The following is a 57,671-nucleotide window of genomic DNA, read 5'->3' as shown; positions in this document are numbered from 1 at the left end:
TCCGGCTTTTCCATTTCGAAGAAAGGTGCGGGATACCAATGAAATTGGTTTACATCATCCGGTTGTGCTGGATTATAGTCAGGAACAGAATGAAGGTGTTTTGCTAAATCGGGAATATTTTTCTTAATGCCCTCAACTACACATTTGGCTATCTGATACGCACCGTAGGGGTTGAAATGAGTATTGTCGGCAAGTGCTTTCTTCTGCCCTTCAAAGCTTCCCATCGGATAATGTACAAAGGCTTTCTTGGATTCTTTCTCTCCTAAGGCTTCGTAAAGGATACCGGTCATTTCATTTAAGTCGATGAGAAGAACCTTTTCTTTATTGGCTATCCAGCGTACCGCATCCGGATATTCACCGTGGGTATTTACTGTTTTTCCCTCTTTGTCAAATCTGCGACGGCGGGTGGGAGTCACTAAAACCGGTATGCCACCGTGTGCTTTAACTTCGTCTATATAGATTTTTAAGTTGGTCATAAATGAATAGTATGCTCCTTTACCCGGACCTTTTTGTTTTTGGTCGTTGTGCCCGAATTCAATGAAGAGATAATCTCCTTTCTTCATTTGCGACAAAGCCTTTTTAAGGCGATTGGCTTTAATGGACGTATTGGCGCTTTCACCGCTTTCGGCATAGTTTGCTACTGCTGCATCCGTTCCGAAAAAGAGAGGGAGCATTTGTCCCCAACTGGCCCATGGCTCATTTTCTTGGTCAACCACAGTGCTGTTACCGCATAAATAGATGGTGGCAACGGAAGATGAAGTCGGTTCTATACGTATACTTTCACAAGCCGGTGCTTCGCCATTGATTTCAATGGTCAATTTGTCATCCCAATCCAGCTTTCTTTTTTCCCGGTCTTTGATTTTCACTTTTTCTTTCTTGGATATGTATGGGCTTCGTTTGTTGACAACGAAACTCCTTTCGGTGATTTCTCCCTTTTTAGTTGGTAAATTCTCAATAAACAATCTGCGTGATTCGGCGCGGACGGTTGTATTGGCTGCACGTTTGCTGCTGCCTAAACTAACGGTGACAAGGTAGTTCCCATCCGGTACCCGTACGGAAAAATAGAAAGGTTCTTTGCTCCCTTTTGCAGGTGTTTCCGTACGGTCATAGCCATAACCGGTAGCTTCGGAATAACGTGGGGCATCTTCCATTTTGAATGTTTGAGGCAATGTTTGTGCTGAGGCGTAGACTGTCGTTAACAGCAGAAAATTTAATAGTGTTGTTCTCATGACTGATTTTATTAATTGTTGTTTTTCATAATCTTGTTATTTTGACGCTAAAGTAGCGGCATTGTTCTTTTTGTGGAATAGAGTAATGTACATAAGTATGTATTTTCTATTTATTTTATATCGATAGTCCGCTTATAATGTGATAAGTAACAGAAAAGACAGGATTATAAACAAATATTCCATGTATTCATTGCTCTGTTTTCTTATTTTTGTAGACATGCAAATATTGATAGTCTCTTTTATTAAAATGAAATGCTTGTTATGAAAAAAAGTTTCTTATGTTACTTATTGCCGGGGTGTATTGCGCTTTCTATCAATCTGTCATTGTGTGCTCAAAATAGAGTTGCCGCTCCGATGAAGGATATAAATAATGTAATTGATAATACGTTGGACAGTTTGAATAAGGCGCGGACTGTGAGGCCTATCGCCGGTTCCAGTCGCAGAGGGGATAATCCTGTACTTTTTTTAGTGGGGAATTCCACCATGCGTACCGGTACTTTGGGCAATGGAAATAACGGACAATGGGGATGGGGATATTACGTGGGCGAGTATTTTGATGTTAATAAAATAACAGTGGAAAACCACGCGTTAGGCGGAACAAGCAGCCGGACTTTTTATAACCGCCTTTGGCCGGAAGTTCTTAAAGGGATACGTCCGGATGATTGGGTTTTTATAGAACTGGGACATAATGATAACGGACCGTATGATAGCGGTCGTGCGCGTGCTTCTATTCCGGGAATCGGAAAAGACAGTTTGAATGTGATAATCAAAGAAACGGGAGCAAAGGAAACGGTATATACCTATGGTGAATATATGAGACGTTTTGTACGGGATGTAAAAGCAAAAGGGGCGCATCCAGTCCTTTTATCTCTGACTCCCCGTAATGCGTGGGACGACAAGGATAGTACGATTATTACACGTGTAAATAAAACTTTTGGTTTGTGGGCTAAACGGATAGCTAAAGAACAACGGATACCTTTCATTGATTTAAATGAGATTACCGCCCGTAAATTTGAAAGGTATGGTAAAGAGAAAGTGAAATATATGTTCTACCTTGATCGTATTCATACCAGTGCTTTTGGCGCCCGTGTTAATGCGGAGTCGGCAATTGAAGGTATCCGTAAATGTAAAGGGTTGAAACTTGCCGATTATTTAAAGCCGATGGAGCAGGATACTGTTATGGGTAAAAAACGTAGGAAGGGGTGTCCGGTACTGTTTACCGTGGGTGACAGCACGGTGAAGAATAACGATAACGATGAGAATGGTATGTGGGGCTGGGGCAGTGTTATTGCGGATGAATTTGATTTGAATAGGATAACGGTTGAAAATTGCGCTAAAGCCGGACGTAGTGCTCGTACTTATTTGGATGAAGGGCGTTGGGATAAAGTATACGGTGCACTGCAGCCCGGTGATTTTGTACTTATTCAGTTTGGTCATAATGATACCGGGGCTGTTAATACTGGCAAAGCGCGTGCAGAATTGCCCGGAGCTGGAAATGAGAGCAAGGTGTTCTTGATGGAGTCTACCGGAAAATATCAGGTCGTTTATACTTTCGGCTGGTACTTACGTAAATTTATTATGGATGTGAAAGAAAAGGGTGCTATTCCTATTGTGCTCAGCCACACTCCACGCAATGTGTGGGATAATGGACAAATTCAGCGTAATACCGACTCTTTCGGTAAATGGACTCGTGAAGCGGCAGAGCGAACCGGGGCGTATTTTATTGATTTGAATAAACTCACAGCAGACAAATTGCAAAAAAAAGGTTGGGAACAAGGATTACGTGCGGTAGGTGAGTACTTTAATAAAGATCATACGCATACTTCGCTAAAGGGGGCGCACCTCAATGCCGAAAGCATCGCAGAAGGATTAAAAGCTACGAACTGTCCTCTAAAGAATTATTTGAAATAATTCCGTATATATTCTCCTTTGATGGATTTGGGAAAACCAAACGACCTTCTTACTTTTGTAAAGGCGATAAACGACAAAAACAATAAGAGAACCGCCAAAAGGCTCAGAACTCGTTTGCCGTGAAGCTCTTATTTTTGCAATACAGAATAAAGTTCGTTTCTTAATTCTATTAAAACTATCAAAGGCACATGAAAAAACTACTTGGATTTATTTCCTTTCTTTTGGTATTGGCAGGTTCTGTTTCTGCCAAAGTGGTACTTCCGGCCATCTTTTCCGATAATATGGTTTTGCAGCAAAATGCGCAAGTCAATCTGTGGGGAAAGGCGACGCCCGGTGAACGCGTTTCGGTAAAAACATCATGGACGGATAAAGCCGTAACGACCAAAGCTGTGGCTGACGGTAAATGGACCGTGAAGTTAAAAACGCCTGCGGCCGCAAAGGGGCAGTCCGTTACGGTGAGCGGTGAAAATTCGATTACTATTAATAATGTGTTGATAGGTGAAGTATGGCTTTGTACCGGACAATCCAATATGGAATATCCGGTTTCCAAGCATCCCGATAAAAAATGGATGACCGGTATGATAACGGAAGCCGAGGAAATGAAAGATGCGGATTATCCGGAGCTGCGTTTGTTCCGGGTGGAACATCAGTTGGCTCCCGAGGGTGAAATGGATGATTGTCAAGGCCGGTGGCTGGTGTGCACGCCGAAAAACCTGTATGACTTCTCGGCGGTGGGATTCGTTTTCGGACGCAGATTGCATAAAGAACTGAATGTACCGGTAGGTATGATACAGTCTACCTGGGGCGGCACGCATGCGGAGTCGTGGACGAAAATGGGTGTCATGAAGAATAATCCGCTTTATACGGACGTACTCGAAGATTTCGCTCTGAAGAACGTGAAGCAGGAAAAAGGATATTGCAAGGTTCCTTCCACGCTTTGGAACGGAATGATTCATCCTATTCTGGGATATACGGTGAAGGGAAATATCTGGTATCAGGGAGAATCGAATGCCATTCGCCATGAAAAATATCAGCAGGTATTTACCAATATGATCAACAGTTGGCGGAAAGAATGGAAACAACCCGATATGCCTTTCTATTTCATGCAGATTGCTCCGCATAAAGGGCAACCGGCCGGTATTCGTGAAGCGCAGCTCAAAACATGGCAGAGTGGGCTGAAGAATGTGGGTATGGCGGTCATTACGGATGCGGCGGATTCTACGGATATTCATCCGCGTAATAAGCGGGTGGCCGGTGAGCGCATGGCTTTATGGGCGCTTGCCAAACAATATGGTAAGGATGTGGCTTATTCCGGTCCGCTCTTTAAAACGATGAAGGTCAGCGGCAATAAGGCCGTATTGAGTTTTGAATATGCCGAAGACGGATTGATGACACCGGAAGATGCTCCGGTCAAGGGTTTTCTGGTTGCAGGGGCCGACCGTCGTTTTTATCCGGCGGTGGCTGTGATAAAAGGCAGCCGGTTGGAGGTTTCCGCTCCGCAGGTGGCGGAACCGGTTGCCGTACGTTACGGTTTTTGTAACTTCTTCCGTGTGAATCTCTATAATAAGTCCGGTTTACCCGCAGTGCCTTTCCGTACGGATACATGGGAACAAGGCTCGTATGCACGTTGGTTTGCCGACTCTGAGATGATGCGTTTCCCGCAGGCTTATCAGTTGGACCACGGTAAGCGTTTGTTTTTCGGCTATGCCCAGGGAGTAGGCTGTTGCGCCATGTTGCAGATGTGGAAGACTACGGGCGAACGTCGTTACTATGACTACGTGAAGCAGTGGGCCGACTCTCTGATTAATGAAAAAGGAGAAATTCATCTGTATGATAAGTCTACTTACAACTTGGATTTCATCAACTCGGGAAAGGTGCTGTTCGACCTCTATCGTGAAACCGGCGATCAGAGATATAAGGCGGCAATGGATATTCTTATCAGACAATTGAAAAACCAGCCTCGTACTTTGGAGGGCGGCTTCTGGCATAAACTGATTTATCAGCATCAGATGTGGCTGGACGGGCTGTATATGGCTTCTCCGTTTATGGCGCAGTATGGCGCGGAATTCAACCGGCCGGAATGGATCGATGAGGCGGTGAAGCAATTCCGTCTCTGCCATAAACATACCTATGATGCCGAGACAGGATTGTACCATCATGCGTGGGACGAGAGCAAGAGTCAGCGTTGGGCCGATCCGGCGACCGGACATTCCCCCAACTTCTGGGGACGCAGTATAGGCTGGTGGTTTATGGCGCTGGTGGACGCCTTGGACTTTATACCGGAAAATCATCCGGGACGCGCTGATATGCTTGGCTATATTCGCGGACTGGCGGAAACACTGCCGAAATATCAGGATAAGGCCGGACTTTGGTACCAGGTTATCGACCAGCCCAAGCGTAAGGGGAATTTCCCCGAGGCATCCGTAACCACCCAATGTATGTATGCTTATGCAAAAGCGGTGAATAAAGGATATATCGATGCAAAATATCGCGCTGTGGCGGAAAAGGCTCTGCAAGGTCTGAAAGACAAGCTGTTGGTGGAGAAACAGGACGGTACTTTGACTTTGACCCGTTGCTGCCAGGTTGGCGGCTTGGGCGGTCATCCGTATCGTGACGGAAGCTTTGAATATTATATAGGTGAGAAGATGAGGGATAACGATGCCAAGGCAACAGGTCCGTTCATTATGGGATGTTTGGAACTGGAAAAATAAGACAGGTATGAATCGGTTGTTTTGTATTGCCATGTTTGCATTTTGCGCAGGGGCTTTGTCCGCACAAGATGTTTCGTGGCCGGAGATTAGTTTGGATGCCAAGCCGGCTGCCCGCTGGTGGTGGATGGGAAGCGCGGTGGATAAGGAAAACCTGACCCGTAATTTGGAAGCGTATGCTGCGGCGGGAATGGGTACGATGGAGATTACTCCGATTTATGGCGTGCAGGGAAACGACGCGAAGGATATTCCGTTTCTCTCTCCCCGATGGATGCAGATGCTGCAATATACGGAAAGTGAAGCGTCCCGTTTGGGAATGCAGATTGATATGAATACCGGTACCGGCTGGCCGTTCGGCGGTCCTGAAGTGGGAATAGAAGACGCAGCCTGCAAACTGTTTGTCACGGAATACCGGTTGGAGGGCGGGAATACGCTCGACAAAAAGATAGAAGTCGCCGATAGAAAACAGTGGCCTTATGCCGAATTGGAACGTCTGATGGCTTTTTCCGATAAGGGAAAGTGTCTGGATTTGACGAATAAGGTGAAAGACGGAATGCTATGCTGGAAAGCTCCGAAAGGCAATTGGCGTTTGATTGCCGCCTTTTGCGGCAAGACTTTGCAGAAAGTGAAACGTGCGGCTCCCGGCGGTGAGGGGTATGTGATGAATCATTTCTCGGCCCGTGCCGTGAAAAACTATCTCGGACGTTTTGAACGCGCTTTCGATGGACGGTTCAAGGACACGTCCGGCAGCGCTACCGCTTATCCTCATAATTTCTTTAACGACTCCTATGAGGTTTACGGGGCGGACTGGTCGGAAGGACTTTTTGATGAGTTTCTGGCACGTCGCGGTTATAAACTGGAAGAACATCTGCCGGAGTTTCTGGCGACAGGGGAGCGTTCGGACAAGACCCGACGCATCATCTCCGATTATCGTGAAACTCTCAGTGAATTATTGCAGGAGAACTTTACCCGTCAGTGGACGGAGTGGGCGCATCTGCACGGGTCTAAGACCAGAAACCAGGCTCATGGCTCGCCGGGAAATCTGATAGATCTTTATGCTACGGTGGATATTCCTGAGTGCGAAGGCTTCGGCCTATCCGATTTTGGTATACGGGGATTGCGTAAGGATTCGCTGACGCGTCCCAATGACTCCGACCTCTCCATGCTGAAATACGCTTCTTCGGGCGCTCATATCGCCGGTAAACCTTATACTTCTTCGGAGACTTTTACTTGGCTGACGGAGCATTTCCGTACGTCTTTGTCGCAATGTAAGCCGGATATCGACCTCATGTTCGTTTCCGGCGTCAATCATACGTTTTTCCATGGCACGACCTATTCTCCCGCCGAGGCTGCCTGGCCCGGTTGGAAGTTTTATGCTACGGTGGATATGAGCCCGACGAACAGTATATGGCGGGATGCGCCCGCATTCTTCCAGTATATATCCCGTTGTCAGAGCTTCTTGCAAATGGGACAGCCGGATAATGACTTTCTTGTGTATCTGCCGTTGTATGATATGTGGCAGGAGCAGGACGGACGACTGCTGATGTTCGATATTCATAAAATGGCACAGCGTGCTCCGGGCTTTATAGAGGCGGTGCACCGTATCAATGATGCCGGTTACGATATGGATTATATTTCCGATAATTTCATCCGTACGGCTGCTTGTCGCGATAAGAGAATCGTAACGTCCGGCGGAACAACGTATAAGGCATTGGTGGTTCCCGGGGCGCGTTTGATGCCTGCGGATGTACTTGCCAAGCTTCTTGATTTGGCGAAAGAGGGGGCGACTGTTGTATTTTTGGATCAATATCCGGAAGATGTTCCGGGATATGCCGGATTGGAACGGCGCCGCACGGAATTTAAACGTACTTTGGAGCAGATAAAGAAATTAGGGAATGAACGTGGTAAAGACCAAACGGTGTTCTTCGGTACGGATTATGCCCGTACGCTGGCACAGACCGCTGCCATACCGGAGGCGATGAAGACATCTTTTGATTTGAGTTGTATTCGTCGCAAAAACACGGAGGGCTACCATTATTTCATATCCGCACTGACCGGGAAAGATACGGAAAGTTGGATACCGTTGGCTGTACCTGCACGTTCGGCTATGCTTTATAATCCGATGAACGGAGCTTCCGGTAAGGCTCTTCTGCGCCAGAAGGATGGCAAGACGGAAGTTTATTTACAATTGGCTTCCGGGGAATCAGCCATATTGAAGACTTTCACGGAAGCTGATGTACAGGTTCCGGAATGGAAGTATCAGACTGTTGCGCAGGGAACTGTCGAACTGTCCGGTTTATGGAGCCTGCGGTTTGTGGAAAGCGCTCCTGCGGTACATAGTGTACCGGATTCCGTTTCTTTGGGCTCATGGACGGATTTATCCTTTGAAGGTGCCGGAACAACTATGGGAACAGGTTGCTATACAACCGCTTTTGTGATTGAAAATCCCGCCTCTGCTCAGGATTGGCAGCTCTCACTCGGTGACGTTCGTGAAAGCGCCCGTGTACGTATCAATGGCAGGGAGGTTGCCACTTTGTGGGCTGTACCCTATTGTTGCCCCATCGGGCAATACTTGCGTCCGGGAAAGAATATTCTGGAAATAGAAGTGACCAATCTTCCTGCCAACCGCATAGCCGATATGGATCGCCGTGGAGTGAAGTGGCGTATCTTCAAAGATATAAATATTGCGGCGCTTGGTTATAAAAAAGGGACTTATGCCGGTTGGGAACCTGTACCGAGCGGTTTGTTAGGCCCTGTACGTATTATACCGCTGAAGATAACTAAAAACGAAATGCAATGAAAAAAATCAGTTGGGCCGGGGTAGCGTTTGTTTGCGCTTTCTGCTCCTTACACGCTCAAGACCCGCGTGAACGAAACTATTTCTATGAGATTCTTGACCCTAAGCACGAGCCTAAACCGTTGGCAGAGGGATTCGCTCAAGAACGGATTACTGAGAAATTAAACCGCGGACTGGCGGTCGCTCCTTCCCGGGACGGCAAATCCGTGTATCTCAGCTGGCGTTTGCTGGCATCGGATGCTCCTGCCACGGCTTTCCATGTATATCGTGAAGTAGACGGAAAGACTCGTCGCTTGACGAAAAAAGCCGTTTCCCGTACTTGCGACTTTGTGGATGCCACCCCTCATGAACAAGCCGTTTATTGGGTGGAGGCTGTTGTAAAAGGACAGAAACCGGTTGTATCGGAAAAACGGAAGGTTGTATCGGCCGATTTGAAACCTTATACATCTATCCGCCTGAAAGATAACGCAAAAGCCGGAAAGATAGCGCTGGCCGACCTGAACGGTGACGGGGCTTATGATTATATCATCCGTACTCCCGAAACAAATGTCGACCCGGGCATGCCGGGTGACACTACCGGAAAAACTTATAAAATATCCGCTTATTTGAGTGACGGCACTTATCTGTGGACATACGATATGGGGCCGGGTATTGAACCGGGTATCTGGTACTCGCCTTTCATCGTTTACGATTTTAATGGAGACGGTAAGGCCGAAGTGGCGATTAAAACGGCGGGTGCCGATTATGTGAAGAACGGGAAAGGGCGCGTTTGCGGCGGGAGTGAATATCTTTCCGTATTGGACGGCATGACCGGACAGGAGATAGACCGCGTGGATTGGCCTGAACGCAATGACCGTTACGGAAATCTGATTCGACAGAATCGTAATCAGATGGGAGTTGCCTATTTAGACGGAAAGACGCCGTTCATACTGGCGGCACGCGGTACTTATAAGTTGATGGTTGTGGATGCCTGGATGTTGAAAAACGGTAAATTGGAACGTGTGTGGCGTTGGGATGGTGATGAGGAAAATCCTATTGTCCGTAGTATGGGCGCGCATAGCATGGTTACTGCCGATGTAGACGGTGACGGCCGCGATGAGGTTATGTTAGGCTCTTGTATGCTCGATGATAACGGAACGCTTTTGTGGTCCTCGGGATTGGGACACAGCGACAAAGCGTATCTTTGCAAGTTGCGTCCCGATATGGAGGGCATGCAGGTGTTTATGGTAAGTGAACCGAAAAAGGAAGACGGCCGTGGCGTTTCGGTAGTGGATGCTGCTACGGGTAAATTGATATGGGGTATCGGACATACGACCTATCATGTAGGCGACGGCATGGTAGCGGATTTTGACCCTGCTCATCCCGGATTGGAGTGTTTTGCCAGCGAAGACCGTAAAGGAGGAAGCACCGATAGATATTTGCTTACTGCCGACGGAAAGAAACTGCAAGTATCTCAAGATGAGATACCCGGTTGCCGTAACTGGATATGGTGGGATGCCGATTTGTTGCGTGAGACATTCAAAGGAGACGATAACCGTTGGGGAGCAGGTTCCTCTTCCGGTGGACGTGACCAGAGTATCTGGAAATGGAAAGGTGAGATATTAACGGAAAATATCAAAGGAGATATATTGCTGATGGCTGATATGGAAGGTGATTGGCGCGAGGAACTGATAACGGCTTTACCCGGCGAACTGCGTATCTATCGCACCAATATTCCTGCGACAGACCGTAGGGTAACGTTGATGCAGGACGCTTTGTACCGTAGCTATGTAGCTCATCGTAGTATGGGGTATCCTCAGGCGCCTGTACCGTCTTTTTATTTAGGAGATAATTAATGTATGTATCGGAAAATATGTTCCGGTACGTTTGCTAACTTTAAAACGCTATTAAGAATGACAAAACCATTGTATGTAATCGCTGCTATTTGTTTATGGCTATTCAGTGCTTGCCAGTCTGCGGACTATAAGTATGAAGCTGTTTATCGTAACCTGCCTTTTGACATGCCTCGTGTGGAAGCGCCGAGGTTTCCCGACCGTACGGTTAATCTGGCAGAGTTCAATGCTGTCGGTAATGGAGAAACTCTATGTACATCGGCTTTTGCCGATGCAATCAATACCCTTTCCAAACAAGGGGGAGGGCATCTCGTTGTTCCTGCCGGTGTTTGGCTGACAGGACCTATTGTGTTGAAAAGTAATATCGATTTGCATTTGGAAAAAGGAGCCGTTATCCTTTTCTCTCCCGATGTAGACCTCTATCCTTTGGTGGAAACTGTATTTGAGGGTTTGGATACCCGTCGTTGCCAGTCGCCTATTTCCGGTCGTAATTTGGAGAATGTGGCGATAACAGGCGAGGGAGCTATCGACGGAAACGGTCATTACTGGCGCCCGCTGAAGCGTGAGAAAGTAACGGAGAGTGTTTGGAAGCAGACGACAGCCCGTGGCGGCGTATATAAACGTCCTACTTACTGGTTCCCTTATCCTGAAACTTTGAAAGGAGACACTATCAGTAATATGAATGTCCCTCAGAATCTGCAAACGGAAGAAGAGTGGCAAAGTGTCCGTCATTTCCTTCGTCCGGTAATGGTGAGCCTGATAGAATGTAAGAATGTATGGTTGCAAGGAGTGATATTCCAGAACTCTCCGGCATGGAACTTACATCCGCTGATGTGTGAGAATGTACTGGTTGAAGACGTGCAGGTGCGTAATCCGAGCTATGCGCAGAATGGTGACGGACTGGATTTGGAATCTTGTAAAAACGCGCTGATTGTGAATTCTACTTTTGATGTGGGAGATGACGGAATCTGCCTGAAAAGCGGTAAGGATGAAGATGGCCGCCGTCGTGCACGTCCTTGTGAAAATGTAGTGGTAGATGGCTGTACGGTATTTAAAGGACATGGAGGTTTTGTTGTCGGCAGTGAGATGAGCGGCGGGGTACGCAACGTGTCTGTCAGCAATTGTCAGTTCTTGGGAACGGATGTGGGATTGCGCTTTAAAAGTAAGCGCGGCCGTGGCGGTATTGTTGAAAATATCTGGATTACCAATGTTTCCATGATGGATATTCCTACCGAACCGATTACTTTCAATCTTTATTATGGTGGAAAATCTGCCGTTGAAGTGTTGGAAAGCGGTGAGAAGGTTCCGGCTAAAGTCGATCCGCTTCCTGTGGACGAAACAACTCCTTGTTTCCGGAATATTCATGTGAAGAATCTGATATGTGCAGGAGCCCGTCGCGCATTATTCTTCAACGGTATTCCTGAAATGCCGATTGAGAATGTCGTGTTGGAAGATATTGATATTACTTCACGATTGGGCGCCGAATTTATTTATAGCAAGGCTGTTACGATGAAGAATGTGACTATCCGCAATACGGAAGGCGAGCAAGTTGTTACCCGTTTTTGTGAGGATATGAAATAAGAAGCCGGATGTGGTAATAGCGGACGAAATGGATTGTCAAATCTGACACCCTTTCAGTCAAAATAAGTACAAAGAATAGGGGATGATTCCCCTATTTTTGTATCATGAAATAGCGACTAAAACTAATTACCATGAAACAATGTTTTTTTGCGGTCGATTTGGGTGCTACCAGTGGCCGTACTATCTTGGGAACCTTCACACCGGAAGGATTGGAAATGGAAGATGTGAATCGCTTCCCGAATCGTTTGATTGAAACCGGCGGACATTTTTACTGGGATATATATGAACTTTACCGGCATATTATCGAAGGATTGAAAATAGTCGCTCAAAAAGGAGATGTTGAAATTACTTCCATTGGTATCGATACATGGGGAGTGGATTTTGTTTGCGTGGGTAAAGATGGTGGATTTCTTCGTCAACCTTATTCGTACCGTGATCCCCATACTGCCGGAGCGCCTGACGCTTTCTTTGAAAAAGTAGCCCGTAAACAAGTCTATGAGTGGACGGGTATTCAGGTTATGAACTTCAATTCTTTGTTCCAGCTCGATACATTGAGACGGAATGGTGACAGTGCATTGGCCGCTGCCGATAAACTGCTTTTTATACCTGATGCTTTAAGTTATATGCTGACCGGGGAAAAGGTAACGGAGTACACCATTGCCAGCACGGCGCAGCTGGTAAATGCGAAAACCCGTAAACTGGAAAATGCTTTGCTGCGCGAGCTCGGACTGACGGAGAATAATTTTGGCCGCTTTGTTTACTCCGGTGAGAAAATAGGAACATTGACAAAAGAAGTACAGCGTATGACCGGATTGGGAGAGATACCTGTAATTGCGGTTGCCGGGCACGACACGGCTTCTGCTGTGGCTTCAGTTCCTGCAATGAATCCTGATTTTGCATATCTGAGTAGTGGGACTTGGTCTTTAATGGGAGTGGAAACAGAAAGCCCGGTTATTACAGAAGAAACCGAATCTTTAAATTTTACGAATGAAGGCGGCGTGAATGGCACTATCCGTTTATTGAAAAATATTTGTGGAATGTGGCTGTTGGAACGCTGTCGTGCGGCATGGGGAGAGACTTCGTATCCGGAGCTGATATCCGAAGCGAATGCCAGTGAACCGTTCCGCAGTCTGATTAATCCTGATGATGCTCTGTTTGCCAATCCTGCCGATATGGAACAGGCTATAAAGACGTACTGTTCGGATTCTCACCAGCCTGTTCCGCAGACACGAGGTCAAATTGTTCGTTGTATCTTTGAGAGTCTTGCCCTGCGCTATCGTCAGGTTTTGGATAATCTTCGCACTCTTTCTCCTCATCCGATAGATACACTTCATGTTATCGGCGGTGGAAGCCGTAATGATTTATTGAATCAATGGACAGCCGATGCTGTCGGTATTCCTGTTGTGGCAGGCCCGTCTGAGGCTACGGCAATCGGTAATATTATGATTCAGGCGTTGGCGGCAGGAACGGCAAAAGATATTGCTTCCATGCGTCAATTAATCAATCGCTCTATTTCTTTGGAAACTTTCTATCCGGAAGATGCGGAAGTGTGGGATACCGCATATTTACATTTCAAACAGGTGACAATGAATTATTAATGTTTAACAATCATATAAAATAAATCAGTATCATGAAAGAAGAACTAATAACAAAGGCTTATGAAGTAGCTAAGGAACGTTATGCTGCTCTTGGGGTAGATGTAGAAAAGGTAATGGAACAACTTCAGAAGGTTGCGATTTCCATGCACTGCTGGCAGGCTGATGATGTCCTCGGTTTTGAGTCGGGCAGCTCGTTGACCGGCGGTATCCAGACTACAGGTAATTATCCCGGTAAGGCTCGTAATATGGAAGAATTACGCGGCGATATTTTAAAGGCCGCTTCTTATATCCCCGGTAAGCACCGTTTGAACCTGCATGAAATTTACGGTGATTTTGGCGGTACCTTTGTTGACCGTGACCAAGTGGAAGTGAAGCATTTCGAGAGCTGGATGCAGTGGGCCGCTGAAAACGGAATGAAACTGGATTTCAATTCAACCTCTTTCTCGCATCCGAAAAGCGGTAACTTATCTTTATCTAATCCGGATAAGAGCATCCGTGATTTCTGGATTGAACATACCAAACGTTGCCGTGCCATTGCAGAAGAGATGGGACGCCGTCAGGGTGATCCTTGTATCATGAATCTTTGGGTACACGACGGTAGTAAGGATGTGACTGTAAACCGTATGAAATATCGTGAGTTGTTTAAGGACTCTCTCGACCAAATTTTTGCTACGGAGTATAAGAATATGAAAGACTGCCTGGAGTCCAAGGTGTTCGGTATCGGTCTGGAAAGCTATACGGTAGGCTCTAATGAGTTCTGTGTAGGTTACAGCGTGCAGCACCAGAAACTGATAACAATCGATACGGGACACTTCCACCCGACGGAAAGCGCTGCGGATAAAGTTTCGTCTATGTTGTTATTCGTGCCGGAATTGATGCTTCATGTAAGCCGTCCGATTCGTTGGGATTCCGACCATGTGACTATCATGGACGACCCGACTCTCGAACTTTTCCAGGAAATTGTTCGCTGCAATGCTTTAGACCGTGTACATATCGGTCTTGACTATTTCGATGCTTCTATCAACCGTATAGGCGCTTATGTCATCGGTACCCGTGCTGCGCAGAAATGTATGTTGCGTGCGTTATTGGAACCGCTGGCTAAACTTCGCGAGTATGAGGCTGCCGGTCAAGGTTTCCAACGTCTTGCTTTGTTGGAAGAGGCCAAAGCTTTGCCTTGGAATGCCGTTTGGGATATGTTCTGCTTGAAGAATAATGTGCCGGTAGGTGAAGAGTTCATCGCTGAAATAGAGAAATACGAAGCCGAGGTTACATCAAAACGTAACTAAGTTAATCAGAGTTAATGATAGTGTTTAGCGGGGAAAGCGTATCTTTGCCCGCTACTTTCATTACTCATAGAATATTAACCATTGATTATCATGAATACACTAATAGGATTATTAATTATCGCTGTGGGAAGCTTTGGACAGAGCAGTTCGTATGTACCTATCAATAAAGTTAAAGGTTGGTCATGGGAAAACTTTTGGCTGGTACAAGGGATTTTTGCCTGGCTCGTCTTTCCGTTGCTTGGCGCTTTACTTGCCATTCCTGCTGATGGCAACCTGATAGAACTTTGGGGAGCCGGCGGTGCATTGCCGGCTATTATTTACGGTGTCCTTTGGGGTGTCGGCGGTTTGACATTTGGATTGAGTATGCGCTATTTGGGTGTTGCCTTAGGACAGAGTATAGCTTTGGGTACTTGTGCCGGCTTTGGAACTTTGTTTCCGGCTCTGTTTGCAGGGAAAGACTTATTACATGGCGATGGCTTGATGCTCCTTATTGGTGTTTGCATTACTTTGGCGGGAATTGCCATTATCGGTTATGCAGGCAGTCTGCGCTCCAAAAATATGAGTGAGGAAGAAAAAAAGGCTGCCGTGAAAGATTTTGCGTTGACAAAAGGACTGTTGGTCGCTTTACTGGCAGGTGTGATGAGTGCCTGTTTTGCTCTCGGCCTGGATGCCGGAACGCCTATTAAAGAAGCGGCATTGGTTGGTGGTGTGGCCCCGTTGTATGCCGGACTTCCTGTTATCTTTCTGGTGACTTTGGGCGGGTTTTGTACGAATGCGGCTTATTGCATTCAGCAAAATATAAAGAATAAGACAGGTAAGGAATACTTGTCGGCCAAAGGCAATATCCTTGTGAATAATATTTTGTTTTGCGCTCTTGCCGGAGTATTATGGTATTCGCAATTCTTTGGTCTGGAGATGGGTAAAAGTTTCTTAGGCGGCAGTCCGATATTGCTTGCATTCTCCTGGAGTATACTGATGTCACTGAATGTTACATTCAGTAATGTTTGGGGAATCCTGCTGAAAGAATGGAAGGGATGCGGCTCTCGTACAATAGGCGTACTGATATCGGGATTAGCCGTTCTTATCGCTTCTATTATTGTAGTGGCGATGGCACAAGCATAAAAATAATATCTAATAAATTGTAATTAAATAGACACATGAAATCAATTCTTGAAAATCGTCCCGAGTTGGCTTATGAAGTCAATCAGGCGGCAGAAGTGGCCGGATATCTTTGGCAAAAAGGTTGGGCGGAACGTAATGGTGGTAATATAACTTTAAACATCACTGAATATGTAGATGATGAAATCAAAGCTCTGCCGGCTATCAGCGAGGTTAAACAGATAGGTAAGCAGCTTCCTTATCTGAAAGGTTGCTATTTCTATTGTAAGGGTACTCAGATGCGTATGCGTGATTTGGCGCGTTGGCCTATGGCAAACGGTTCAATAATCCGTATTCTGGATGACTGCGCCAGCTATGTAATTATAGCGGACCAGCCTGTAATGCCGACGTCGGAATTACCTTCTCATCTTGCAGTTCATAATTATCTGCTTGAAAAAGGTTCTCCTTATAGAGCATCTTTGCATACACATCCTATCGAACTGATTGCTATGACCCATAATAAGAAGTTCCTGGAGAAAGATGTGGCTACTAATCTGCTTTGGAGCATGATTCCGGAAACCAAAGCGTTCTGTCCTCGTGGATTGGGTATAATTCCCTATGAATTGCCAAGTTCCGTACAATTGGCTGACGCTACTATTGAAGCCCTGAATGATTATGATGTAGCTATGTGGGAGAAGCACGGGGTTTTTGCAGTAGATGTGGATATTATGTCTGCTTTTGACCAGGTAGACGTATTGAATAAATCCGCGCTGATTTACATTGCGGCTAAGAATATGGGCTTTGAACCGGACGGTATGAGTCAGGAACAAATGAAAGAGATGACTGTGGCTTTTAATTTACCGAAATAAAAGTGAAGCGTAATTATGTATAGGATGATATTGAACGAAACCTCTTATTTCGGAGCAGGCTGCCGGGAGACAATCGCGGTAGAAGCTATTCGCAGAGGTTTTAAGAAGGCCTTCTTTGTGACAGATAAGGACTTGATTCGTTTTAAGGTCGCAGACAAGATAATTGAAGTGTTTGAAAAGAATCATATTCCTTATGAACTTTTCAGTGATGTAAAAGCAAATCCTACTATTGCCAATGTACAGCATGGCGTAGCCGCTTTTAAAGAGTCCGGCGCAGATTTTATTGTGGCGTTGGGAGGCGGTTCTTCCATTGATACGGCAAAAGGTATCGGTATTGTGGTGAATAATCCGGATTTTGCAGATGTGAAGTCGTTGGAAGGCGTAGCTGCGACCCGTTACAAGGCTGTTCCCACTTTTGCTTTGCCTACAACGGCCGGCACTGCTGCTGAAGTAACCATTAATTATGTGATAATTGATGAGGACGCAAAAAAGAAGATGGTTTGTGTAGACCCCAATGACATTCCGGCTGTTGCGATTGTAGACCCGGAACTGATGTATTCCATGCCGAAGGGATTGACTGCCGCAACAGGAATGGATGCCCTGACACATGCCATTGAAAGCTATATAACACCGGGCGCTTGGGCTATGTCTGATATGTTTGAGCTGAAAGCCATTGAAATGATTGCCGCTAATTTGAAAGCTGCGGTAGACAATGGTAACGATGTAGCAGCTCGCGAAGCCATGTCGCAAGCTCAGTATATTGCCGGTATGGGATTCAGTAATGTGGGCCTGGGTATTGTACATTCTATGGCACATCCGTTAGGCGCTCATTATGATACTCCTCATGGAGTTGCCAATGCATTGCTTTTACCGTATGTAATGGAGTACAATGCAGAGTCTCCGGCTGCTCCTAAGTATATTCATATAGCCAAAGCTATGGGAGTAAATACCGATGGCATGACTGAAAGTGAAGGAATACGTGCAGCAGTAGACGCTGTTCGTAAGTTGTCATTAAGTATTGGTATTCCTCAAAAGTTACATGAAATCAATGTAAAAGAGGAAGATTTACATCAATTGGCTGTCGATGCATTTAATGATGTTTGTACAGGTGGTAATCCTCGTCCTACTTCTGTCGAAGAGATTGAGGCTTTATACCGTAAAGCTTTTTAATTATAATTCAAATATACCATGAAGAAAACTATTATCTCGTGTGTGCTGTTTTTAACAGCTGTCACTGCCTTCTCGCAAACAACGATGAAGACTGCGGCTGAAGCTAAACTATCAGCTTCCGACCTTGCCGTAAAAATAGCAGACCGTATTCTTGCAACCACCACTTATGAGTTTAAGAATACCAAGACCGGTAAAACCTATAAGTCGGTTAAAAACCTGCCTTTGGATATGAATGTCAAGGTTGCATGTAAGTATAATAATTGGCATTATACCAATGGAGTGACTCATATCGCTTTAATGGAATTGGCCGATAAAACCGGTGCTAAGAAGTATGATGATTATGTCTTTAAAAATATGGACTTCGTATTTAATGAAGGCAATCTGGACTTCTTCAAGAAGCAATATGATCAGGCAATGAAAGATGAAGGTTGGTATGGAGTTCGTAAATTGAGCTGGCATATGATTTTCCGTGGAAAGCGTTTGGATGACAACGGTCCTATGGGAGCCAGTCTGATTGACTTGCAGATGAAGCATCCGAATAATTCTTTCTTGAATTATATTAATGAAACAGCCGAACATCTGAATTATGGTGAGCCTCGTCTGGCAGACGGCACTATTGCCCGTATTTGGCCTCATGAAAATACGATTTGGGCGGATGACGCTTTCATGGCTATCTCATTTCTTGCCCGTATGGCTAAGATGACCGGTGATATGAATTACATCAATGATGCTGCCAATCAGGTAATCAAATATCATAAATATTTGTGGTGTCCTGAAAAACGTATTCTCTATCATTGCTATCATACGGATACGGATGAACATGGTGTTGCTCATTGGAGCCGTGCTAACGGTTGGGTTTTTATGGCAACTGCCGATTTACTTGCAGTGATGCCGCAGAATCACCCGATGCGTCCTGAAGTATTGGAATGCTTCCGTCGCCAGTGCAGCGGTGTAGTACGTTATCAAGGTAAGAACGGTTTGTGGCACCAGCTTCTCGATAAGGAAGATTCTTATGAGGAGATTACAGGTACGGCTATGTTTGTCTTTGGTATTGCACGCGGTGTAAAGCACGGATGGCTGCATCCCGACTTTATTTATGCCGCCGAGCAAGGACTTAAGGGTATGATGACGTTGATGTCTGATAAAGGTGATGTTACTAAAATCTGTGTCGGAACAGGTATCATGCCGTCTCCTGCATATTATTATAACCGTCCTACCCAAGAGAATGATCCGATGGGTGAAGGTCCTGTTCTCCGTGCATTGATTGAAATGATGGATGCGCCGAAATATACGGAGATCAAGGCCGAGCAGCAGTACGATAAAATTGTGGTTAAGAAGTAGTAGTCCTTTTAGAAATAAGCGAATCCCGGTTGGAAGAATGCCTGTTCTGCCAACCGGGATTTTTTTATTAAATCTTGCATTGCTATCCCTTATTTCATAAATATTTCCTATTTTTGTCCCGAACCCATCATGAAGGACACGTATTATGACAAAGAATTACAATGATTTAGGAGTGGAATTTAAGTATCTTATTGTAAATGACATGGACCAAAAATTTGGTCTTTGGGTAAATACTGTCGGCTTTCAGTCTATTCAGCCGGACTCTCCATATCCTTTGAAAGATCACCCTTCCGGCTATTTCTTTAATGCCCAGAAAGGACGTGTTTTGCGTGAATACCAATTGGTTTATATAACGAAGGGGCGGGGATTGTTCTCTTCAGAAACCACTCCGGAAAAGCAAGTCTGTAAAGGACGGTTGATGGTGCTGTTTCCCGGACAATGGCATACCTATCATCCTTATCGTCAGACAGGGTGGAATGAATACTATATAGGTTTTGAAGGACCTGTCATTGATAATTTGATGAAAGGCGGTTTCTTGTCAAAGGATAATCAAGTGCTTGAGGTCGGTTTGAATGAGGAACTGGTATCTCTCTTTTCCCGCGCCTTAGAAATTGCCGAAGCGGATAAGATATCTTCTCAGCAGTATCTTGGCGGTATAGTATTGCATATCGTAGGTATGATTCTTTCCATTTCGAAGAATAAGATTTTTGAGGTAGGTGACGTCGATCAGAAGATTGAGCAAGCTAAGATTATAATGAATGAGAATGTCTTTAAGGATATCGATCCTGAAGAGTTAGCCATGAAATTAAATATTAGCTATTCCTGGTTCCGGAAAGTGTTCAAGGACTATACAGGTTATGCGCCGGCCAAATATTTCCAAGAACTGAAGCTACGTAAAGCTAAACAGTTGTTGGTCGGAACTTCTCAGTCCGTCAAAGAGATTTCTTTTATGCTTGATTATAAATCTACCGAACATTTCTTTTCATTATTTAAAAAACGTACAGGGTTTACACCATTGGAATACCGTTCTTTCGGTCGGGAGACTGAAGCGGAGAATGAGGACTTAGATTAAAGTCAAAACAGGCAGTAAACAGTCAAAATGCTTACAAAACCCTTGATTTTCTATTGTTTTAGTACTTGTAAGTTCCTTTTTGCTTAAGAGAAAGTCAAAAAGGAAAGTATTTGTGTCAGTAGTTGTATTTTGTTACGTATCGCTATATTTAATTTTGCACCCACAAGTTCTGTATCCGATAATAGTTATATCGGACTGTTAATCTTGAATTAATTAATCAACCAATTTATATTAATAGTCTATGAGAATCTTACACAAAAAGTTATGCTTATTAATGTTTCTTTTAATAAGCTGTCATTTAAACATTCTTGCGCAAGACAAAACCGTTACGGGGGTTGTATTGGACAAAACAGGTGAAACTGTTATTGGTGCGAGTGTGCTGGTTAAAGGAACTACTAATGGTACTATCACAGATGTCGATGGTAATTTTACTCTGAAAAATGTTCAGGAAGATGCTGTCCTGCAAGTTAGCTTTGTAGGTTATAAAGCTCAGGATGTTGCTTTGAAAGGACAAAGTAATATCAAGGTGACTTTGGAAGAAGATACGGAAGTTCTTGATGAAGTTGTTGTTATCGGTTACGGTTCCGTGAAGAAAAGCTCCTTGACAGGTGCTGTGGCGAAGATGGACGCTAAGAGTATTCAGGATAGACCTTTAGCGCGTCCTGAAACGGCTTTGCAGGGACAACTTGCTGGTGTGTCGGTACGTTCCATTACGGGTGAACCTGGTGCGGATATGCAGATTCGTGTACGTGGCGCTGCTTCGGTTAATGCCAATTCCGATCCTCTTTATGTAGTTGACGGTGTTCCTATGACTACTTTGAGTGGTATAAATCCATCGGATATTGCTTCTATTGAAGTATTGAAAGACGCCGCTTCTTCCGCTATTTATGGTTCCCGTGGTTCGAATGGTGTTGTTATCGTGACAACTCAGAAAGGTAAAACGGGTAAGGCAAAGGTGTCATTCAATGCAAGTGTCGGTTTCCAGACATTGGAAAAGAAAATAGATATGCTGAACGCTACCGAATGGATGGAATTTAGAACGAGATGGAATGATACCCAATATTTGATTGATGCCAAAAAGAAAGGTGTTACCAATGCCAGTATTCTCGATGATAACGCTACACGTTTGGCGAATCTTGGCGTAAAGGCAGGTACGGATGATTCTTATAAGTATGTTCTTGATGAACGTTGGTTCAACTATTTGAGTCAGGATATGAGAGACTCGCATACTTATACTCCGACGTCCGAAGGATTAAGTCTGTTGGATTGGCAAGATGAATTTTATCGTACAGCTATGGTACAGGATTATAGCCTGAGTGTTTCCGGTGCTACAGATAATGTAAACTATATGTTCTCCGGCGGTTATATGAATCAAGAAGGTTTGGCTACCGGTACAGGCTATGAGCGTTTCTCGTTCCGCGCAAATGTTGAATCTAAAATCAATAAATACATTTCGCTTGGAATTAATCTGGCTCCTACTTATATTGTAACGGATGGTTCCGGTAAAGCCAATGGTAAAGATGCGCAGACTCATAAAGCGTTAGCCTCTACTCCTGTATCAGAATTAGGGGTCGGTTATATGACAAATGTACAGCCTAATGAACGTTACGGATGGGCTGATACCAATTCAAGTCCTATCTATACACTTGAAAGTATGATACGTCAAGACCGTACTTTGCGTATGGTGGGAAATGCTTTCTTGCGTATTACTCCTTTTGAAGATTTCCGTGTAGAATTATCAGCGGCTGCCAATTATCTTGATTTGGATGGCAATACTTATACATTCTCAAGCGCTAGTTCAAAATGGTCTAATGGAGAGGGTCAAAATTCAGGCGGTGCTCATACAACAAGCCGTATCTGGAATACATTGTTACAAGCTGTTGCTAATTACGACCATACTTTTGACAAACATGGAGTAAGTGCAATGCTTGGTTTCTCTTCAGAGCAGTCATCTTTGGGTTATAAGACGGAGCAGTCTTTCAGTTCGCCTTTCCCGAATGATGCTATTACCGGTACTTTTGACGGTTCTAAAGTTAAACCGAAAGCTAATACAGTGACAGAACAAACTCCTAATAAGCTACTGTCTACTTTTGGTCGTTTACAATATAATTATGATGAACGCTATATGATTTCCGGTAGTTTGCGTTTTGATGGAGGTTCTGTTTTCGGCGCTAATAATAAGTGGGGCGTATTCCCCGCCGTATCAGGAGGTTGGCTTATCTCTAATGAAAAGTTCTTTAAGAATTGGGACCAGAAATGGTTGAATACTTTGAAACTTAGAGCCAGCTATGGTGTTACAGGTAATAACTCTATCAGTAATACGGCGTCTTACGCTACTTTAACTTCTTCCATTTATGGCGGCGCTCCCGGTTATTACACTAATAGCTTGGGTAATGCGGATTTAGGTTGGGAAAAGACTCATAGTACAGATATCGCTGTTGACTTGGGCTTCTTGAATAATCGTATTCAGTTATCATTAGATTGGTATACTAAAAATACTACCGATTTGTTATATCAAGTTCCGGTAGAAGGCGCTTCCGGTTTCAGTACGATTTGGGATAATCTGGGTGATATTCATAATGAAGGTTTTGAAATCGAGTTGAATACCCATAACCTGACAGGGGAATTTACGTGGGATACTTCATTTAATATGTCTTATAATAAAAATGAAGTGAAGAAGATAGGTACCGATAATACTCCGGTTTATTCAGGTTGGTCTAATAATGAATCTAACATTCTTACTGTGGGTAAAGCTGTCAATACTTACTACATGTATGATGCTATCGGTGTATGGAAAAGCCAGGCGGAGATTGATGCCTATAGCGCTGCGCACGGTGGGGAACCGGTGACTTTCAAAGGAACCAAGATACAACCGGGTGATGTTCGTTACAGAGATGTAAATAATGACGGAAAGTTTGATAAAGAGAACGATAGAGATTATCTTGGAAGCCCGACACCGAAGTTTGTATTCGGTTTGACTAACCGCTTCACATATAAGAATTTTGATTTGTCTGTTTTATTGACGGCACAAACAGGTGGAAAGATATATGGTCTTTTGGGACGTGCAATCGACCGTCCGAATATGGGAGCTAAATCCAACGTAATGGGTCATTGGAGAGATGCGTGGTGGTCAGAGGATGAACCGGGTAATGGTTCGGTTCCTTATATCTTCAGTACGACTACATCGTCGGCAATAGATTCCCGCTGGTTATATTCTTCCAATTATTTACGCATTAAGAATCTGACTTTTGGATATAAGTTACCGATTAATCCTAAATTTGTATCGTATGCACGCGTATATTTGTCTATTGAGAATTTAGCAAAATGGGATAGTTATTATGGAGGTTATTCTCCGGAAGCTGCCAATGTCGGTTCAGGCCCCGGTGGCGCTACTGCATTAGGTTTGGATTACGGTGGTTATCCTAATGCCCGTACATTTACATTTGGTATAAATGTCAATTTCTAATTTCTAATACAACGAATTATGCTTAAGATTAAAAATATATTATGGATAGGTGCGTTGGCACTTACAATTTCTTCTTGTGACGATTTCTTGAATACTCCTCCGGTGGACAGATTGACATCGGATGGATTTTACCAGACTCAAAGTCAGTCAGAACAGGGTATTCTGGGTGTTTATGCCGATTTGCGTCAGGCTGCCAACTGTGAATATTGGTTTATGTCGGAGTGCCGTTCTGATATAGCATGGGTAGAACCTAATCCGGATGCTTATCGTGAATATTCGGAAATAGGAACGTTCAGAGCGGCAGACAATGTAGAGATGTTTGACAACACTTGGAATATGTGGTATAAAGTAATATACGATGCCAATGTCGCCATCTCCAAGATTCCCGGCTGTACATATGATTCGGAAGATATTAGAGAACAGCATTTAAATGAAGCCTATTTTTTAAGAGGTTGGGCTTACTTTGAATTAGTACGTTTGTTTGGTTATGTTCCTGTTGTTGACAGACCGATGTCTCCGGCAGAGATTAAGTCGGTAAAACAATCTGCTCCGTCGGATATCATCAATAATGTAGTTATTCCTGATTTGAAGAAAGCGGAAGGGCTTCCGTATAAGGAGGACATGCAGGATGCCAAAGGCAAAAAGAACATAGAAGAACAAGGACGTGCGGATAGAATGGCGGCAAAGGCCATGCTGGCACGTGTATATATGACATTGGCCGGTTTCCCGTATAACGATGCCAACGCAAAGAGTTTGGCGAAGACACAGTTGGAAAGTGTGTTGAATGATTCGCACGCTGAAGAGTATTGGGCTCCTACGTTGGAAGAGTGGAGAATGCAATGGATGCCGTCTACGGATTATTATAACAAATACTCGGTATTTGCAATTCAATATCGTAGTGGCGGTACGGGAAATCCGGCAATCTTCAATATGATTCCTACCAAGAACTTCCCTGCTTCATGGACAAAGTGGGTATGCTCGGCGAACTCTATTTATGTGGAAAAAACATTAATGCATGAGTTTGACAGAGAGTATGCAAATGGCAAAGACGGGCGTGGCTATACTTTTGGTGTATTGGAGGCTCATCCGGCAGATGGCGGTGTTAATGCTTATCAAAGTCCCCAGGAGGAGATGACTTTTGATGATGGTACAACTGCTACTGTATATACAAAGGCTATGTTCTATAAATTCTTGCCGACAAAGCCGAAGCTTCAGATGATGAACACTTCTTACGATGAGAACGCGATGAAGAATTATGATGACTGGGGTGTGAATCTTCCGATTATCCGTATTGAGGATATGCAGCTTATGTATGCAGAGTTGCTGGCAAGCGAAGGTAAGACGGAAGATGCCATGAAGATTGTCAATAGAATACGTAAAAGAGCTAATTGTGATTTAAGACCTGAAACAGGCGTAAGCGTGGACGATGCTATGAAATACATCAAACTCGAACGTAAAATAGAGTTAATGGGAGAAGGTATCCGTTGGTTCGATCAGGTTCGTTACGGTACTTGGAAATCAGATACAGAGGCAAAGTTCGACCGTTATAATTATCCTGAATTGAAGTCAAATCTAAGAGAAGGCTGTTATCTTTATCCAATTCCCCGTAATCAGATGAACGTGACTCCCGGTCTTTATGAACAGAATGAGGGATATAAGAATTGATATCTCACTTAATTGCATGTGATGATTAATATAGATTAAATTTTAGGTTAGTGAAAGAGGAAAGAGGTGGATGCTTTTTAGGGGTATACCACCTTTTTTCTATATATTTGATGTCGATTATGTTTAGAAAAAGAATATTATTAGAAAGTGTATGCGGTACCGGAATGCTTATTATGCCTCATCTCGGGGCACAGGCGCAACAGCCGGCCGCAGTAAAAGAAAGTAAGCCTAATATCATTTTTATTTTAGCCGATGATATGGGGTATTGTGACTTGGCATGTTATGGGAATAAATACATAGAGACTCCCAACATAGATCGTCTGGCGGCTACGGGAACCGCTTTTACCCAATGTTATGCCGGTTCCGGCATTAGTTCTCCTTCCCGTTGCTCTCTGATGACGGGTAAGAATACCGGTAATACTACCATTCGCGATAACTTTTGTACTGCCGGCGGCATTGAGGGGCTGAAAGGTACAAAACCTATCCGTCGTATGCATCTTCAACCGAATGACACAACAATTGCTACCGTGCTCGGAGCCGCCGGTTACAGAACTTGCCTGGTGAATAAATGGCATTTGGACGGTTTTAATCCGGAGGCTACTCCTTTGAACCGGGGATTCGACGAGTTTTATGGCTGGCTCATCAGCACCACCTATTCGAATGATCCGTATTATTATCCCTATTGGCGTTTCAATAACGAAAAACTGGAGAATGTGAAAGAGAATGAGGGGGACAGGCATATTAAGCATAATACGGATCTTTCAACGGAAGATGCCATTAAATTCATTAACCGCAATAAGGATAATCCGTTCTTTTTATATCTGGCTTACGATGCTCCCCACGAACCTTATATTATTGATGAAACCGGCTGGTATGATGATGAGTCTTGGAATATGAATACCAAGCGTTATGCTTCGCTTATCACTCACATGGACCGGGCTATCGGATGTTTGTTGGCGGAACTTGACAGATTGGGACTACGTGAGAATACATTGGTTATCTTTGCATCGGACAATGGTGCGGCCAAACAAGCTCCTTTGGCGGAATTAGGGTGTAAAGGTTCCCTTAAAGGCATGAAAGGACAACTTTATGAAGGTGGTATCCGTGTGCCTTTTATCGTGAACCAGCCGGGGAAGGTTCCGGTACGGAAACTGAATAACATTATTTATTTTCCGGATGTAATGCCTACCTTGGCCGCTTTGGCGGGCGCAACAGATAAATTACCGCAGAAACTTAACGGTATCAATATTCTTCCTTTATTTTATGGACAGAGCCTTGATACGGATAATCGTTTGTTGTATTGGGAGTTTCCCGGAAAGCAGCGTGCTGCAAGACGTGGGGATTGGAAAGTAGTGACCATAAAGAAAGATGCTCCGTTGGAATTGTATAATATCCGGGAGGATATGACCGAATCTGTTAATCTGGCGGATAAGTATCCTGAAAAGGTTGCGCAGTTTGAAGAAGAAATGAAGACTATGCGTGTTCCTACCCCCAACTGGCCGTTGCCGGGTGAATAAATGGAAAGCTCCCTCTGCCTGATTGGTTTGGAAGCAAATCTCTTAGCATTTCTGCCAATACATACAGAGATTGGTTGCTGAGGAAGCGTTATCTTTGCTTCGTTCACAACTATGAGATATATTACTTACACTAAAAATACCATGAAAAAACTATTTTATTCTCTACTTGCAGTCGTTTTGGCAGCTTGCGGTTCGGAAAAGCAAGCGCCGATAGATCGTGAGGCATTGGTTGCCCGTAATAACCCTCAGGTTTCTTCATTTGACTCCCTGGCGTCGCTGTCGGTGGGTAACGGTGAATTTGCTTTTACAGTGGATGCTACCGGACTTCAGACTTTCCCTGTTGCATATAAGAAAGGTGTACCATTGGGTACGCAAAGCCAATGGGGCTGGCACAGTTTCGGTAATCCCGATCACTATAAACCGGAAGAATACTTAAAGGAATACGATTTCGGGCGCGGCCATAAAGAATTGTACGCCTGCCAGTTTAAGGAAGACGGACGGCAGAAAGAAGCCTCTAACTGGTTCCGTGTGAACCCTCACCGCCTGCATTTGGGCATCGTAGGGCTGGAGTTGGGCGATAGTGTGAAGATTTCGGATATTACCGATATTGCCCAAACACTGGATATGTGGAACGGTGTTATCAACAGTCATTTCGCATTGAATGGCAACGCTTTTGATGTACAGACTGTATGTCATCCGGAGTTGGATATGATTTCCGCCTGCATCACCAGTCCGGCACATGCAGGAGTGAAGCTGCACTTCCCGTATCCTACGGGTGCCCATGCCGATGACGCTTGCAATTGGGATGCTAACGACAAACACACTACAAATATAGTTTTTGAAGATGCGCAAAGCGCTGTTCTCAAACGTACGCTTGATTCTACGGTTTACTACGTATCTTTGCATTGGGAAGGCAAAGCCTCCCTCAAAGAGAAGTCGGCAAACTATTTTGTACTGACACCGGAAGAAGATAAATTCGCTTTCTCTTGCAAGTTTACTTCCGATTTCCCCGGAACCGTACTCGAAAGTGAACCTGCGACTTATACAGCCGATGCGCTGCCCGTCTTTGCCGAAACTCTGGCTGCCGGCAACAGCTATTGGAATAATTTCTGGAAGAACGGCGCAGCCGTAGATTTCTCACATTGTACCGACCCGCGTGCCAAAGAACTGGAACGCCGTGTTGTATTGAGCCAATACTTGCTGGCCATTCAGTCGGCAGGTAGCGTTCCGCCGCAGGAAACCGGATTGACGTATAACTCATGGTTCGGTAAATTCCACCTCGAAATGATATGGTGGCATCAGTCCTGGCAGGCGCTTTGGGGGCATCCGGAGTTGCTGGACCGCACACTCGGCTGGTACGAAACGGTGGAACCGGTTGCCCGTGAGATAGCACGCCGTCAAGGTTTCGACGGAGTCCGTTGGATGAAAATGACCGATCCCAGCGGAACGGAAGCACCGTCTAATGTCGGCAGTTTCCTGATTTGGCAACAACCGCACTTTATTTATCTGGCGGAACTCGTTTACCGTGCCAATCCTTCGGATGAAGTAATTAAGAAATACAACCATTTGGTGCAAGAGACTGCAAAGTTCATGTACTCTTTCGCTACGTACGATGATTTCCATGGCCGCTTTATCCTGAAAGGCGCGATTCCTGCACAGGAAACATTACGTGCCGCTACTACCATCAATCCGCCGTTTGAACTCTCTTACTGGCACTATGCAATGAATGTAGCGCAGCAATGGCGCGAACGTGCCGGTGAAAAACGCAATCTGGAGTGGGATGAAATGATTGACAAACTCTCACCGCTGGCCTATAATGAAGACAGCCTTTATCTGGCTGCCGAAAATGCGGTAGATACGTATAAGGATATTCGTTTCACCAGCGACCACATGGCTGTACTTGGCTCTGTCGGCATCCTGCCTATGAACAAACTGATACGTGCCGACTATATGAAGAATACGCTTCATTGGGTGTGGGATAACTGGAATTGGGGTAAGACATGGGGTTGGGATTATCCGATGACCGCCATGAATGCCACTCGTCTGGGTGAACCCGAAAAGGCTGTCGGCGCTTTGCTGATGGATAAGCGTACCAATACTTACTTGCTGAATGGGCATAACTATCAGGACGGCCGTTTACGTTGCTACTTGCCGGGTAATGGCGGTTTGCTGACTGCGGTAGCGCTGATGTGCGCAGGTTGGGACGGCTGTGAAGTGAAGAATCCCGGTTTCCCGCAAGACGGTACGTGGGATGTACGTTGGGAAGGACTGAAACAGATGCCGTAATCTTCTGGCTGTACATAAATATTATTATGTATGCCTGATAGGAAACTCCTTTTACCATACCCTCTCGGAATACCCTGTAAGAGGGGGTAGTCTCACTATACGACTGAGCCTGCCTCAGTCGTATACTTAGGGTACCTCAGTCGTACTGTGAGATACCCTAAGCTATACTCTCATCTTTTGAAATCAACGAGCCCTATGAATCGTACCTCTGTTTTTACAATTATTTTTACCATACTCTCCCCTTTGGGTTCTTACGCGCAATATGCTTCTTCGTCTAAAGCGCCGAAGAAAGCAGGTGATTTGATAGAATCCACTTCCTACAATGACCATAAGCGGGGAACTCCCCGTGCGTTGCAATACCTGCCGTCCGGCGAGGATTTTGTCTGTGTTAACGGAAAGAACCGTTATACCCGTGCTCTCTACGGCAGTCCTACGGCATGGCGTCTGGAAACCAGCGATCGTCCGATATTTGCCACTTATGTCAAGAACGACAGCCGTAATATCCGTTTTCGTCTGCGCCTGCCGGATGGGACGGTTACACCGCTGGAAGAGACCGCTTGGTGCGAGGCTCGCTATAATCCGGGTAGCCGCATTTATTTATTGAAAGACAAAACATGGGGAGAGAATTGCGTCCTGAAGATTTCCGTATTGGCAAGTTTGACGGAGGAAATGGCTATGTGGAAGTTCTCCGGAGAATTGCCTGCCGGCTGTGAGCTGGAAGTGTTGAATTCGCCTATCCGTCAGAAGAAGCTTTTCCGTAGCGGAGATATGGGAGCAGACCCGCCGGGATGTTTTGAACCGGCAGAAGACGGTACGGTATTGCAAACGCTGAAATGCCGTTTTCCGTCCGACGGAAATTTATACATAAGTATTGTCCGTAACGAATTGAAAGAAGTACCGGATGGCGATGTACAATATCTTACTTTGCAGAATGCTTGCCGTGAACTTGCCGGACGCATCAAAATTACTACTCCCGATCCTTATTTCAACACGCTTGGCGGTGCGCTTGCCGTTGCCGCCGATGGCATTTGGGGAGAAGAGGGCGTGTGGCTGCATGGAGCTATCGGTTGGCGTATGCCGCTGAGTGGTTGGCGCGCTGCTTATGTAGGCGATGTATTGGGTTGGCACGATCGCGCACGCACTCATTTTGATAACTATGCCGCCAGTCAGGTAACCGGGATTCCTAATACGATTCCGCATCCTGCACAAGATTCCGCTCTTGCACTGGCACGTTCGGCCAAGATTTGGGGAACACCTCAATACAGCAACGGGTATATTTGTCGAAATCCCCGGCGAAATAACCAGATGCACCATTATGACATGAACCTCTGCTACATAGACGAATTGCTGTGGCACTTCAATTGGACCGGAGACCTTGATTATGCCCGTCGTATGTGGCCTTTGCTGACGTTGCATCTTGCTTGGGAAAAACGTAACTTCGACCCTGATAACGACGGCCTTTACGATGCCTATGCCTGTATCTGGGCAAGTGACGCACTGTACTATAACAGTGGAGCTGTCACACACAGTTCCGCCTATAACTATCGCGGCAATAGGCTGGCTGCGCTGATTGCCGAGAAAATCGGCGAGGACCCTGCACCTTATCGGGAAGAAGCCGATAAGATACTGAAAGCGCTCAACGCCCGCCTATGGTTGCCGGAGAAAGGACATTGGGCTGAATTTCAGGATTTCATGGGACACCGCCGTTTGCATGAAGACGCTGCTGTATGGACTATTTATCATGCCCTCGATAGTGATGTGGCAGATCCGTTCCAGGCATATCTTGCTACAAGTTATGTAGACCGTGAAATTCCTCATATTCCTGTCGTAACTTCGGATGATGTCCTTACCGCCGGTACTGCCGCTTTGCCTGTCAATGCGGTTTCTTATGCCCGTTGGCAGAAGCAGTTGAAGGAAGCGGGGGCTGCCATTAATGCCGGGGAGTATGCCACAGTGGCTACTACCGACTGGATGCCCTACTCATGGAGTATCAATAATGTAGCTTTTGCCGAGGTGATGCATACGTCACTGGCCTATTTTCAGGCAGGACGCAGAGAGGCGGGCTTCAAATTATTGAAAAGCTCTGTTCTCGATGGCATGTATTTAGGTGAGAGTCCGGGTAACTTCGGACAGATAAGTTTCTATGACGCCGCCCGAGGGGAGTGTTATCGCGATTTCGGCGATCCTATCGGAGTGGCTTCCCGTACATTGATTCAAGGACTTTACGGTATCTTGCCTGATGCTTTGAACGGTCGCTTGTTGATAAAGCCCGGTTTCCCGACAGAGTGGGAGTATGCTTCATTGCATACGCCGGATATTGACTTTGATTTTAAGGCGGGTGAAGCGGTTGCCGGAAAATATTCTTCCCGCGATCGCTCGCTTTATACCGTCACTCATCACCTGTCTGCGGTGCGTAATCTGGAATTGCAGTTTCCGGCGCGTCGCTCTTCCGTAGCGCGTCTGATAGTAAACGGACAGGAGGCGGCATGGAAATTGGTTGAAAATTCGGTTGGCCGGCCTATGCTTAGTGTTTCCGTTCCGGCTTCTTCCGGTGAGGAAATAACAATCGATGTCAATTGGGAAGGAGAGTCGCTCACAGTTCCCGTTTCTATTGATGCTTATCCTTCGGCCCGTGTTCGTGAAGCGGGACCTGTCAGCTTTATTGCCATGGAACAGGAACAGATGAAATGGTGGGCGCCGGTGGAACAACCGGTAGCCGGCAGTTGTAAACAAACTATTCCGGCTGGTGACTTTAAAGCCGTCGACTCTGCCAAATGCACCCCCGTTGATATGCAGAAGGTGTTCAATGCAAATGTAACGGATATTTTCCGCAATGAATATCTATCGCCCCGCTCTCCGTACACTACGTTGCAATTACCCAAACAAGGTATAGGCGAGTGGTGTCATCCGCTGAAAACGGCCGGGATTGATGATACGGGTCTGCGTGCCGCTGTGCGCGAAGGTGTGCTGGAAACAAAACTCGGAATACCTTTCCGTACTCCTGCCGCGGGGCATAACATTGCTTTCACCTCTCTTTGGGACAATTATCCGGACAGCTTGCAGATTCCTCTGGCCGGTAAGGCATCCCGTGCCTATCTGTTGATGGCGGGCAGTACCAATCATATGCAGTGCCATATTGAGAATGGCGTAATCCGCGTATATTATGAAGATGGCACTTGTGATACTCTGCCTTTGGTAAATCCGGACAATTGGCCTCCTATCGAACAAATATTCTTTGAAGACGGACAGGCCTTTAATCGTCATGCTCCGTCTCTCTATCGCTTGCGTTTGAAAACGGGTGAGCTAAGTAATAATTTCGGTGAAGAACTTGGTTTTACCGGGGTGTCGCGTGAGGTAGACGGCGGTGCGGCTGTCTTGCTGGAAATGCCGTTGAATGCCAAGAAGAAACTTTCGCGTCTGGTATTGGAAACGCTTTCTAATGAGGTGGTGATAGGAATAATGGGTATTACGCTTCAACAGTAAGCCCGGATTTCAAGACAGGGAATTATGGAATATTTCAGAAAAATAGCTTTATGCGTGCTGTGCCTCATAACTTCTGTTTGGCAACTTAATGCACAGGTGAAGAAAGTTCCGCAGTGGGGACGGTTTGAGGTCGCGTTGCAAGGTACTTCCGACGGAAATCCTTTTACGGATGTCAGTCTGGCCGCCGCTTTTTGGCAGCAAGGAGGAGACACGGTCAACGTGCAGGGTTTTTATGACGGAGACGGGCGGTATATTATCCGCTTTATGCCTGCTTTACCGGGGATGTGGCATTATGTCACGCAAAGCAATATGCTTTCTTTGACCGGAAAGCAGGGCGCTCTGGAATGTGTGCCGGCCGTTGCGGATAATCACGGTCCGGTGAGGGTGAAAGATACGCATAATTTTATGTATGCCGACAGTACCGTATATTATCCGCTGGGCACTACGGCGTATGCCTGGACCCACATGTCACAGCCGGTACAGGAGAAAACGTTGTTGTCATTGGGGAAAGCGCGGTTTAATAAACTGCGGATGTGTGTGTTTCCGAAGAATTACGGCCTTTGCAAGGAAGAACCGGTAATCTATCCTTTTCTTGTCAAAGAGTATTCTTCCGGGAAACCGGTGTTTGATTTTACACGTTTCAATCCTGCTTTTTTCCGCCATTTGGAGAAACGCATTGATAATCTGAAGCATTTGGGTATCGAAGCGGATTTAATTCTGTTCCATCCTTATGATAAAGGACGTTGGGGATTTGACAGTATGCCGATGGAAGTCAATGTGGCATATATCAAATATCTGACGGCGCGTCTTGCTTCTTTCAGTAATGTGTGGTGGTCATTGGCGAATGAGTATGATTACGTCAAGGCCAAAAACGAAGCTGATTGGAATATTTTGATACGGACTGTTGCCGCGTCAGACCCCTATGGGCATTTATGCTCCATTCATGGGAGTACGGCAACCTATTTCCCTTATTGGATGGAAGAACTGACGCATACCAGTATTCAGGATGAGGCTCCGGTTGAGGATTTCGGGCGTGCTTCTATTGTGCGCGGTGTTTACCGCAAGCCGGTCATCTTTGATGAAGTGTGTTATGAGGGGAATCTGGCTTCCCGTTGGGGACGTTTGAGCGGACCTGAAATGCTTCATCGTATTTGGCAAGGATTGATAGCCGGTACATACGTCACGCACGGAGAATGCTACCAGTGGAATACCGGCAGCATGGACACTATTTTCTGGGCAAAAGGCGGAGAGTGGCGTGGTGAATCGTGGAAACGTATTCCTTTTACCCGCAGTCTGCTGGACTCACTGCCGCAACCGTTGCAATTGGCGGATGTCAGCCGTGACCATCGGACAGCTACGGCCGGAGATGGTTATTACTTGATTTATTTCGGCAGGCAGATACAGGATGAATGGTTATTCAATCTTCCGGCAAAGAACGCTTCTTATCAAAAAGTGCGATCCGGTACAAAATATAAAGTGGAAATCATTGATACATGGAATATGACTGTCACTGAGTATCCCGGTACGTTTGAAGTCGGAAAAACGATAGATTACCGGCATTATGATGTGAATCTCCGGAAAGTTCGTTTGCCATTGTTGCCGTATCTGATGTTACGCGTTACGGTAACGAATGAATAATCGCGATGCATGATAATAAGTGGAAGCGGTATGACGCAGATGAGGTAAGTGTACAAAACTACATGGTTTCCGAATATTCATGGCTGCTGTATATCAGGACGTTTATTTATCTTTGTCGAGGATAAACTTAAATATAGGACAACCATGAGAACTTTTTTGACTATTCTTTTATGTACGCTTTTTTATTCCGGTTTTTCATTCGGGACGGATTGGAATGTATATGTCGCCAAGTATCGGCATGATAAAGTTTGCGCTATCAGTTATACCTTTGATGACGGGTTGGCAGAGCACTATACACTGGCAGCTCCGCAATTGGAACAACGGGGTTTTCGCGGAACTTTTTTTGTTAATGGTTCTAAAGTGAATAAGGATGAGCGACGCGTGAGAGATACTACTCGTGTAACGTGGCCTCAATTGAAAGAAATGGTGGAAAACGGGCATGAGATTTCCAATCATGGCTGGGCCCATCGTAATTTTGCCAAATTCCCGTTTGACGTACTCAAGGAAGATATAATGAAAAACGACAGTGCGATATATGCCAATGTCGGTATAATGCCTCGTACATACGCTTATCCCAATAATACGAAGCAAGGAGACGCAATGGAATTTGTTGCTCGAAACCGTGTGGGTACGCGGCTAAAACAACGTTCCGTAGGCAGTAAGCGTACAGCCCGCGATTTGCAGAAGTGGCTGGAAACACTGATTAGGACGGGTGATTGGGGTGTGGGTATGACGCACGGTCTGACTTACGGGTATGATGCTTTCCGAAATCCGCAACTTTTGTGGGAACACTGGGATCAGGTCAAAGCCAATGAAGACAAAGTATGGGTCGGAACTTTCTGTGAGGTTGTTTCCTATCTCAAAGAAAAGGAAGCGATTCATTTGAGGGTAACGGAGAAAAAGAATAAATTATATATCGTTCCGGAATTATCTTTGGATAAGAAACTTTTTACAGAACCGTTGACTATGGTCATTGAGGGGAAAACTATAAAGAAACTTTCCGTCCGACAAGGGAAAAAGAAACTTCCCGTACAACTTCGTTCCGATAAAGCATTTTTCGACTTCGACCCTTTTGGCGATGAAATTATAGTAACTATTAGATAGAAGTTCCCCGTAATACGGAGAAAATCACTACTTTTGCCGTAACGACATCGGAAACTTATGAAAAACATAGAACAAAGAGTCTGCGGGAGAAGAATTTATACCTTTCTGGTAGTGTGTCTTGTTGCACTAATGAATTTGTCGGGTTATGCTTCCGTTAAGGTACATGTACAATATCTGACTACAGCGGACGGATTGTCCAATAATTCTGTCCGTTATATTTATCAGGATAGCAAAGGCTTTATTTGGATGAGTTCACTGAACGGACTGAACCGTTATGACGGTAATTCGTTTCGTACTTTCCTGCCTAAAAATAACGGACGTATTTCACTTGCAGACCGACGGGTCAAGCATTTGTATGAAGATAATAACGGCTTCTTGTGGATATCTACCTCTGCCGATCGTTTCAGTTGTTATGATTTGAAGAAGGATTGTTTCGTGGATTTCACCGGATGTGGGGAACATGAAGACCACTACGGATATATAACCATATTATCTGACGAAGTCTGGTTATGGGGACGGGGGCAAGGCTGTCGGCGTATACAATATAGAGAAAGCAAGTTTGTTTCGGAAGTCTTTAATGCGAAAAGTGGACAGCTCCAATCGGACAATATCCTGTTTGTGTTGCAGGATAGCGGTAAACGGGTGTGGATTGGTACGGATAGAGGACTTTATTATTGGAAAGATAATGCGTTGCAGTGTGTTGATAAGTCACATTATTTCCAGCGTGCCTATCGTTTTAAAGACAAAACCTGCTTTATAACCATCGAAGGTGAAATTTGGACTGCGGATAAGAAGGGGCGGCTTGCCTTTGCGGCAAAGTTGCCGGATGTATCCTCGGGTATGGATTTGCCGGGTAGTTTGTCGGTTGGGAACCAATGGGTTATCTTTACTTCAAAAGGCAGTTTCGTTTTTGATTTGGAGAGCAATGCTTTGAAACCCTCACCACCGGAGTGGAATATTCCCGGCGGTGAAGTTGCTGTAGATAACCGGGGGAATTATTGGGTACACAACAAGACAGGTAAGCTATATTATATTCAGTCGGGAACCGGCGTCGTGAAAGTTTTTCAACTGATGCTCCAAGAAAAGGTGGGGTATATCGATATGGAACGCTATCATGTAGTACACGACTCACGTGATATTCTTTGGATTTCAACTTATGGCAACGGGCTTTTTACCTATGATTTGCGGACTGACGAACTGCGCCATTTCAAAGCGGATGACAGCCGTTCCTCATTGATTTCGTCCAATGCCCTGCAATATATCATGGAAGACCGTTCGGGGAGCATTTGGTTGAGTTCCGAGTATACGGGAGTGTCTCATTTGAAGGTAGTGAATGAGGGAGCCGCACAGTTCTATCCGGAGCCGGTGAAATACGATACGGAAACACATGTGAATAATGTTCGTATGCTGGCTGCCGCAACTAATGGGGATATTTATCTGGGTACTCGCGATGGAAAGGTTTATGTATACGATGCTGTACTGTCTTGCCTAAAGGACAAAGCTGTCTATGGCAAAAATATATACGCGCTTTGTGAAGATTCCACAGGTGTCCTTTGGTTGGGAAGTAGGGGTGATGGACTGTATGCGGGAGATAAAAAGTACACTTATCGGGTTGATGATGTGAATTCGCTTGCAGCCAATGAAGTATTTTGTATGTTGCGCGATAGTAAAGGGCGGATGTGGATCGGTACCTTTGGCGGTGGGCTGGACCTTGCCGAACCCGATGGACAGGGCGGCTATAAATTCCGTCATTTCCTCAATGAATACTATTCGCAGAAACGCATACGCGTATTGATTGAGGACAAACAAGGATGGATTTGGGCAGGCACGAGTGATGGTATATTTGTATTCCGTCCTGAGGAATTGTTGGCAAATCCTAAAGCCTATCACCATTATAATTGGAGTAACCGAAGTTTGCTGAGTAATGAAGTGCGGCATATAATGCAGGACAGCAAGGGAAATATATGGATTGCCGAATCCGGTGCGGGGTTCTGTATTTGTACGCCCGGTAATGATTACGGCAAGCTGAATTTTACTCATTATGGTGTAGCCAATGGTTTAGTGAACAGTATGGTACAGGCTTTTGTAGAAGATACGGAAGGTAAAGTATGGATTACTACCGAATATGGAGTTTCCTGCTTTTTTCCTGGCTCAAAGACTTTTGAGAACTACTTCTTCTCCAGCGATATGCTGTGCAATGTATATAGCGAAAGCAGTGCGTTGAGATTGCGGGATGGCAGGATTATTATGGGAACCAATCAAGGACTGACTATCGTTAACCCGTCGCAAGTGGAAAGCGTGCAAAGTATTCCTTCCGTTACTTTCACCGAATTGAAGCTGAACGGTATATCGGTATCTTCCGATGAACCTAATTCACCTTTGGAATATTCCCTTGCTTATGTCCGTGACATTCATTTGAGATATAACCAGAATTCGTTCGGAATAAACTTTTCTACGCTGGATTATTCTACTACGATTCCGCCAAAGTTCAGCTATAAATTGGAAGGGTATGATAAAGAATGGAGTATTCCGTCTACCTTGACTTTTGCTGCCTATAAAAATTTGAAACCGGGTATCTATAATTTGCATGTAAAAGCATGTAATGCTGCAGGACAGTGGGGCGATAAGGATACGATGCTCCGGATTGTCATTGCGCCGCCGTTCTGGCGTACTACTTGGGCTTATCTGCTTTATTTTCTGTTTATAGTTTTTGTGTTCTATACGGTCTATCGTATTATTCGCAACATGAATGATTTGCGTAATAAGATTAAAGTGGAGGAACAGCTTACGGAATACAAGCTGGTATTCTTTACCAATATCTCCCATGAGTTTCGTACTCCGTTGACGCTGATTCAGGCTGCTTTGGAGAAGATGCATCGTGTTGGCAAGATACCCAAAGAAATGGCCTACTCGGTAAAAGTCATGGATAAGAGCACACAACGCATGCTGAGACTTATTAATCAACTGCTTGAGTTTAGGAAAATGCAGAATAACAAGCTTGCTCTTTCGTTGGAAGAAACCGATGTTATAGCGTTCCTTTATGAAATTTATCTGAGTTTCAAGGATGCCGCCGAGTCCAAGAAAATGGACTTCAGGTTTATCCCTTCCGCGGCGTCTTATAAAATGTTCATTGATAAGGGTAATTTGGATAAGGTTATTTATAATTTGCTTTCTAATGCGTTCAAATATACTCCATCGGGTGGGAAAGTAGATTTCTCTATACAGGTGGATGCCGCCGCTCATAAATTAGTTATTAAGGTAACCGATTCCGGTGTCGGTATCCCTAAAGAGAAACGCGACCAGCTTTTCAAACGTTTCATGCAGAGTAACTTTTCCGGTAGCAGTGTAGGGGTGGGGCTTCATCTGACCCATGAATTGGTAAATGTTCATAAAGGGACTATAACGTATGATGAAAATCCCGAAGGCGGTTCTGTCTTTACGGTGGTGCTTTCTACCGATACTTCGGTTTATGAAGAGAAAGATTTTTTGATACCTAACAATGTTCTGCTTCGTGAGGAAGAAATGGCGCAGAAACATTTGTCGGACATGGAAGAGAGGATGGTTTCCGGTATAGGTGAGGATACAGGGCAGGATAAGGAAGAGATACAGGAAGAAGGTCTGCCGGTCGTACCTTTGAATAAACGGAAACTGTTGATTATAGAAGATGATACGGATGTACGTGAGTTCTTGAAAGAGGAGCTTTCCGTTTACTTTGAAGTAATGGCGGAAGCAGACGGTAATGCCGGGTTGGAACGGGCTTACTCGTATGACGCTGATTTGATAATTTGTGATGTCCTGATGCCGGGGCTATCGGGATTCGAGGTTACCGGAAAATTGAAAAGCGACTTTAATACGAGCCATATCCCTATCATTCTGCTTACTGCCTTGAATGCGCCCGAAAGTCACTTGGAAGGGGTGGAAAACGGAGCGGATGCCTATATTACGAAACCGTTCAGTACAAAGCTATTGCTGGCACGCGTATTTAAGCTGATTGAGCAACGGGATAAACTGCGTGAGAAGTTCTCGAGCGACCTTTCCATGATACGTCCGGTGATATGCACGACAGATAAGGATAAAGAGTTTACCGATAAGCTGACACGTATCGTGGAGGAACAATTGGATAATCCTGATTTTACTGTGGATGATTTTGCTTCTATGATGGCATTGGGTCGAACCATATTTTACAGGAAGGTGAAAGGAGTTACCGGTTATGCGCCCAAAGAGTATCTGCGTGTAATGCGTATGAAGAAAGCGGCGGAGTTGTTACTGAAGACGGATGCCACTGTTGCGGAAGTGGCTTATCAGGTAGGCATCAATGATCCTTTCTATTTCAGTAAATGCTTCAAGACGCAATTCGGGGTGTCTCCTTCAACTTATCAAAAGAACAAAGACGGTATATCACAAGCTTGATAATGGTTGTTTTGTGACATTCCGTCTGTTCTTGCATGGTTATTTGGAGAATAGCAATATACCCGTTGCTTCGCCTTTTTGGAAATGGATGTTGTAATACATTCCATTGATGTCTTCTATGAGCAATGCGTCGAGACGGATGGTTTGCAGTTTCTTTCCTGCTTCGGCTATCTTTAAAATACCGTTTGTCTTTTCTCCTGCTCCCGAACCGCCGTCCCATGAGAGATGGTATTGGCATTTTTGATGGAAATTGCTAAGGGCGACGCGGTTGGCAAAGCGGGTAATACCCCAACCGTTGTCCGTTTCCAGCTGAAATGAACTCCCTTCCCAGAAGAATGAGGGAGTGACTTCCTGAGGTGAGGAGATGTTACCGTCGTCTTCTTTGCAGGCAGTGAGAACTGCTGATAAGATGATAAACTGAAAGGCGATAACGAATGTATGGATGATTCTTTTCATGATTATGCTGTTTATAAACTTTATTTGTGTAGGGTAAGTTTCACGATGCCGCCTTGAGTAGAGGTCGCTTTCAGATTCAGTTTGCCGTTATATGCGGATAAGTCGACAGTTCCGTTACTCATTTTCACTTTTTGTCCGTTGATGTAGAAAGCGGTAAATTCCTCCGCTCCCGGTCCTTCTATGCTGGCAATGCTGTTATTTACATGAATGGCGGCTTCCATGAGCCAGTCTTTCTCACCAATTATTGTATTGTCATCGACTCCGTCATTGTCTTCATCGGTAACAGGGGCTTCGAACGAATATCCTATCCGGGTGGCGTAAAGCCGGCTGCTTTCCGAGGGTTGCAGGAATGTAATGTCCGGCAGGTTGCCGTCTGCTTTGCGCTCTGCTGTTAGCTGGCCGGCATCCAGACTAAGGAAATCTGTTTCTGTAAGTATCATAACCGTAGGCAGAAAACTGTTATTGGCTGTTTGACACAGACTTTCATTAATGTCGATGATATGTTTCTCCGCACTTCGCGGACTGTACGAGAGATTGTTTTTTAGGATATGTCCGTATCCGGCTACATCAACAGCTTCTTCTATCGATTTACGGTTGAGCATGCAATAGTTGGACGGGTTCTTATATCCGCTGTTGTTGGACCAAAGGATGCCGCCCGGGTGATGATTGGCATAAAAACCTTTGTTGCTGTTGTAATAAGCTATACAGTTTTTTACTTCGTGCATCGGTATGATTTCAGGGGCTTTGGGACTGTCACTCATGCCGTAGCCACCCGCCTTGAAGCCGGTACCGTCTCCCGCTTTGGCGGAGGTGCTGCCCGGCCGGTAACCGTTGTAAAAAGACCAGCAGTGGTCTATCACAACGGCTTGGCCGGAGTTGATGAGGTCGAAGCCGTCGTCACTGTTCCACCATGCACGGCAACCTCTGAATACATTACCGCTTCCATTGTTGTCGGGGTGTCCGCCGAAGCCGTCCACATTACCGCCCCTGCCACCGTCCGAAACGGTGTCGTAGTTATTGTAAGCGTCGCAGTTCAATATCAGGTTGTCAGCTCCTTTCACCAGATAAAAACCGATTCCCATGCCATCGTGCATGGACAGGTTCTCATAGATATTGTTATTGCCGCCCCGGTTGCTGAAACATTCAGATTGGGTATGCCCGACAAGGGTGACTTGTGTACCTACTACTTCGATATTCTTGAAATGCAGGTAGGAGCCGCTGACATAGAACACGCTGACACGCTTCTCGAAGGGCTTTACTTGAGAGAGGTCGAATATCGGACGTTCACCCGGATAACCGAAGTAACAGATACGGTGTTCGTTGTCCGTTCCGCTTTTGTCCATCAGGAATACGCAGGCGTAGATTTTTTCTCTTTCTCCCATAATTTGCGACTCTTCCATGATATATCTCCCGCCGCGGATATATACTATATCGCCGGCTTTTACTTCCGCCTGCGCACGCGCCAGCGTAGCGAAAGGAGAATCGATGCTGCCCGTATTGGCATCGTCGCCGTTGGTTGCCACATAGTATTCTTTGGCTGTCAGCATTATCGGCAGGCAAAGTAAAAGGAATATTGTTTTTAATCTTTTCATGATGACAGATGTTATTGTTATGGTATATGGCGGTATATTTTGAAACGTTCGTTTGCCGGTAGGAAATTTCAATAACCTATTACCTGATTTATTTTTGTTTTAACCGGCATCCTCTGAATACGCCTTTTAAGTCCGGTCCGAAGTAGAATCCGGGCTGGGTAGGCTGGTTATATCCTACATTTTGAGTGGCTATGCTGATACGGTATACAGGGTCTTCAAGGAATGTGTGAAAACGATACTCTGTGGGAACGGTACTTACGTATAGGCGTAATGCCGTGTTGTCGGTGGTGCGTAACAATACTTCTTCACGCCAGTCACCTATGATGTCACCTTGCAGGCATGGATTGGATTTTGTACCGTTATTGCCGGCTGTACCTTCGAAAGTGACAAGCGGTGTGCATGTTTCCACTCTCCAGTTATATTTGCTGATGATATTCTTGTCGAGCATCTCCCGTAGTAAATCTCCGTCCCACCATACGGCCATGTTCATCGGGAGCTTCTTTACTTTGGGAGCCACGATTTCTCCTTTGATATTGCGTATGCCTTCGGAACGTGCCGACCACATCTCTACGCCGGGGTGGGTTGGGTCGATATCGGCTGCCATGCAACGCCCTACGTCCGTATGATGCGGTAGCTGGAAAATGACTTCCCCTGTGGCTGCATCTCTGAAGGTAGAGCCGTCTTTCTTATTTTCATGGCATGCCCATATCTGCAGCCGCGGATTGGACGGGTCGAATTGTGTGAGGTGCAGTGCGTCACCGTGTCCCATGCCGGTGGAGTACAGTCCTTTCCCGTTGTGGTCTACGGTCATGGAACCGTAGACTATCTCATCACAGCCGTCGCCGTCTATGTCTGCTACACGCAGGTTGTGATTACCTTGACCGGCAAAATTCTCATTGCCCGGTTCATTCGTATCAAAGGTCCAGGAGTTCGTCAGATTCTTTCCGTTCCAGTTGAAAGCGGCAAGGACGGTACGGGTATAATAACCGCGGCACATGACTACACTGGGATGGATACCGTCCAGATAGGCGATACATGCAAGGAAACGATCGCTACGGTTGGCACGATTATCGCCCCAGCCTCTCAACTCATTTCGTTGGGGAATGTAGTCGATGGACTGCAAGGCTTCTCCCGTCATGCCGGAGAATACGGTGAGGTATTCTTTTCCTTTAAAGATACGTCCTTGATTACGGAGTCTCGGTTCGGGTGTTCGGGTATCTCCTTTCCTCTTTCGGGGAGTATACATCTCTCCCGGTTCACGATAGTCGGCGGTGGCATCACCTATGATATTGCCTTTACCGTCTATGCTCCCGTCGGCTGTACGCATTACTACCTCGGCCTTGCCGTCATTGTCCAAATCATAGACCATAAACTGTGTGTAATGGGCACCGGCACGGATGTTCTTTCCGAGGTTGATGCGCCATAGTTGTTCGCCATTCAGGCGGTAACAGTCTATCAGCACCTCACCAGTATAGCCGTCGTGAGCATTATCGTGGGAATTGCTCGGATCCCATTTCAAGATGATTTCATATTCCCCGTCTCCATCTATATCGCCTATTGAGGCGTCGTTGGGCGAATAGGTATAAGTATCTCCCGCAGGAGTGACGCCGTTTGCAGGTTTGTTCATCGGTATCCGGATATAACCTGTCGGGGCATTGGCGGGCAGGGTATAACGGCCGTTCTTATGATTGGTCTCTTTTCCTTTTACAACAGGGCGCACTTCATAAGTTGCAGCATTCCGGCTTGTGTACGCGTCATTATATAAGGTGCCGGTACTGACCGGTTGCGAGGTGATTTTTTTCCCGTTACGATATACGTTGAACTCGGTATCCATAGGGTCGGATGAGAGGTATCTCCATGAAATGGTGACGGTAGAAGCGTCTTTGCGGATAGCGACTACGCCACGTCCGAGATTTTCACGTTGCAATTTCTTGTAGTTGTAGTTAGTCTGGGCGTTTAAGCTTATAGTAATAATCAGCATGGATGCGATTAGATAATACAGGTGCTTTCTCATATCTTTTTCAGTTCTTGGGTTACGGGAATATTGTTTTTCGAGGTCAAAAGTAACGGATATTTTTCTATTAATTATGTATATATGTACACAATACATGGAAAAAGAACGCTGTTGGGGCAGTGGATGAAATTACATGCAAAGTGAATAAACGTCATGGCTGGTTTGGGAGACATTGTTTACATTTGCAACAGAATCAGCGAATAAACATGGCGGTTTAACTTTAATAATCTAATAAATATTTAATATCATGAAGATGAAAAAGATTCTTTTGACAAGTGCTGTTGCAGTAGCTCTGCTAAGCGGCTGTAATAACGATTATGACGGGCAAGATATTGCAGGGTCTAAACTGATAGTGTCGGCCAGTATCGATCAGGTGAACACGCGCGTGAGCGATGACGGTATTGCTTGGACGGTAGGTGATGCAATCGGTGTAAGCGATAATCTCTCTAATCCGAATCTGAATATCAAATATGTGGCAGGTAGTGTTACCGGTGAATTCTCCAGTACTACAGGAATTTATATTTTAGGTAATGATGAGGTTGAATATACTGCTTATTATCCGTATACAGGTAATGAAAATATATCCGCAGGAGTACTTGATTTTAAGATTATTGATGAAGCAGGTAAGTATGTAGGGCCATAATGCGATAGATTTTATGTATGCTAAGGCAACTGCTTCGCGGAGTAATCCGAATGTAGCCTTTAAATTCAAGCATCAGATGAGTAAAGTGAGTCTGAATATTGCGAATGGCGGCGCTGCTGAAACTAAAGCGGAAACTTCTATCTCCTATACATTGCAGGGAGTTATTATTGATGGAACTTTCGATACTGCTACCGGTGAAGTGAAACCTGGATCTACTAAAGGAAGCGTAAAGGTGGAAACTACATTAGGTACTACCTCTTCTATTATTTTACCACCGGTAGTTGCCGAAAGTGAAGCGGAGCCTATTCAATTGGTTATTGAGGTAGGAGATAAAATCTATGCAGGAAGTTTGAAACCTGCTTTGGATAGTTCTCAGGAATACCAGTATACTGTTGATTTGAGTAAGACGGAAAGTGGTGAAAAGTTACAGATTGATTCTCCGACTATTGATGGATGGACACCTAATGTTGAAGGGAATATCGGTGTGGAAGAAGAGGTTAATTATAATCCTACGCTGGAGATAGGGGATTTCCTTTGTAAGGATGGTACGACTATTGATAAAGATTATAATCTGGAGCAATTGGATGAAGCTGTAAAAGCAAGTATTATTGGTGTTGTGTATTATGTAGGTAATCCTCAACCGTCAGTACTGTATAATGGTACATATACCGAGACTCAAGATGTCTTGAAGAGAGAATGTCCTTCATGTGTTAATGGATTGGCGATAGCGCTTAATAATGCTATCAGTAAGAGTGGTGCTGTTAGCGGTAGATTTGGATCAACCAAATCTGATTATAAGGAATGGCTGAATACCCAAGATTATGCCTCTGGTTATATTGACGCTACGTTAAGTATTAATAATGTTCCTACAAAAATAGTAGGTTATAATAATACTAAGGTTACAGAGCTCGCTGCTGATAATGTAGGGGGGCTAGGAACGGATTTTGTAGATTTCCTTAATACTTATCGTACTACTGTGGTTATTGAAGAAGGAAAAACTTCTGGATGGTATTTACCCTCTTATGAGGAACTGAATATTATCGAAAATAACTATGCTGTTATTTCTGCAAGTATCACAAAAATTGGAGGAAGCTTATTACAATATAGTGACTATGATGCTGTGGCTTCTGATAGATTTTATTGGACAAGTGATTTTAGAGGATCATCTAATGCGTGGATATCTCCTTTACGTGCAGTTGCTGAGGGAACCAATTTATTTATTGGTAGAGTTAGTAATGGAACCAAAGGTTTCTTCCGCTTTGCCGTAGCTTTTTAATCATTGAATTATGAAAAGAATATTTGTTTATTCTCTGCTGCTTGTGGCAAGCTCTTTGCTTGCCCAAGCTCAAACTTTCAAATTCGATTTCTCGTCTGATAAGAAAGAACAAGAAGGCTTTACCAAAATAACTCCCTCAATTTTGTTTAATAATGATTCGGGTTATGGTTATGACTTTCAGCCTGCTTGGGACGGTAAAAGTAACGCGCCTTTCTTTTTCTCGGTAAATGTTCCTGATGGCAATTATAGAGTGACTGTAACATTGGGAAGTAAAGATTCTGCCGGCAGTACCACAGTTCGTGGTGAATCACGCCGTCTTTTCATTGAGAACCTCGACACAAAGAAAGGAGAACTCGTAACGGAGACTTTTACAATTAATAAACGTAATACCGTTATTAAGGGTAATCAGAAAGTAAAAATCAAGGAACGTGAGAAGAAGAAACTGAATTGGGACGATAAACTAACCTTGGAGTTTAATGGTGATGCTCCCCGTTTATCTTCTTTAGTGATTGAAAGGGTTGACAAGGTTCCTACTGTATTTCTTTGTGGTAATTCAACGGTCGTCGATAATGATAATGAGCCTTGGGCAAGCTGGGGACAAATGATTACCCGTTTCTTTACGGATAAAGTTTGTATAGCCAATTATGCCGAATCGGGGCTTTCTGCCAATACTTTCATCGGTGGAAAACGTTTGGATAAACTATTGACCCAGATGAAAAAAGGCGACTACTTGCTGATAGAATTCGGTCATAATGACCAAAAACAGAAAGGACCGGGTAAAGGAGCTTACTATTCTTTCTCCTATTATATCAAACAGTTTATTGATGAGGCTCGCCTGAAAGGAGCTTATCCGGTGTTGGTTACGCCAACTCGCCGCCGTCAGTATGATAAGAATGGCAAAATCAAGGATACGCATGCCGATTATCCTGCCGCTATCCGGGATATTGCCGTACGTGAGAATATCCCTGTCATTGACTTGCAGGACATGACAAAAGTATTATGTGAAACAATGGGGGTAGAAGAATCCAAGCATCTCTATGTACATTATCCGGCAAATACTTATCCCGGACAGACTCAGGAACTGAAAGATAACACACATTTTAATACTTTTGGAGCTTATGAGGTAGCAAAATGCGTAATTGAGGGAATGAAGAAAGCAAATCTTCCTATTGTGAAAGATTTAAAAGCAGATTATGCTAACTTTGACCCCGCAAAACCGGATAAATTCAAGAATTTTAAATGGAACCTGTCACCATTTACAGAGATAGAGAAGCCGGATGGAAATTAAAGAATAACAACTTAAATACATAAAATCATGAAAAAGGTAATTTTTACATTGGCATTGGCTGCATTTGCTTTTACCGGAAATGCACAGATTTTGAAAAAAGACTTATTGCAAGGATATAAAGATGGTGACAAATTGGAGAAATCGGTTTATAGTGAGAAAACGGCGCCAATTGCCATAAATACATGGTGTGGAGCATTTTCTTCAAAACCTAATACCAATCCAAGTCCTACCATAGGTAAAGAGCTTGTTTACGAAGGATATGCAGAAAAGGGCCCGTCTATTAGCATAGGCGGTTATCCTGCCGGTACGAAAGGCGCTCGTTTCAGTATCTACTCCATGACTGATGGAAAGCAATATGGTCGCGGTACATTTTACTTGTCTTGCTTAGTAAACTTCTCCAAGCTCGGAGCAAGTGGTATGGCAGACTTTTTGGGAGTAAGCGCCAGCTATGTGGGCGGTAGCAACCGTGCCAATATTTATGTGGCTCGTGAGGGTAGCGATAGAATCCGTTTCGGAACGAGTCTGTTGAAAGTGAAGGCTGAAACAACCATGGCTTACGATTATGATAAAACTCACTTACTGGTGTTGAAACTGGATTATGCCAATCAGAAAGTGTCTTTGTTTGTTGACCCTGAACTGACTGCGGAAGAGCCGGCAGAAGCCTCATGTGTTGCCGAGGGAGATGCGGAAAATGTATTGAAACATGCCATCCGTTCCATTTCTTTCAGAAACCGTAGCGGTTTCATTGGCAATGTAGGTAATTTCCGTTGGTGTAACAGTTGGGCGGGAGTAATTGCAGAATAGAGAGTAATTTATGAAACATATTATAGCAAGTTTGCTTATGACATTTGCCGGCTCGTTGGCCGTAGTGGGACAAAACCACTCGGTCAGCTTGTCCGGCAAATGGGCTTTTCAAATAGACCGTGAGGATAAAGGTGTCCGTGAAGAGTGGTTTAATAAAACCTTGAGCGACCGGATAAATCTGCCCGGGTCAATGCCCGAAAAACTGAAAGGGGATGATGTAACCGTCCGTACCAAATGGACAGGGAGCCTTTATGATAGCTCTTACTATTTCAACCCTTATATGGAAAAGTACCGTATAGACGGTCAGGTTAAACTGCCTTTCTTCCTGACGCCGGATAAGCATTACGTTGGGGTGGCATGGTATCAGAAGAAGGTGACGGTTCCTGATAGCTGGAAAGGAGAACGGATCGTACTCTTTCTGGAGCGTCCTCATATAGAAACTACCGTGTGGATTAATCATCGGGAAGTCGGTATGCGGAACAGTCTTTGCGTGCCTCATGTGTATGACCTGACTTCTTATGTCACTCCGGGAAAAAGTAGCTTGGTGACTATTCGTGTGGACAACCGGATTAAAGAGATTAACGTCGGTCCGGATTCGCATAGTATCACAGACCAGACACAAGGTAATTGGAACGGTATTGTCGGTAAGATAGAGTTGCAATCTACACCGGAAGTCTTTTTTGAGGATATACAGGTATATCCCGACCTTGCAGGAAAGAAAGCTCTTGTACGTATGAATGTGCGGGCATCTTCTTCAGCAAAAGGGGAGATAGCTCTTTCAGCGAGGAGCTTTAATACGAATGTCAACCATGAGATTGCTCCGGTATACCAAACCGTTACTGTGCGAAAAGGTGATAATCCGCTTGAAATGGAACTGCCGATGGGACAGAATTTTCTGACGTGGGATGAGTTCAGTCCGGCTCTCTATCGTTTAACGGCAACTTTGAAGAATGGAAAACAAATAGAAACGAAGCAGGTACAATTCGGAATGCGCGAATTTACGATAAACGGTAAATGGTTTTATGTAAACGGGCGTAAGACGATGTTGAGAGGTACAGTTGAAAACTGTGATTTTCCGTTAACGGGGTACGCTCCGATGGATGTTGCTTCTTGGGAGCGTGTATTCCGTATTTGCCGTAACTATGGATTGAATCATATGCGGTTCCATTCTTTCTGCCCACCGGAAGCGGCCTTTATTGCTGCTGACCTTGTAGGCTTTTATCTTCAACCCGAAGGGCCGAGCTGGCCTAATCACGGCCCGAAGCTGGGGAATGGACAACCTATTGACAAATATCTGATGGATGAAACCATTGCTCTGACGAAAGCGTATGGTAACTACGCTTCCTACTGTATGCTTGCTTGTGGCAACGAGCCTTCCGGGCGTTGGGTAAATTGGGTGAGTAAGTTCGTGGATTATTGGAAAGCGACAGATCCCCGTCGTGTATATACAGGAGCGTCGGTTGGTGGCAGTTGGCAGTGGCAACCGCATAATCAGTATCACGTAAAGGCCGGTGCGCGGGGATTGACATGGGCGGAACGGCAACCGGAAAGCATGTCGGATTACCGTGCCAAGATTGATACGGTGAAACAACCTTACGTTTCGCATGAGACAGGGCAATGGTGTGTGTTCCCTGATTTTAATGAAATCCGTAAGTACACCGGAGTAAATAAAGCCCGGAATTTTGAGATATTCCGAGATATACTGGAAGATAACGATATGAGTGGTCAAGCTCATGATTTCATGGTGGCGTCGGGTAAGTTACAAGCTATTTGTTACAAGCATGAAATAGAGAAAACATTACGTACGCCCGATTATGCGGGTTTTCAACTATTGGCATTAAATGATTATTCCGGCCAGGGAACGGCATTGGTGGGAGTGCTTAACGTATTTTTCGAGGAAAAAGGTTATATCGATGCGGAGAAGTTCAGGCGTTTTTGTAGTCCGACTGTTCCGTTAGCGCGGATTCCTAAATTTGCGTATACCGGTGATGAAACTTTTCATGCGGATATAGAGGTTGCCCATTTCGGAGCAATGCCGTTACGGGGAGCAAGAACTGTTTATACGGTTAAGGATAAATATGGAAAGGTTTATGCTCATGGAGTAGTTGGTAGTGGTAATATTCCCATAGGTAATCTTATCTCTTTGGGGAGTGTGGATTTAAAGTTGGATGCTGTTGATACTCCACGGAAATTGAATCTGGAAATACGCATTGAGAATACGGATGCCGTGAACGATTGGGACTTTTGGGTATATCCGGCACGTGTGGAACCGGCGGAAGGCGATGTGTACATTACGGATACATTGGATGAACGAGCTATTTCTGTGTTGAAACAAGAAGGCAAGGTTCTGATTACCGCAGCCGGAAAAGTGAGCTATGGTAAAGAAGTGGTACAACATTTTACTCCCGTATTTTGGAATACATCCTGGTTCAAAATGCGTCCGCCGCATACCACCGGCATTTTTCTTAATGAATATCATCCGTTGTTTAAGGAATTTCCTACCGAATACCATAGTAATTTACAATGGTGGGAGCTGCTGAACAAAGCGCAAGTGATGCAGTTCACAAATTTTCCGGGTAATTTTCAGCCGATAGTTCAGAGTATAGATACCTGGTTTATCAGCCGTAAGCTAGGAGTCTTGTTTGAAGCAAATGTGTTGAATGGAAAGTTAATGATGACGAGTATGGATATTACTTCACAGCCGGAAAAGCGTGTTGTTGCCCGTCAGATGTATAAAGCTATTCTGGATTATATGAATTCTGATAGTTTCCGTCCTTCGGCTACTGTATCTCTTGAACAGGTACAGGAGTTGTTTACAAAAGTGGCAGGGAATGTAAAGTCGTATACAAAGGACTCACCGGATGAGCTGAAACCTAAAATAAATTGAGGATTATTGATTGGGAAGACAGATATTGAATATCTGCCGTGTATATCAAACATAAAGGTTCGGACTTTCACAAGCCCGAACCTTTTTACTTACACAAAATTTTCTACGAGAATCTTATTATTTAATACCTATTTTCTTTGCTTTTTTACCGGCAATGCCCAATTCAACCAGCTTATTATACATCTCAATTCCTAAATATTCGGCGGCTTCAGCAGTAAAATGCAGTTGGTCTCTTTGTAGTTCGGCTTTAGACATATCTATGACGTAAAAGTTCTTATCTTCCTTGGCGAGCTTGTAGAGCGCGGCTTCTACGTCGGCGCTGTATTGTTTATTACTACGGGATACTGTACCACAGATGAAGGGGAGCTTTTTGTATCGCTTGTTTCCGGTTTTCTCTACAAGGAAATTACGTACATACGCTACCACGTCCTTTAGATTTTTATAATAATTTTTGCCTTTGTGCCGATCGCTTTCGCCTTGATGCCATAGAAAAGCTTTGATTTCATATCCTTCGGGGAGTTTATCCAATTTATTGTCGATACACGCTGAAATGTTTTCTGTAAACGAGAGTAAAAGTGATTTTCCACCGGTAGCTGTTGAATAGTTGGCGGCAAGCCATTTCGGGTCGGCCGACCAATATTTACCGCTTGTACTGCTGCAACCTGTGTCGATAGCTGTTCCGCCCAAAGACCATTTTATTACATAGAAGTCTTTTTGAAGCGCCTGCTCCAACCAGTAATAGGTTACGGCGTCATAAGCCCATCGACCCGGACGCGCTTGGTGTACCATGCGGGGCCAAAAAGTTTCAAACTCTCCCGTTATTTGCTGGCCGGCACTTCCATAGCACCATTGGCAATACTTATATTTATTTTGTCGGATATAATCGGGAAGTGCATTGTTTAATACACGTCCGTCTGTGTTTGACTGTCCGGCAGTGATGATGACGGTTGCCGGCTGGTTGCGCTTACTTTGTCCGAGAGCAGTCAGCGAGCATAAAATTGCTGCTGTCAATAGAAACTTTTTCATGATATTTATTTCAGGATTTGATTTATCTGTTGGCAAAGTTACGCAACCTTTATTTCAAATACATGCAATATTATTCAGATATCCTATACATTTATACAGTGATTGCATAGAATGCTTTGTGGGCTTTATGAATGGCGTATAGTGGGCTTTTTTGCATACTTTCTGTACATAATTACATGCGGGAATCGACTCAGACCGCTACTTTTGCAGATACAAAATACACGAATGGTAGTGTGAAATACACATTTCGGTTTCTTATATGATAACTTTATTGACCATGAAAAATAAGATGAGAAAGATTTATGACTTTAGGCGGGCGACAGTCTCAATGCTCTGCATTTTGTTGTTCCTGCTATGTGGTGTCACGGCAACGGCGCAGAATCGGGAAATCGGCGGTACTGTATTGGATGAAACGGGACAACCTGCTATCGGCGCCACTGTAGTAGTGAAAGGAACAAATAGTATGACTATTACGGGGTTGGACGGACAATTCAAGCTTTCTGTTCCCAAAGATGCCGGACAGCTGGAGATTTCATACGTGGGCTACGAAACAGCCAAGATAACATTGGGCAGAGGGAAAAATGTATATAATGTGAAGTTGAAAGTGGCGGATTTGGCGTTGGACGAAGTTGTGGTTATCGGTTATGGTACTGCCAAGAAAGGGAATGTGACCGGTTCCATCGCTACCTTGAAAGGCGAGAAAGTTGCAGATAGGCAGAATGAAAACGTACTGTCTTCGCTGCAAGGACAATTGGCAGGTGTGGAGATTACTACAAACAGCGGGGCGCCGGGTGGCGAACTGGAAGTACATATCCGAGGCGCTGCATCTATCAATGCCAGCGATCAACCGCTTTATGTAGTTGATGGTATTCCGGTAGATGACCTAAGTGATTTGAATGCAGACGATATCGAATCCATCGATGTGTTAAAAGATGCCTCCTCTTCTGCTATCTACGGTTCGCGCGGCGCTAACGGCGTTATCCTTATCAAAACTAAAGAAGCGCCGAAAACGGGTAAGGTGAACGTGCAGTTCTCCGCTTCTTTCGGTATTCAGCAGATGGAGAAGAAGCTGGATGTGCTGACACCGGAAGAATGGATTGCCTGGCGCTCGGAAATCAATAACCAGAATTATGTAAAGGCGTATGGTTCGAAAGGCGCTATGGCGACCGATGATTATGAAATACGTCTGGCTTATACCGGCGGTTCTGTAAATACGTCGTATGTAAATGACCCTCGCTGGATACAGCCCGGATACGGCGACCTGATGGCTATTGACTGGCAAGATGAAGTTTTCCGTTTGGCTCCTAAACAAAACTATACCTTGTCGGTATCTAATTCTACGGACCAGTCCAACTATCGCGTGAGTTTGGGTTATGTAGACCAGAAAGGTATTGCTGTCAATACTTCTTATAAAAGACTTAACCTGCGTGCCAACATGCAGACTACCATATTCAACCGCATTACATTGGGTGTCAACCTGGCTCCTTCCATGTCGTGGAATAACGGCGGAACGGCGGATGCTGTGGCTGTACTTTCTATGGTGCCGTTTGCCGAGTCGGAAGCAGGCCTTTATACAGGGGCGGAGCCTTACAGCAGATATAGTTGGGCCGGCACCCGTGTCAGTCCGGTAGCTACGTTGGAACGTAAGTCGAGTATGACGGAAGATGCCCGCGTCAATACTTCCGCATTTATCCGTGCCGAGTTGTTTGATGGTTTGCGTGCGGAAGTAACAGGTTCTTATAATTTCCGTAGTACGCAGGCGCGGAGTTTCTTGCCCAGTTCCATCTCTAATCGTTGGAACACGGGCGAAGGTTACTATGCTACCGCTAATCGCACCGACGGACGTAATCATTCCTACCTGTTTCAGACGTTACTGAATTATGACAATTCTTTTGGCAAGCATACTGTAGGCGCTATGGCAGGTTTTTCAATGGAAGCCAAAACTTCTTATTCCTCCCGCCTCGCAGCAACACATTTCCCTGATAATTTGGTGGAGAGTTTCGATATGACTGACGTAGATTTGACTACGGCTTATGCCACAATCGGATATCCGGGACGTATGGCTTCTTTCTTCGGACGCCTGCAATATGAATATGACAACCGATACCTGATGACTGCCAGTATTCGCCGTGACGGTTCGTCTAAGTTCGGTAAAAATAAGCGTTGGGGTATTTTCCCTGCCGTATCGTTGGCTTACCGTATTTCGAACGAACGGTTCTGGCCGGAAGATTTCGTCATTAATTCAATGAAATTGCGTGGCAGTTGGGGCGCCAATGGTAATAATTCTCTCTCTGACGGGGCGGCATTAGGATTGATGTCGAGCGCAAATTACTCTTTAGGCGGTTCGTTGCTGAATGGCTATGCCATGTCATCGCTTGATGTGGAAGACCTGACATGGGAGAAAGTATATAGTTGGAATGTCGGTGCGGACTTTTCGTTGTTCAACAGTCGTTTGTCGGTGTCGTTGGACTATTACCGGAAGAAAACGAGCGATTTGCTGTATAAAGTGACAATGCCCGGTATTATAGGTTTCAGTAATATGTGGGATAATGTGGGTGAGGTTCAAAACAAAGGTTTTGAGTTGGAACTGCAAAGCCAAAACCTGACGGGAACTTTGCGTTGGAGCACCTCTTTTAATATGGCTTACAATAAGAACGAGGTAACCGATTTAGGCAATAATGACAAGATATTCAGTGACAGTAATACACAAGTGTTGATGGTAGGACAGCCTATGCGCAGTTTCTATATGTATGATGCTGTGGGTGTGTATCAATATTCCGAAGATTTACGGAAGTATCCGGTACGTAAAGGTACGGCATTGGGTGATGTGCGTTATCGTGATGTGAACGATGACGGAGTTATTAACGATGATGACCGTACGTTGGTGGGTAAACCCAATCCCGACTTCACTTTTGGAATGACGAATAAGCTGAGTTGGAAAGCGTTCGACTTGTCCGTACTGTGTACGGCGCAATTCGGCGGTATGCTTTACAGTATGTCACCGGGGCGTTATATGGACAATCCGGGTATGACTATCTCGCAGAACGTCTTTTCTTGGTGGAAGAATATGTGGCGTTCGGAAGAGGAGCCGGGCGACGGAAAGACGCCGGCATTAAGCTCCACTACCGGTGAACTGCGTGATACACGCTGGCTTTATAGCTCGGACTATCTCCGTATCAAGAATATTACTTTGGGATACAAATTACCGCTTAACCGAAAGATTATACGCAACGCGCGTGTCTATTTCACTGTGGAGAACGTATGGATGTGGGATAAATACGACGGCGGCTATTCACCCGAAAACAAAGGTAACAATGCCTATCCGCAGGCACGTACTTATACGGTCGGTGCCAATTTCAGCTTCTAAAGAAATAACCTTTAAAAAACATCACTTATGAAAACGATTTATCATATATGTATCAGTATCATTCTGTTGGCAGGTGCGCTGTTTTCTACAACTTCCTGTGAAGACTGGCTGGAGGTGAAATCGCCGACCTCACGCGCTACGGAGGATTTCTTTCAGACACCTATTCAGGCAGAGCAAGCATTGCTGGGTATTTATAACGGATTGCTGCCTGTTCCTGAATATATTCTGCTCATGTCCGACGGGCGTTCGGATGACGTATGGACCGAACCGGCCGATGACAAGCAACGTGACTACGTGGATATCAGTGTTTTTAATCCGAGCATATACACTGCCGGAACAATAAACAGCGCTTGGAATGCTTTCTATAAAATAGTATCCCGCGCAAATCTCTTCCTAGAGAGAGTAGAGCATCTGGAGTTCAACGTGGAAGACGATGCTGAGGAGGTAGATGTAAAAGCTACTTTTATGGCCGAAGCGCGCTTCTTGCGAGCCTATGCCTATTTTGAGCTGGTAAGGTATTGGGGACGTGTACCGGTTGCCACTAAATCGTTAAGTGCGGCAGAGGCAATGAGTACGCCGCAGTCCGAAGCGCAAGATGTATACGAGCAAGTAATCATTCCCGATTTGCAGTATGCCATAGAAAACATGAAAGACCGGGCTTACACAAGCAGTGGCGGTATTGCCGAATCAGGGCGTGCTACACTTCCGGCTGCGCAGGCATTGCTTGGCAGAGTTTATCTGACTATGGCCGGTTTCCCTTTGTATGATACGTCTAAATTATCACTTGCCAAAGAGGTATTGGGAGAGGTAATTACATACGCAGAGAAAAACAATAAATACTGGGCTACTGACGGTGACACATGGCAACGTATCTGGATTAGCGATAACGACAATAAATATCATATTTTTGAGGTACAATATGTTGCCGAAAAGAATTATGGCAACCCCGTGGTCTTTATGTCCGTACCCAATGTGGGAACAGATTATATCGGCATTCAGATGTCGGGTAATCGCATAACCTGTTCGGAGGCGCTGGCTGCGCTTTATGAAGAGAACAAGGCGGATGTTCGTTATGAAGCGACGGTCGATCCCAAGAAGAACTACTTTACAAAGTTCTTTGAACATAAAATCAAACGGAAAGAGTTGGGATACAGTGATATTGACGGGCAAATAGTGGATCGCACTTATTTCCCTATCAATTATCCGCTTATCCGTTTGGAAGATGTAATGCTGATGTATGCCGAGATTGCAGGTCCTACGGATGAGGGCGTGCGATTGGTAAATAAAATACGTACCCGTGCCGGGTTGGCGGCATTGAGTGCGGCGCAGAAAAACGAAAACGCTTTCCTGCAATGTGTAGAAGATGAACGCCGGCGTGAACTTGCCTTTGAAGGTATTCGCTGGCACGATCTCGTACGCCATAATACATACATGGAGAAGATACGTGCCAAATTCTCGGATAAAGCTGCCGGAACATCCGTTTATGATAACTACATCAATAACGTGCAACCGGGTACTTATCTCTATCCTATTCCTGATACGCAAATGAAAGCGAAAGAAGGATTGTATCAGCAAAACGAAGCATACAAATAATGAGTGACAAGGAGTAATGAACACTAATAAACAATAGTAATAAGAACATGAAGAACAGATTCTATCTACTTACATTTCTGCTGATAACCCTCTTTGCGGTAGACGGTTATACGGCTGAACGCAAGAAGTATAATTTCAACAGTGAATGGCGTCTGCAAGTAGGGGACTTTCCACAAGCGAAAAAGCCCGACTTTAGAGATAGCGATTGGAAACAAGTGACATTGCCGCGTGCTTTCAATGAAGATGAGGCTTTCAGACTATCTATCGAACAGCATACTGACACGGTTGTTTGGTATCGCAAGCATTTCCGGGATTGAGAGGTAAAAAAGTATTTGTCGAATTCGAGGGAGTTCGCCAGGGTGGTGAATTCTTCCTGAACGGACACTATTTAGGACTGCATGAAAACGGGGTCATGGCCGTAGGATTCGACCTTACTCCCTATATGAAAGAAGGAGATAACGTGTTGGCTGTGCGTACGGACAATAACTGGTTCTATCGCGAAAAACGTACTAACTCTAAATTTCAGTGGAGTGACCGTAATTTCAACGCCAATTATGGCGGTATCCCCAAGAACGTATTTCTGTATGTGACGGACGAGGTATATCAGACTCTGCCTCTGTACAGCAACCTGAAAACAACCGGTGTATACATCTACGCCACCGAC

Annotated in this window: 32 protein-coding genes and 1 pseudogene (1 of these 33 running past the window's edge); 28 read left to right on the top strand and 5 right to left on the bottom strand. The window is 44.9% G+C overall.

The window, feature by feature from the left end:
• Positions 1 to 1,229 carry the 5' portion of a rhamnogalacturonan acetylesterase gene (locus tag BHV72_RS10530; RefSeq protein ID WP_087413512.1) on the bottom strand. The gene continues 10 nt to the left of window position 1, outside the view, so the window shows 1,229 of its 1,239 coding nt (coding positions 1-1,229); the start codon lies at positions 1,227 to 1,229; the stop codon falls past the left edge of the window.
• A gap of 261 nt (positions 1,230 to 1,490) precedes the next feature.
• Between BHV72_RS10530 and BHV72_RS10525 the strand changes: the two genes are divergently transcribed.
• From BHV72_RS10525 to BHV72_RS10430, 20 genes are all read left to right on the top strand, one after another.
• Positions 1,491 to 3,140, top strand: a complete 1,650-nt coding sequence (locus BHV72_RS10525) for a rhamnogalacturonan acetylesterase (RefSeq protein ID WP_162609582.1) — start codon at positions 1,491 to 1,493, stop codon at positions 3,138 to 3,140.
• 188 nt (positions 3,141 to 3,328) lie between these two features.
• Positions 3,329 to 5,851, top strand: coding sequence for a glycoside hydrolase family 88 protein (locus tag BHV72_RS10520; RefSeq protein ID WP_087413511.1), 2,523 nt, complete (start codon positions 3,329 to 3,331; stop codon positions 5,849 to 5,851).
• Between the two features lie 7 nt (positions 5,852 to 5,858).
• Entirely contained in the window at positions 5,859 to 8,648 is a 2,790-nt protein-coding gene (locus tag BHV72_RS10515) for an alpha-L-rhamnosidase (protein ID WP_373129590.1), read from the top strand.
• Entirely contained in the window at positions 8,645 to 10,480 is a 1,836-nt protein-coding gene (locus BHV72_RS10510; protein ID WP_087413509.1) for a rhamnogalacturonan lyase family protein, read from the top strand. Before BHV72_RS10515 ends, BHV72_RS10510 begins: the two co-directional genes overlap by 4 nt.
• Positions 10,481 to 10,537: 57 nt before the next feature.
• Positions 10,538 to 12,058, top strand: a complete 1,521-nt coding sequence (locus BHV72_RS10505) for a glycoside hydrolase family 28 protein (protein ID WP_143269505.1) — start codon at positions 10,538 to 10,540, stop codon at positions 12,056 to 12,058.
• 131 nt (positions 12,059 to 12,189) lie between these two features.
• On the top strand, positions 12,190 to 13,656 hold the full coding sequence (rhaB, locus tag BHV72_RS10500) for a rhamnulokinase (RefSeq protein WP_087413508.1): 1,467 nt from the start codon (positions 12,190 to 12,192) through the stop codon (positions 13,654 to 13,656).
• Between the two features lie 32 nt (positions 13,657 to 13,688).
• Positions 13,689 to 14,942 (top strand): L-rhamnose isomerase, encoded by a 1,254-nt coding sequence (locus BHV72_RS10495; RefSeq protein WP_009121896.1) that lies wholly within the window; start codon positions 13,689 to 13,691, stop codon positions 14,940 to 14,942.
• Positions 14,943 to 15,032: 90 nt separating this feature from the next.
• Complete coding sequence (rhaT, locus tag BHV72_RS10490) at positions 15,033 to 16,064, top strand: L-rhamnose/proton symporter RhaT (protein ID WP_195621784.1); 1,032 nt, start codon at positions 15,033 to 15,035, stop codon at positions 16,062 to 16,064.
• 35 nt (positions 16,065 to 16,099) lie between these two features.
• Complete coding sequence (gene rhaD / locus BHV72_RS10485; protein WP_009121898.1) at positions 16,100 to 16,909, top strand: rhamnulose-1-phosphate aldolase; 810 nt, start codon at positions 16,100 to 16,102, stop codon at positions 16,907 to 16,909.
• A gap of 15 nt (positions 16,910 to 16,924) precedes the next feature.
• On the top strand, positions 16,925 to 18,079 hold the full coding sequence (gene fucO / locus BHV72_RS10480; RefSeq protein WP_087426767.1) for a lactaldehyde reductase: 1,155 nt from the start codon (positions 16,925 to 16,927) through the stop codon (positions 18,077 to 18,079).
• 18 nt (positions 18,080 to 18,097) lie between these two features.
• The gene (locus tag BHV72_RS10475) at positions 18,098 to 19,420 is read left to right on the top strand and encodes a glycoside hydrolase family 88/105 protein (protein WP_286855772.1); all 1,323 of its coding nucleotides are present in this window, start codon (positions 18,098 to 18,100) and stop codon (positions 19,418 to 19,420) included.
• Between the two features lie 145 nt (positions 19,421 to 19,565).
• A complete protein-coding gene (locus tag BHV72_RS10470; RefSeq protein ID WP_087413504.1) occupies positions 19,566 to 20,492 on the top strand; it encodes an AraC family transcriptional regulator in 927 nt (308 codons plus the stop codon).
• Between the two features lie 274 nt (positions 20,493 to 20,766).
• Positions 20,767 to 23,958, top strand: a complete 3,192-nt coding sequence (locus BHV72_RS10465; RefSeq protein WP_286855770.1) for a SusC/RagA family TonB-linked outer membrane protein — start codon at positions 20,767 to 20,769, stop codon at positions 23,956 to 23,958.
• Between the two features lie 18 nt (positions 23,959 to 23,976).
• The gene (locus BHV72_RS10460; RefSeq protein WP_009121903.1) at positions 23,977 to 25,623 is read left to right on the top strand and encodes a RagB/SusD family nutrient uptake outer membrane protein; all 1,647 of its coding nucleotides are present in this window, start codon (positions 23,977 to 23,979) and stop codon (positions 25,621 to 25,623) included.
• A gap of 119 nt (positions 25,624 to 25,742) precedes the next feature.
• Positions 25,743 to 27,140 carry a sulfatase-like hydrolase/transferase gene (locus BHV72_RS10455; RefSeq protein WP_373129593.1) on the top strand — a complete coding sequence of 466 codons (1,398 nt, stop codon included), beginning with the start codon at positions 25,743 to 25,745 and terminating at the stop codon, positions 27,138 to 27,140.
• A 141-nt stretch (positions 27,141 to 27,281) separates the two neighbouring features.
• Positions 27,282 to 29,426, top strand: a complete 2,145-nt coding sequence (locus BHV72_RS10450) for a hypothetical protein (protein ID WP_022219196.1) — start codon at positions 27,282 to 27,284, stop codon at positions 29,424 to 29,426.
• Positions 29,427 to 29,621: 195 nt separating this feature from the next.
• Complete coding sequence (locus BHV72_RS10445) at positions 29,622 to 32,909, top strand: DUF4450 domain-containing protein (RefSeq protein WP_286855768.1); 3,288 nt, start codon at positions 29,622 to 29,624, stop codon at positions 32,907 to 32,909.
• Between the two features lie 24 nt (positions 32,910 to 32,933).
• The gene (locus BHV72_RS10440) at positions 32,934 to 34,547 is read left to right on the top strand and encodes a DUF5060 domain-containing protein (protein ID WP_195621805.1); all 1,614 of its coding nucleotides are present in this window, start codon (positions 32,934 to 32,936) and stop codon (positions 34,545 to 34,547) included.
• Between the two features lie 144 nt (positions 34,548 to 34,691).
• Complete coding sequence (locus BHV72_RS10435) at positions 34,692 to 35,651, top strand: polysaccharide deacetylase family protein (protein WP_195621807.1); 960 nt, start codon at positions 34,692 to 34,694, stop codon at positions 35,649 to 35,651.
• A 57-nt stretch (positions 35,652 to 35,708) separates the two neighbouring features.
• Complete coding sequence (locus BHV72_RS10430) at positions 35,709 to 40,061, top strand: hybrid sensor histidine kinase/response regulator transcription factor (protein WP_195621809.1); 4,353 nt, start codon at positions 35,709 to 35,711, stop codon at positions 40,059 to 40,061.
• A 39-nt stretch (positions 40,062 to 40,100) separates the two neighbouring features.
• Here the strand turns inward: BHV72_RS10430 and BHV72_RS10425 are convergent, their stop codons facing one another.
• From BHV72_RS10425 to BHV72_RS10415, 3 genes are all read right to left on the bottom strand, one after another.
• The gene (locus BHV72_RS10425; RefSeq protein WP_087413497.1) at positions 40,101 to 40,517 is read right to left on the bottom strand and encodes a hypothetical protein; all 417 of its coding nucleotides are present in this window, start codon (positions 40,515 to 40,517) and stop codon (positions 40,101 to 40,103) included.
• 20 nt (positions 40,518 to 40,537) lie between these two features.
• Positions 40,538 to 42,109: a right-handed parallel beta-helix repeat-containing protein gene (locus BHV72_RS10420; RefSeq protein WP_087413496.1), complete on the bottom strand. Its 1,572-nt coding sequence runs from the start codon at positions 42,107 to 42,109 to the stop codon at positions 40,538 to 40,540.
• A gap of 88 nt (positions 42,110 to 42,197) precedes the next feature.
• Positions 42,198 to 44,123: a rhamnogalacturonan lyase gene (locus BHV72_RS10415; protein ID WP_286855764.1), complete on the bottom strand. Its 1,926-nt coding sequence runs from the start codon at positions 44,121 to 44,123 to the stop codon at positions 42,198 to 42,200.
• 253 nt (positions 44,124 to 44,376) lie between these two features.
• On the opposite strand from BHV72_RS10415, the gene BHV72_RS10410 reads away from it, so the two are divergent.
• From BHV72_RS10410 to BHV72_RS10390, 5 genes are read left to right on the top strand one after another with little or no spacing between them, the layout of a single operon-like run.
• A complete protein-coding gene (locus BHV72_RS10410) occupies positions 44,377 to 44,766 on the top strand; it encodes a fimbrillin family protein (RefSeq protein WP_286855762.1) in 390 nt (129 codons plus the stop codon).
• 13 nt (positions 44,767 to 44,779) lie between these two features.
• On the top strand, positions 44,780 to 46,042 hold the full coding sequence (locus BHV72_RS10405) for a fimbrillin family protein (protein WP_286855760.1): 1,263 nt from the start codon (positions 44,780 to 44,782) through the stop codon (positions 46,040 to 46,042).
• Between the two features lie 10 nt (positions 46,043 to 46,052).
• Positions 46,053 to 47,330 (top strand): rhamnogalacturonan acetylesterase, encoded by a 1,278-nt coding sequence (locus tag BHV72_RS10400; protein WP_087413493.1) that lies wholly within the window; start codon positions 46,053 to 46,055, stop codon positions 47,328 to 47,330.
• A gap of 27 nt (positions 47,331 to 47,357) precedes the next feature.
• Positions 47,358 to 48,134: a hypothetical protein gene (locus BHV72_RS10395; protein ID WP_009121917.1), complete on the top strand. Its 777-nt coding sequence runs from the start codon at positions 47,358 to 47,360 to the stop codon at positions 48,132 to 48,134.
• A 37-nt stretch (positions 48,135 to 48,171) separates the two neighbouring features.
• On the top strand, positions 48,172 to 51,021 hold the full coding sequence (locus BHV72_RS10390; RefSeq protein WP_373129602.1) for an exo-beta-1,4-galactosidase: 2,850 nt from the start codon (positions 48,172 to 48,174) through the stop codon (positions 51,019 to 51,021).
• A gap of 117 nt (positions 51,022 to 51,138) precedes the next feature.
• On the opposite strand, the gene BHV72_RS10385 is transcribed toward BHV72_RS10390, so the two are convergent.
• Complete coding sequence (locus tag BHV72_RS10385) at positions 51,139 to 52,047, bottom strand: sialate O-acetylesterase (RefSeq protein ID WP_286855756.1); 909 nt, start codon at positions 52,045 to 52,047, stop codon at positions 51,139 to 51,141.
• Between the two features lie 277 nt (positions 52,048 to 52,324).
• Between BHV72_RS10385 and BHV72_RS10380 the strand changes: the two genes are divergently transcribed.
• The 3 genes and pseudogenes from BHV72_RS10380 to BHV72_RS10370 all read left to right on the top strand — a co-directional run.
• Positions 52,325 to 55,414, top strand: a complete 3,090-nt coding sequence (locus BHV72_RS10380) for a SusC/RagA family TonB-linked outer membrane protein (protein WP_286855755.1) — start codon at positions 52,325 to 52,327, stop codon at positions 55,412 to 55,414.
• A 27-nt stretch (positions 55,415 to 55,441) separates the two neighbouring features.
• A complete protein-coding gene (locus BHV72_RS10375) occupies positions 55,442 to 57,007 on the top strand; it encodes a RagB/SusD family nutrient uptake outer membrane protein (protein ID WP_286855753.1) in 1,566 nt (521 codons plus the stop codon).
• A gap of 47 nt (positions 57,008 to 57,054) precedes the next feature.
• Positions 57,055 to 57,671 (top strand): annotated as a pseudogene (locus BHV72_RS10370) (sugar-binding domain-containing protein); the annotation flags it as partial.

The sequence above is a fragment of the Bacteroides sp. 43_46 genome (genome assembly GCF_001915455.1).
Lineage (GTDB): Bacteria > Bacteroidota > Bacteroidia > Bacteroidales > Bacteroidaceae > Bacteroides > Bacteroides caccae.
This window is presented reverse-complemented; position numbering and strand designations above follow the sequence as displayed.

Coding starts and splice junctions, on each gene's coding strand:
- BHV72_RS10505 (WP_143269505.1), top strand. CDS start 10,538: ATGACAAAACCATTGTATGTAATCGCTGCTATTTGTTTATGGCTATTC.
- BHV72_RS10520 (WP_087413511.1), top strand. CDS start 3,329: ATGAAAAAACTACTTGGATTTATTTCCTTTCTTTTGGTATTGGCAGGT.
- BHV72_RS10390 (WP_373129602.1), top strand. CDS start 48,172: ATGACATTTGCCGGCTCGTTGGCCGTAGTGGGACAAAACCACTCGGTC.
- BHV72_RS10510 (WP_087413509.1), top strand. CDS start 8,645: ATGAAAAAAATCAGTTGGGCCGGGGTAGCGTTTGTTTGCGCTTTCTGC.
- BHV72_RS10525 (WP_162609582.1), top strand. CDS start 1,491: ATGAAAAAAAGTTTCTTATGTTACTTATTGCCGGGGTGTATTGCGCTT.
- BHV72_RS10470 (WP_087413504.1), top strand. CDS start 19,566: ATGACAAAGAATTACAATGATTTAGGAGTGGAATTTAAGTATCTTATT.
- rhaB (WP_087413508.1), top strand. CDS start 12,190: ATGAAACAATGTTTTTTTGCGGTCGATTTGGGTGCTACCAGTGGCCGT.
- BHV72_RS10415 (WP_286855764.1), bottom strand. CDS start 44,123: ATGAGAAAGCACCTGTATTATCTAATCGCATCCATGCTGATTATTACT.
- BHV72_RS10425 (WP_087413497.1), bottom strand. CDS start 40,517: ATGAAAAGAATCATCCATACATTCGTTATCGCCTTTCAGTTTATCATC.
- BHV72_RS10450 (WP_022219196.1), top strand. CDS start 27,282: ATGAAAAAACTATTTTATTCTCTACTTGCAGTCGTTTTGGCAGCTTGC.
- BHV72_RS10445 (WP_286855768.1), top strand. CDS start 29,622: ATGAATCGTACCTCTGTTTTTACAATTATTTTTACCATACTCTCCCCT.
- rhaT (WP_195621784.1), top strand. CDS start 15,033: ATGAATACACTAATAGGATTATTAATTATCGCTGTGGGAAGCTTTGGA.
- BHV72_RS10460 (WP_009121903.1), top strand. CDS start 23,977: ATGCTTAAGATTAAAAATATATTATGGATAGGTGCGTTGGCACTTACA.
- rhaD (WP_009121898.1), top strand. CDS start 16,100: ATGAAATCAATTCTTGAAAATCGTCCCGAGTTGGCTTATGAAGTCAAT.
- BHV72_RS10420 (WP_087413496.1), bottom strand. CDS start 42,109: ATGAAAAGATTAAAAACAATATTCCTTTTACTTTGCCTGCCGATAATG.
- BHV72_RS10440 (WP_195621805.1), top strand. CDS start 32,934: ATGGAATATTTCAGAAAAATAGCTTTATGCGTGCTGTGCCTCATAACT.
- BHV72_RS10455 (WP_373129593.1), top strand. CDS start 25,743: ATGTTTAGAAAAAGAATATTATTAGAAAGTGTATGCGGTACCGGAATG.
- BHV72_RS10495 (WP_009121896.1), top strand. CDS start 13,689: ATGAAAGAAGAACTAATAACAAAGGCTTATGAAGTAGCTAAGGAACGT.
- fucO (WP_087426767.1), top strand. CDS start 16,925: ATGTATAGGATGATATTGAACGAAACCTCTTATTTCGGAGCAGGCTGC.
- BHV72_RS10405 (WP_286855760.1), top strand. CDS start 44,780: ATGTATGCTAAGGCAACTGCTTCGCGGAGTAATCCGAATGTAGCCTTT.
- BHV72_RS10430 (WP_195621809.1), top strand. CDS start 35,709: ATGAAAAACATAGAACAAAGAGTCTGCGGGAGAAGAATTTATACCTTT.
- BHV72_RS10410 (WP_286855762.1), top strand. CDS start 44,377: ATGAAAAAGATTCTTTTGACAAGTGCTGTTGCAGTAGCTCTGCTAAGC.
- BHV72_RS10395 (WP_009121917.1), top strand. CDS start 47,358: ATGAAAAAGGTAATTTTTACATTGGCATTGGCTGCATTTGCTTTTACC.
- BHV72_RS10465 (WP_286855770.1), top strand. CDS start 20,767: ATGTTTCTTTTAATAAGCTGTCATTTAAACATTCTTGCGCAAGACAAA.
- BHV72_RS10435 (WP_195621807.1), top strand. CDS start 34,692: ATGAGAACTTTTTTGACTATTCTTTTATGTACGCTTTTTTATTCCGGT.
- BHV72_RS10475 (WP_286855772.1), top strand. CDS start 18,098: ATGAAGAAAACTATTATCTCGTGTGTGCTGTTTTTAACAGCTGTCACT.
- BHV72_RS10385 (WP_286855756.1), bottom strand. CDS start 52,047: ATGAAAAAGTTTCTATTGACAGCAGCAATTTTATGCTCGCTGACTGCT.
- BHV72_RS10380 (WP_286855755.1), top strand. CDS start 52,325: ATGAAAAATAAGATGAGAAAGATTTATGACTTTAGGCGGGCGACAGTC.
- BHV72_RS10515 (WP_373129590.1), top strand. CDS start 5,859: ATGAATCGGTTGTTTTGTATTGCCATGTTTGCATTTTGCGCAGGGGCT.
- BHV72_RS10375 (WP_286855753.1), top strand. CDS start 55,442: ATGAAAACGATTTATCATATATGTATCAGTATCATTCTGTTGGCAGGT.
- BHV72_RS10400 (WP_087413493.1), top strand. CDS start 46,053: ATGAAAAGAATATTTGTTTATTCTCTGCTGCTTGTGGCAAGCTCTTTG.